Source organism: uncultured Paraglaciecola sp. (assembly GCF_937123705.1).
Classification (GTDB): Bacteria; Pseudomonadota; Gammaproteobacteria; order Enterobacterales; family Alteromonadaceae; genus Paraglaciecola.
The window spans coordinates 1-57,671 of sequence record NZ_CAKZKO010000038.1 but is presented as its reverse complement, the minus strand read 5'-3'; the positions used below and the strand labels follow the sequence as shown (position 1 = coordinate 57,671).

Sequence of the window (57,671 nt, the reverse complement as noted above, 5' to 3'; positions counted from 1 at the left end):
ATAAAAATAGGCTAATGATTCTATGCAGTTTGATTGACAAAAAATGTTCTGTAACTGAATTAAATCAATTGGTGCCCCTTAGCCAATCGGCACTTTCACAGCATTTAGCCGCACTGAGAAAGGCTGAATTGGTATCGACGCAGCGACAAGCACAAACTATCTATTACACAGTTAGTGATGACAAAGTGAAACAAATTGTCGAGAAAATGTATGAATTTTTCTGTGAGGAGTAGCGGTATAAGATGAATCTACATCCTATCGACAACTTAGTTAGTAAGGCACTAGAAGGTGGCTTTCCAAAATTTGTATTTGTTATGGCCCTATTATTAGGAGCGATAGCCCTTACTTATACGCCACGTGAAGAAGAGCCGCAAATTGTGGTGCCTATGATAGATGTTTGGGTAGAAGTGCCAAATCTATCGGCCCGCCAAGTGGAACGGCAAGTTACTGTGTCCCTTGAAAAACTACTAAAACAAATACCCGGTATTGAGCATATTTACTCAGCGTCAAAAGACGGGGCACTTAGTGTCACCTTACGATTTAAGGTAGGCGAAGACAGAGAAAAAGCGCTAGTTAACACCTACAACAAACTATATTCAAATCAAGATCATATTCCCAGCATAGTCACCAATTGGATGGTTAAACCCATAGAGGTTGATGACGTGGCTATTGTTACCCTTGGACTGTTTAGCACTTCATCTGAACTTTATTCAGATTACGAACTTCGAAGAATGGCACAAGAAATATCCACTGTATTACAAAGTCTGCCCGACACTAGTGAGGTAAATATAGTTGGAGGGCGTCCTAGATCTATACAAGTGTTACTAGATTTACCTGCTCTTGCAGCAAGGCAGACCAGTGTTTTAGATGTGGTAAATGCCTTGCCTTTGTCCAATCAACTTACAAGGCATGGTGAAATAACCCTAGGCCAAAACTCGCTGGTTATTGAGTCAGGTGATGTGATCCGCGACCTACAAGGCTTAAATAATCTTGTGGTTAAGGTCATCAACGGCAAAATGGTGTTGCTTAAAGATGTAGCCCAAATACTCGATGGCCCTAGTGAGCCGAAAAGCTATCAGTGGTTAGCGTTTGGAAACGGGGCGAATACGTCACTAAATGACAAGTATCCGCTGGTCACTATTAGCGTCGCAAAGCAAAAAGGTAGCAATGCTGTTACTGTCGCAAACGCTGTGCTGGCTAAAATGACCGAACTAAAAACGCAATTGTTACCTGAAGAAGTAGACTACAAATATCTCAGGAATTACGGGCAAACTGCCAATGAAAAAGTCAATAACCTAACCACAAGTTTGGCTTTTGCCGTGTTTACAGTGGTGGTGTTTATTGGAGTGTTTTTAGGCTGGCGTCAGGCCATAGTAGTGGCATTAGCGGTGCCAATTTGTTACGGCCTCACCTTGATACTTGACTTGGCATTCGGTTATACCATTAATAGGGTGACATTATTTGCGCTAATTTTGTCCCTTGGGTTACTAGTAGATGATCCTATTACGGGCATAGATAACATTAGCCGGTTTATAGGAAACAAAAACGCTACAAAAAAGGCCAATATTATTACCGCAATGTCGGAGATTAGACCGGCGCTTATTATGTCAACCTTCACTATTATACTGGCTTTTGTACCCTTAGCCTTTATTACAGGCATGATGGGCCCTTATATGGCCCCTATGGCATTTAATGTGCCTATTAGTGTAATAATTTCAACTTTTGTTGCCTTTGCTATAACGCCTTGGCTTGCTTCCAAGCTTTTAAAACCATCAACAGAGCCTGTAACCAGCGCAGGTGGCTTATATACTCGGCTATTAGCGCCACTTATAGCCCAAAAGCAAACAGCCAAGCTTGGGCTGTGGTTAGTATTGGGATTATTTGTGGTTTCTTGTGCTTTGCCTATCATGCGAAGTGTTCCCCTTAAACTACTACCATTTGATAATAAAAATGAGCTCCAAGTACTAGTCGATATGCCAGAAGGAACAACCCTTGAGCAAACGGCTGCAACAGTAGATGACATCCTTGGAGCAATTAAACAACTGCCTGAAGTTAAAGAGATTGCCAGTTATGTTGGGCAACCATCACCTATAGACTTTAACGGTATGGTGCGCCAGCATTACCAAAGGCTAGGGCCAAACCTCGCTGAGTTACGCGTAACGCTTATTAATAAATCTAAACGCCAACATCAGTCTCACAGTATTGTATTGCGCCTTAGACAATTGCTTGCTCCCCAGCAGCAACAGAATTTGTCGATAAAGGTTGTTGAAGTACCTCCAGGACCACCTGTAATGAGTACCTTGGTAGCAGAGGTTTACCGACAACCATTTGTCAGTTTTGAGGCCCATCAAGCTGCGGCTCTAAGCTTAATGACCCGCCTCAAAACCGAAGCCCATGTAGTAGAAGTTGATTCGAGTATCGCCGGCAAACAAGCTATTTGGCGTTTTATAACCGATAAACAAAAAGCAGCGCTTTCAGGTATTGCAACAGAGGATATTAATCACGCTTTAGCCCTTGCTGTGTCCTCAACAAAGGCAGGAACATATCAGGTACAAGACGATGCCTCTCCTGTGCCAATTGAGGTTAAATTACCTTATAAAACCAGACAATCATTGCAGGATCTTTTGTCGTTACAAGTATTAGGGAGGCAAGGCATTGCCCAGCAAGATAGTCAACTAGGGTTAGAACCTTCACCGCAATCTCTGGTAAGCCTTGCGGAGCTCGGACATTGGCAACAAACACAAGTATCACAACCGATTTTACATAAAGACCTTTTACCTGTTATTTATGTAACTACTGAGTTATCAGGTCGCACCCCAGCAGAAGTAATTACCGATATCAACGCAGACTATACAACTCAACACTTGGCTCACCCAACGAATTCAAATAACTGGGATAACAGAACCTATTTACAGTCGGGTAGTGGGATCCCTTGGACCATGCCCAAAGGTACGTTTTTCGTATTTTCTGGAGAAGGTGAATGGAAAATTACTTTAGATGTTTTCAGAGACATGGGTATTGCTTTTGCCTTTGCCTTGTTCGCTATATTTATCTTATTAAAATTACAAACATCCAGCTCTGCTTTAGCATTGATTATTATGTCGGCCATACCACTAACCATAATCGGTATCATGCCTGGGTTTTGGTTATTAAATCAATTTGGAGAGCGTGAAATTGCCAATGCACCCGATCCCATATTATTCACCGCAACTGCCATGATAGGCATGATAGCACTGGCAGGCATAGTAGTAAGAAATTCACTCATTTTAGTGGAGTTCATCACCTTAGCTAGGGCCAAAGGTATGGATATTAAACAAGCACTATTAACCGCAGGTGAGGTGCGAATGCGTCCGGTACTGCTCACAGCCGGAACGACTATGTTAGGAAACTTGGTCATTACTTTGGATCCCGTTTTTAGTGGGTTAGCCATAGCGATAATTTTTGGGATTATTGCATCAACTCTTTTTTCACTATTTGTGGTGCCTATGGTGTATTTTCTGGTTTTTGATGACCATGCGCCACCACAACGACAGGAGCAAAGCCAATGACGTTTAAAAAATGGGGGATACCGATAATTGCAATGACGGGTTTATTACTTGTAGTAGCATGGATGGCAGGACTATTTACTCATAAAGTAGCGCCAGCAACACTGCAGCATTCAGCCTCCTCGAACCTTAACAGTTTTACCGTATCTTATACGACTGAGCCAGTATTCGAGTCTATACCCGCCAGCATTAAAGCCAGAGAGGCAACCTTGGTGTCGAGTCAAATCTTAGCGCGCATTGAAAATATCCATGTAAGGGCAGGGGACAAAGTCACCCAAGGGCAACTACTGGTTAGCCTAGAGAGTAATAGTTTAAAGGCACAATTGGCTCAAGCGAGTGCTATGGTTGAAGCTTCACAGGCGTTACTAACAGAAGCTAAAACTAGCTTTGAACGAGCCCAAACATTGCAAAGTGATGGACTTCTATCACAAAGTGAATTAGACAATACAGCAGCCTACTTTTACCGCCTTCGTTCAGAACATATGGCGGCAACACAAGCCAAACAAGCAGCACAAACAGCGCTAGATTACAGCAAAATCACCTCACCTTTTTCTGGAGTGGTAGTAGAGCGAGCTACTGAGCCTGGGAATATGGCTTCGCCCGGCCAATTACTGTTGTCTTTATACGATCCCTTAACTCTACAAATTGAAGCCAATGTTCGAGAGTCCTTGGCGACTCAACTTGCCCTTGGCCGTAAAGTCAGTATCAAAGTAGATTCTTTGGGTAAAAATTTCACTGCTACAATAGTCGAAATTGTACCTGCTGCCGATCCTTTTGCTCGGGCCTTTCTAATTAAAGCAGGGTTAGAGTTTGATCCTAATTTACGCCCAGGTATGTTTGCCAAAATGATGGTAGAAAATGGCAGCACACAGGTGCTAACTATCCCCTTGACCTATGTCAAAAGTTTTGGGCAGTTAGATATAGTATGGCTGCTAAAAAACGAGCAACTTAGTCGTCGTTTTATAAGACTAGGTAAATCCAAGGGTGATCAAATCGAAGTAATTTCAGGCCTGATACCAGGTGATACCCTTGTTTTAGGCGAACCTATTGGCTTAAAACAAAACTAAATCAATCTAAAGGAGAAAATTATGCTAAAAACTTTGCCTCAACTATTACAACAAACCATGGAAAATGTTCAAAAAGTAACGGCCCAAGAAGCGTCACAACAACTTAATCAAAACAAGGGGTTACTGATTGATGTGAGAGAGACTGCGGAACACTTCGCCAGTCCAGCTATTGGTGCAATTAATATTCCTAGAGGGGTCTTAGAAATGAAAATGCTAGAAATAGAAAAAGATCCGCTGCGTCCTATTTATTTACATTGTGCATCTTCATTACGCGCCGCGTTAGGTGCAGAGCAACTCGCCAGAATGGGTTATACAAATGTTAAAGTAATCAGCTGTAAGCTAGATCAAATACAAAAAATGCACCAAAGCGCACCATAATTAAGCCTATGCAGAATATCAAAAAATTATCTCATACTTAATCAGTTGTGTTTTGTTATTTCTGCATACCTCAGCAAATCCCCGGATTCATCAAAGTGCGCCCTAATCCACTTAAAAGATCGCATTCTTAAGTTCGACTGCCCCCTCTATAAAGTGACATCCTCTAGTTGACTCAGATCAAGATGTCTCACTGATCCTTGTGTTCAAATGTGCCCTCATTTAATTTCATATAGGATATTTATAATGGCAACAGTGAAGTTTTTAGGGGCGGCACAGGAAGTAACGGGTTCTTGTCATATGCTGGAGGCTCCGGCTTTTGGTCGTATTCTATTTGATTGTGGTATGCATCAAGGTGGCAACAGGGTGGATAGGGAGCAAACAGAAACATTCTTATTTGATCCCCAAAGTATCGACGCTGTTGTTCTATCACATGCCCACCTAGACCATAGTGGTTTGTTACCTAAATTGGTACATAACGGTTATAAGGGCCCCATTTATTGTGCAGACGCAACAGCCGACCTCTTAAAGGTCATGTTAATGGACTCAGTGGGGATCTATTTAGGTGATCTAAAACGAGAAAATCGTCAGTTAGCACGCAAAGGAAAGCCACCTTTAGAACCAGAATATACCGAAGAGGACGTACAACAGGCTTTATCTTTATGCCAATCTCACCTTTATGAGACAAAAGTGCTACTTTGCGCTGATACAAGCCTAACTTTTCACGATGCAGGGCATATATTAGGGTCAGCTATAGTTGAACTGAACTTTACAGACAAGGGAAAAACAAAAACAGTGGTTTTCTCAGGAGACTTGGGAAATAAAAGTGCGGTACTAATGAACGATCCTGCGGTATTAAAAAAAGCCGACTTAGTCATGATGGAGGGCACATATGGAGATCGTAACCACCGCCCAATCGAAGATACTGTTAGCCAATTAAAAGAGATACTAGCTGACACCCAAAAACGCGGTGGAAATATTATGATCCCCGCATTTGCAGTAGGACGTACCCAAGAATTACTGTTTTATTTAGGTCAATTGCATAGGGAAGGGGTGTTAGACAACTGGCAAGTCATAGTCGATAGCCCCATGGCGATTGAAGTCACTAAAGTGTATGACCGCTGGTTTGAATCTCTAGATAGTCAAGAGATTGAAGAAGCCACACCCAAAGCACATTCGATAATTAAAGACTTTATTCCACGTCTTTTTTTATCGGTTACCACAGAAAACTCTATGGCAATCAACAATATCAAGAAAGGGGCGTTGATTATCGCGGGTAGTGGAATGTGTACTGGAGGACGTATTCGTCACCACTTTAAACAGCGTATTTGGGACGCTCGCAACACCATTATATTTTGTGGATATCAAGCTCAAGGTACTTTGGGGCGCTTGTTAGGGGTTTTGTGCCCATCCCCTCGAAATGAACCTTAAGGTTATTTATTGACCACTCATAAGTTATGATGGTGTAAAATAACTATAAAGGTCAATTATCATCACTAACCCAACCACTAAACGTATTCAAATACTTACATCGTCTGAAATAAACGAACTTTACGCTCTTCCTAACTTTAATCATACAGACAGAGAAGACTATTTTTCATTGGATAGTGAAACCCAAAAACTGGTTAATGAGCTAAGACGATTAGAAACCAGAGTATATTTTATCCTGTTATTAGGCTACTTTAGAGCGCGGCCTATCATTTTTAATTTTTCATTTGAAGATGTTATTGTTGATCTTGATTATGTCAGAACTAAATATTTCAATGGTAAAGATATAATGTTGACTGACTTACCTCGAACAACAAAAACAAAGCTGTTCAAAAAGTTACTTAACTATACTGGCTTTTCAAATTATCATAGTAAAGTAGATAAAGAACTACTTCTTAAAAGACTCAATGATGTCGTAAAAATAAACTTAGAGCCTAGGTATGTTTTCGATGAGTGTATTGCTTATTTTAGTCAAAACAGAATAGCGCTTGCTGGTTATACAACACTACAAGACACTATCTCAACCGTTTTATCAAATGAACGAAGCCGTATTGAGCATATTCTCACTGAAAATTTAACTCATTCCACAAAAGCCATATTACTTAAATTACTTGAATCAAATAGTACCTTTACTGACCTAGCCAAATTGAAAAGAATGGCTAAAGATTTTTCGGCTAGTCAAATAGCACAAGAGTTGAAGACACATAAAACTATACGTTTACTTTACCCTGAAATTAAAGTGCTTATTGCTGAACTCAAATTATCCCCTAAAAACCTTGAATACTATGCGTCATTAGTTAAACACAAGACAGTTTATAAACTCAGAAGACACGATGACAGCCAAACTATTTTATATCTTGTTTGTTACTTATTTTTTAGGTACCGAGAAACCAATGACAATTTAGTTTCTGCTTTTATCTATATGATCAGAAAGTTAACAGAATCAACCAAGGGCTATGCAAAACAACGTATTGTAGAAGATGTAAACATTGTTAGAACCAAACTAAAATCTGCGGGTAGTTTATTAAAGTATTTCATCGATACCGATATGGATGATAATTTAAGCTTTGGAGATGTCCGTAAAAAAGCTTTTGAGCTTATTCCAGCCAATAGCATTAAACTGTTAAGTGATCATTTAGATAATAACGACTTTGATGGCCGTCAATACGAATGGCAATTCATCGATAAACAATCCAGTAAAATTAAAAAGCTTATCCGATCACTTTTTATGTCTATTGATATTGAATTCATTCATCTTAAAGACGAATTGCGTGAACAATACATCAAGGCTCACGAAGAATTAACCGCATTCAAAACAATAAAAACAATTAATCTCGATGTGGTATCTAAAAGTGAACGTGAATATATTGAAGGTGATAATACCAAGTTAATTGCTAATCGCTTTGAGTATTTCCTTTACCGTAAAGCCGAGCAGCTATTTCATAGCAATAACTTAACAGTTAGAGAAAGCGTTAATAATCGTAGTTTAACGTCAGATTTAATTCAACCTAAAGAATGGAAGCACAAGGCTGAAATCATTGAAAATACTGGCCTTGATAAGTTAATTACGCCCATTAATCAAACGCTAGCCGATAAGAGCCAACAATTAGAAATTAAGCTGAAGAAAGCAAGTGAACATATTTTTAGTGGCGATAATAAGTACGTTGAGTTTATTCCTGGTAAGGCCGAACTTAAGTGGTCAATTCCTAACAGCCGTTGGCAACAAACCATTGAAAATCCGCTTTATAATCAGATTCAACATATGGGTATTGTTGAACTAATGCTATTTGTCGATCAAAAAACAGGTTACTTAAATTCGTTTACCCATATATCAGCAACAAAAGAAAAATCACCGGTAGATAAAGAAGATCTCATTGCTTGTATTTTGGCAAACGGCACGAATTACGGCTTATATAAAATGGCGAATATTTCTGACCGTTCAATGGGGAAATTACGCAGTGTAGACGATAGTTATATTCGATATGAAACGCTGACTCAATCGAATGATAATATTTCTAATGCTATAGCCACATTGCCAATATTTGCTTATTACCATGTTGATGATAACCAATTTTTTTCAAGTATTGATGGTCAAAAGTTTGAGTGCCGCATTAATACGTTTAAAGCGCGTTATTCATCTAAATACTTTTCAAAAGGCAAAGGGGTTTCTGCACTCACATTGGTTTCAAACCATGTGCCAGTAAGTACGCAAGTGATTGGTGCTAATGAGTACGAAGGTCACTTTGCTTTCGATTTGCTTTACAATAATTCATCAGACATACAGCCAAATACTTTATCGACCGATACGCATGGTACCAACAATGTAAATTTCGCCATTCTAGATTTTTTTGGTTATACGTTCGCTCCTCGATACGCAAAAATGAAAAAAGTATTTTTTAATTTATTTGAAGTGTCTGAAGAGAACGGTGGCCGTATTCAATTGATAAAAGAAATTAACCATAAACTTATTACAGAAGAGTGGGACGAAATCCAACATATCGTGTGCTCATTAAGCCGAAAAACTACCACACAAAGCACTATCATTAGAAAGTTAAGTAACGGCAAGAGCCGTACATTGGCAGCACTTCATGAGTACGACCGTTTAATTAAATCTATTTATGTTTTGGAGTATGTCGATAATTCCACTCTGCGCCATTATGTACAGCAAGCACTAAACAGGGGTGAAGCATATCACCAATTAAAACGCGCTATTACTTCAGTTAATGGCAATAAGTTTCGAGGTGGCAATGATTACCAAGTGTCACAATGGAATGATTGTGCTCGGCTCATTTCAAACTGCATTATTTATTATAATTCAGCACTATTATCGGCATTTTTACAAATTCAAGAAAAAAATGGTAGGCAAGACGTAGTTGATATTATTTCAAGGTTATCACCTGTCGCTTGGCAGCATATTAATTTGAATGGGGAATATGCTTTTAATAAAGATCGTAAAGAAATTGATTTACTCGGTTTACTAAATGGCATTGAAGCACTTGGTAGTGCCGATTAAAAAAATAATCTTATCAAAAAGTATACTTTATGATGACTACATTTGACTATTATCAAAACTACTCTCATAATGTTTTTCTCAAAACATCTTAAGATATACGATAAAAAAATGTCTAAAATTGGATACGCAAGAGTCAGTTCGACAGGTCAAAGTTTAGAGGTTCAACTTGATAAATTAAATCAAGTTGGCTGCGATAAAATTTATCATGAAAAACAAAGTGGCAAAACAGCTTCACGGCCTGAATTTCAAAAATGCATGAATTATCTTAGAGAAGGCGATGTTTTTGTGATCACTCGATTAGATCGCCTCGCGCGTTCCGTTATTCATTTATCACAAGTAGCTGAACGCTTTCAGGCTGAAAATATTGATCTAGTAGTCATTGACCAAGCAATTGATACATCTACTCCCACTGGAAGGTTAATGTTTAACATGTTAGCAGCCATTGCCGAATTTGAAACTGATTTACGCTCTGAGCGACAATTAGAAGGTATTGCTAAAGCGAAAGAGCACGGTGTTAAATTTGGTCGGCCAACCAAGAGAACCGATGTAATAGATTTTGAAATTTATACTAAACGAAAAGAAGGTGTATCAATTGGTCAATTGGCAAAAAATTATGACTTGGGGTCAGCGACCATTTATAGAATATTGAATGATGTATCTGAAAAACTATCAACTGAAATAACAACTTTGCTTGATTAGAGTACGTCTTATAATTGAATACCTGTTTACCTTCTTATTAAGTCGGCAATAACTTGCCTACTTGAAATTATACAGTGCCCCTTATTTGCCGTTTTATTGACCAAAACTACTGATATTTCTACTTTAGGGTGTACTTTCATACTTAATTCTTTAAAAATAGTAGAGAATATTTTTGGTATGTTATTTGCTTTTAAAGTATGAGTAAGTATTGATGTTCATATCTCATACAAAAATGCAGCTTTTATTAAAAAATTAAGGATAATAACATGATAAATTCTATTGGTTCACAGAACTATGCTGTACAACAAGCCCGTTCTAATGTTGGTAAAGTTGAACAGACCGCCGAAAACTCTCCTAAAGTGCCTGAGAATGTTAATAGCAGTGACGCTCGAAAGGGGGCTATTTCTTTTATTGAATCAGCTACACCAGAAGAGTTAGAGGCTAGAGTTAATTCATTAATAGGCCGAATGCCATCAGCAGGCATGATTAATTTGAGAGAAATTATGAATTCTGATAATGGGGATGAAGTAGTAGGAAGAATAAATCGTTTGAGTGCTCAAATAGAACAAGAAAGTCGTAGTGTACTGAATCAAGAACAAGACTTAATCAGTCAGGGGCGAGCTGAGGGGAAAAGCAACAAAGATATTTTAATGAGTATTGTAAAATTACAAGATGAACAATCAGATGTATATAAATTAGCAATGCACTGGGGAAATGAAGGGCTTGGTTCACCTAAAACTTATGCCAAGCTGGTTGAATTAACGCCTAGCTATGTAAATTATTATGCTTAATGATTTTCTGAATAGCAGGTATAACCGTACTTAAATTAGCTCCCGCACCAAAATTTCCACTTATATTAACACACTGACTAAGCGTGCTTTCACATAAGTAAGTTGTTAAGTTACTATTATAATTCCATATATTCCATTGCCAAGTAATGTTTTGAACTGTAGCTGATGGAGATGTTCCAGCAGGGGCACTCATCAACGGGCCGAGATACCACTGACCTGCTGTATAAAGGCTTGGATTATATACCACTTTTGTCCATGCACCAGCAGCAGCAAAAGCCTCAATGCCTCCTTCTGATTTTAAAGCGCGTGGAGATTCAAGTTGATCTACAGATATAATTTCTACTGTACTAGGATCAAATTGCAACTCTACATCTTTTTGTTCTACAGCAAGTGCGTTCATAGTGAAAGCACTAGTGATAACAGCTAAAGCTAATAACGTTTTATTCATTTTCATAACAAACATCCTTTTATCCATGTTAAATTACATCCCTTAGATATTTAAGGGAAAGTATCTTGAGATATGAGGTCAATATCTCAAGTTTTATTAAAGCAGAAAAACCTTTTCATTTAAATTATTATTTTATGATGGGGTATTGTGCATAAGTTAACAATAATTCGTTTAACACTCTGTAGACAACTGTATTACTAGCGCACAAGGCAGCCTTGAATTTCATAACCCTTTTGCGGCCATCCCCTCGAAATAGGCATTAAGGGATAAATTCCATTCTCAAAAAATGTAATAACAATGACTTTTTAATATTTTGATTTTTGATTTTTGAGATGGGTTGATAAGACGCGCACAGCGTATTATCACGCAATTTTTTACAAGAATATTTAAGTCTTAATAAACGGTCGTTTTATGAGATAAATTTAAACTTGCAAGATCGCAATATTTTTCAGTAGCTTAGAGTAAGTAAGGTTAATGTCGAGGGGATGGGTACAAAACCCCTAGTAGTTATATTTTTGAGGGCACCTTATGGTTAATGCTTTTTAAAATATCAAGATACATTTCGTTGGCATAAATACTGCAAAGTAAATAATTATAACATTGCTGTATAAATATTTAAAAGGATCTGATATGTATATTAATAACAATGCCCAATCAAATATTATATATGAAATGCAAAATAGCGTTTCATATAATTCGGAAAAGACTTCAGGTACAACGATTCAGAGACAAAATACAACCGATACTGTGAGCATAAGTAAAGAAGGTTTAAATGCTAAAAATAATTGGCAGGAAATTAGCGAGAACTATGATGTTACTAATATATCGCAAAGAGAAATGGCTAACATGGTTTCAAATTTAATTGATAATAAATTAATATCTTCGACAGATAGTTTGCACCTAATGGCACCTCGTAGCATGAACCTAGATCCTGATGTTAAGTTCGATCTTTTAGCTACAACCCGTAAATCATTAGTTTTCGCTAAAGAAAGTGGAGCTTCAATGGAAGAAATAAAGAATAAAGAAAGAGCTATAGACATACTAGAAACACTACGAAATTTATCTAATAGAATTTAAACGTGTAAAAAACGCACGGATATTAATAACTTGTCACGTACGTTTTAAATCCTGAATTCAATCTAATTAATTAATATAAATTGAATCACTCCAATAACCAAAGGGTGAAGCTGTTGAGTTCGAACCAACACTAAACGAGCCTGACTGCTGACCACTAAAGTCAAAGCCATATAGCCAACCAGTTACAGTTTCACCCACAGCACAGACATGTAAATCATTACCACATCGATATTCAGATAAACCTGCTGACTTTGAAATACCATTCATAGTAGCGTTAGTCACGTTTCCATATCCAAATTGCCAAATATATATATTCAACGTAGCCCCACCGTGATTTCCACTGGAGGACTGAGACGGAGTAATATTTTCCCAACCATAATTTGAAGAATAAATGTTCCCTATTTCAAAATATGTAATGCCCGACGCAGCAGCTCTAGATGAAATTTTAGCATCAGAAGACGCCTCTACATATTCATCAGACATACTAGACGGGCTATTGATTGCTAAAGAAGTAGAACTCTCTGCTATCTTATTAACCACACCTGCTTCAATATCAGCAGCTAGTACATTTACTGAAAAAGCACTAGAAACCAAAGCTAAAGCTAAAAACGTTCTTTTCATTTTCATAACAAACATCCTTTTATCCATGTTAAATTACTCCCTTAAATATTTAAGGGAAAGTATTTTGAGATATGAGGTCAATATCTCAAGTTTTATTAAAGCAGAAAACCTTTTCACTTAAACTGTTATTTTATGATTGTCGAGAGCATTAGCACAAACCCCTTCATATGCTTTATTTTGATTAATCATAAGTAACTATAAATTCAAATTTGGTTAAAAAACAAGCTTAAGGTTCATTTCGAGGGGATGGGCACAAAACCCCTGTTAGTGGATGGTAAAGAGCATATTAAGATTTTTAATGATACCTACAATGTGAAAGCTCAAGTCGAAACCTTAGGTGGTTTTTCGGCCCATGCAGGGCAAAACGAGTTAGTCGAGTGGGTCTCGAATTTTGACGAGTCGGCAAGAGTGGCCCTAGTCCATGGTGATCCACAAGCACTCGAAGCCTTATCACAAAGGTTATGGAAAGAAAAAAACATCGCCACTGATATTCCACAAGTTGGGCACTGTATTGCCTTTTAGGCGATGTCCAGAGGGTTATACTAAATCAATATATAGTTTGATACAGGTCAAAGCACCAAGGTCATCAAGTGATTGACAGTTTAAGAATTAACATTCAAAACGAGGAAATAAAATGAGTATTGATATGAAGGAAAATGCCAAAGAAGAGTTTGAAAAAATGCTTGCACAAATAAAACAAGAAAGAGATGAAATTTTGTTAAAAGCTCATTTATTCGAAGCTGATGCAAAAGACGAATGGCAAAAAGTAGATAAGCAATGGGAGCATTTCAAATCTAAAGCGGGGCAGGTGGGTAAAGAAGCTAAAGTGGCCTCGGAAGACGTGTCTGCAGCGGCCAAGTTATTAGGTGAAGAACTAATAAAGAGTTTTAAACGAATTCGTAAAACACTTTAATTTCTACTTAAATCGAGGCCACCTTAAAAAGTGGCCAGTTTTATTTATGGATAATGGTATTAGCTAGCTTGCACTTGGCTTATGTAAATCTTTATGCAGCCATTTTTCCATCACCACACTAGCGGTTAAATCGCCGCTTACATTGACCGCTGTTCGTGCCATATCTAAAATCCTGTCAACACCTAGGATTAGCGCAATGCCTTCGGCTGGCACGCCTATGCCTTGTACAATAGTCGCAAGTATTACAATGCCTACACCTGGTGTACTAGGCGAACCAATGGAAGCGCCAACTGTGGTAGCGGCCAATAACGACAACTGACCTAGAGATAAATCTATGCCATATACTTGAGTCAGAAACACAGCAGCAATCACTTGATATAAAGCAGTGCCGTCCATATTTACCGTTGCCCCTAAGGGGATCACAAATTGCGCCACAGGTTTGGACACATGTAAGTTTTCCTCAGCACTTTTCATAGACAAAGGCATTACCGCCGCGGAACTGGACGTTGAAAAAGCTAATAATTGTGCTTCGCGAATGCTATTTAAGAATTGAAGGGGGTTTTTAGCCCCAAAAATAGCCACAACAAGTAAATAAAACACTAACAGCAAGAACAATCCCAATAACACTGTTCCAATATAAGCCGACATACCTAACAGTGCATCTACCCCTGATTCAACACAAACTTGAGCCAATAGTCCAAATACAGCTATAGGTGCCAACGCCATTGCCCAACTAACCACTTTCATTGAGATGTCTTGCATTGAAACACACAAATCTATTACTGGTTTGGCACGCTCGGGTTTAATAGACACTAAAGCTACCGCCATAAGAATAGCTAGAACAACAACCTGAAACATCGATCTTTGCATAATGGCGCTAGTTGGATTGGCTGGGATAATGTTCACAATCTTATCTTCAAGCTTTGTTGTATCGATTTCTACAGCCTTAGGAGCAGTCACAGTTAAGTAAGCATTTGAAACATTAGGCTCAATATATTGGCCAGGCTGGAGCCACAAAGCCAAGGAGCTACCAATTAAAACCGCAACAATAGTAGTCAATACAAAATAAGGCGCAATGCGCATACCAATACGACGTAAAAAGTCAGAATTTTCGCCCGACGCAATACCCAGCACTATAGATGTTAGTACCAGCGGAATCACAACCATTTGAATTAACGCTAGAAATAAGCGCCCAGGAAGAGCTAGCCAACTTGCAATAGTACTCGCCAATGCTACTTCGACCAACTGGCCACCGCTGGGTGAAAGAGATAATCCAACAGCAACACCTAAGACCATGGCAATTAAAATCTGAGCCCACAACTTAGTTCGGATCAAATAATCAAGGCGCTCAAATAATCTATTCGTGCCCAAAGGCGTTAGTGACTTAGTCAAAAGTTTCTCATACTGTGGTTATTAAACTTGCCGCAATTGTATAAGGTAAAAAATAACCTAGGTATCAGTAATAGTACCTATAAAAGCGACAACACAGTTGAGGCTGTATGCGACTAAAACCACCCAAGCTTTAAGTTCCTATAATGTATATTATGTTAAATTAAGTGGTGTGTGGTTATTTCAATAGGATATTGGCAGTTCAGCTAGCATTCTTAATAAAATTCGTTACCCTATTTACTTCTTTATCATCAAACTTTTAGAGCGATTATGGAATTTGCATTTATTCTTTTGGCATTTATTTGTGGGTTATGCCTGAAGTTGGTTGGACTGCCGCCTTTGATCGGTTATTTAATTGCGGGTTTCGCCCTTAATTATCTAGGTTTTCAGTCTACAGATGCGCTGCAGTCTATTGCCAGCTTAGGTATAACCCTGATGCTTTTTACCATTGGCCTAAAACTTAAAGTCAGTGACTTATACAAAAAAGAAGTCTGGTTGGGCAGTATTTGCCATTCGCTATTATGGGTAACAATCGTAAATGTAATGTTATTTGGGATATCTTGGTTGGGTCTCAATATCTTTGCGGACATAGATTGGGCTACACAAGCGTTGCTGGCATTTTCATTAAGTTTTAGTAGTACTGTTTGCATCGTTAAAATTCTAGAAGAAAGCGGAGAAATAAAAACACGTCATGGTAAATTGGCCATAGGAATTTTGATTATGCAGGATATAGTCGCTGTCCTGTTTTTAGTTATTGCAACGGGAAAAGTGCCGTCAATATGGGCCTTATTGTTGTTATTATTATTTTTCTCAAAACCTCTGTGGACCATAATTTTAGAGCGTGTGGGCCATGGTGAATTACTCATATTGTCAGGATTTTTGTTTGCTTTAGGCGGTTATGAACTATTTGAATCTGTCGGTATAAAAGGTGATTTAGGTGCGTTAATTGTGGGTATGTTTATCGCTACTCATATCAAGTCATCAGAAATGTCTAAGGCATTAATGAGCTTTAAGGATATATTTTTGGTGGGTTTTTTCCTGACTATTGGGTTCAGTGCGCTCCCTACCCTAGATTTGTTACTTTCAGCCTTATTACTTTGCTTGTTTATCCCACTAAAGTTTGGTTTGTTTTTTGGGCTGTTTACTTTATTAAAATTAAGGGCTCGCACCAGCTATTTAGCGAGCTTAGTCTTATCAAACTACAGCGAATTCGGCCTAATTGTTGTAGCTTTGTTAGTTAGTTTAGGATGGTTGAGTGCCGAGTGGTTAGTCGTATTAGCGTTAGCCGTGTCTTTTTCATTTGTACTAACAGGTTTTATATATAAAAGCTCTCACAATCAGTATACGCAATTTAAAGAGCGGCTTAAGTCCTTTGAAAGTTCAAGCCGTCTAGCAGAAGATGTGTATAGTCAGCCTGTTGGCGCTGAAATCATAGTGATTGGGCTAGGACGAGTGGGTAAAGGCGCCTATGTCTCTCTAACTAACATAGTCGATAAAAGAGTTTGGGGAATGGATGCCGATCCTAGCCGGGTAAAGCAACTTCAGAAGGTTGGCTTTCAGGCTATGGTAGGAGATGGCGAAGACGCAGATTTATGGGAAAACATGGATTTAAGTCAGATTCAGTTAATTTTGTTAGCCTTACCTTCGATTGAAGACATCTGCAATATCACTGAGCAACTACAACACGCAAATTATAGGGGAAAGATAGCTTCGATAGCACGATATGAGGATGAAATTCAGCCTCTCATTGATGCCGGATCAGACAAAGTATTCAACTTTTTTACAGAAGCTGGTACTGGTTTTGCTGAAGAAAGTCTGCAATTGCTGCCACAACAAAAGTCTTAATAATGATTAAAACAAGAATCGTTATCATTATGTATCATATTGTTTTGCATAATGTTTTTTATAAACTTATGGTTTTTTAAGGCCTATTTGACTATAATTATTAGTATATTTTCTATCCATGGATAATTTGTAATGCAAGGCGACAAACAAGTAATAGCTGCTCTAAATGAAGTCCTTACCTACGAGCTCACATCAATCAATCAGTATTTTTTACATGCACGTATGTTTAAAAATTGGGGGCTAGAGAAACTCAATAGCGCAGCCTATAAGAAATCAATTAAAGATATGAAACAAGCCGACCAACTTATAGAGCGGATTTTGTTTCTTGAAGGTTTACCTAACCTACAGATGTTGGGAAAACTAATGATAGGCGAAGAAACCATCGAGATGCTTGGTTGTGACATGGATTTTCAGAAGTTGCAACTTCCCTTACTCAAAAAAGCCATTGCTTTATGTGAAGCGCAACAAGACTTTGTGTCTCGTGACTTACTTGAATCAATTTTGACCTTCGAAGAAGATCATATTGACTGGATTGAAACTCAACAATATCAAATTAAGCATTTAGGTTTAGAAAACTACCTACAAAGCCAAGTAGCAGGAGATTAGCATGCAAGGTAAAAGTGTTATTATCAATCAACTTAATGCCCTACTCGCTTTTGAATTGGCGGCTATGGATCAGTATTTTATTCACTCACAAATGTATCAAGATTGGGGCTTAAACAAGCTGTATGAACGGATTGCCCACGAATTTGATGATGAAAAGGGTCATGCTACAAAATTAATTGAGCGGATCTTGTTTTTGGAAGGTACGCCGAATATGGTTGACCGTGATGGATTACTAATTGGTACAGACGTGCCTTCCATGTTAGAAAGTGACTTAAGGGTTGAATACGCAGTAACACAAGCGTTAAAAGAGGCTATTGCACTTTGTGAAGAAGAACAAGACTATGTGACCCGAGACATGTTGCTGGTACTATTAGACGATACCGAAATGGACCATGCCTATTGGCTCGAACAACAAATCGGCCTTATAAAACGTTTAGGTTTGTCGAACTATTTACAATCACAAATGTAGTGACGCTACTTTCCTAATAAAAGCTGACTAGGCCTGTGCTTAATCAGCTTTTTTGTTTCTATCGGTAGAGAAGTTGAAAAACCAAGATTGCTCATTGCTTGACTCATCACTGGTTTGAATAATGAGTTGCCATTTCATTGCTGGCTCACTACAGGCACCTAAGAATACACGCGCGTTGTAAACTTTTGCTCCCTGATTAACATGAACAGAATCAGCAAGCACCACATTTTTACCCATATACATATTGATGCCTTGTACCCACATCTGCTTTATTTGTGTATTCTCTGGCACCTTGATGACCAGATGTAACTCTTCCTCAACCTCTATTCTTTGTAAAAATTGCACAGATACCTGTTGACCGTTATCAAACACATCACATTGTTGCGCTAGATCAAGGTTGCATTGTTTTGTCGTTTTTAAAGGTTGCAGATATGTATAATTTAAAATCAGCCCTACTGCGGCAGTTAAAATAATAAATAAAAGGAACAACCTAGAAAAGTGAGTCGAATTCAAAATAGCACTGTCGTTAAAATAAACTAATGTTAGTGTGATTAAAAAAAAGATAACTGACAAGATAGTTTTTATCTTTCTTTTTGAAATGTATCACCTTAAAATATAACTAGATATATTGTATATTTTTTTAAAAAACAATTACTTAACAAATAAAGAAAGAAATTAACATGATTTGTTTGTCCATTGTAATTTGTCTGTAAATTTATCGTTAACAAGAGCGGAAGATTCATTAAATGAGTGAAGCTATTCAAGTACATCCCGAATACAATTATAAAGTAGTTCGGCAATTTGCGGTAATGACCGTAGTTTGGGGAATAATTGGTATGGCTGTAGGGGTATTAATTGCCGCACAGTTATATTGGCCAGCATTAAATTTTGATACGCCATGGCTAACATTTTCTAGGTTAAGACCTTTGCATACCAATGCAGTGATTTTTGCCTTTGGTGGATGTGCTTTGTTTGCAACGTCATTATATGTGGTGCAACGTACTTCAAATGTTAGGTTGTTCAGCGACAAACTGGCTTCATTTACGTTTTGGGGCTGGCAACTTGTTATTGTATTAGCCGCTATTACTTTACCCATGGGATTAACGAGCACCAAGGAATATGGTGAACTTGAGTGGCCTATTGATATTTTAATCACCTTAGTTTGGTTGGCTTATATCATTAATTTCTTCGGAACAATGGTCATCAGAAAAGTTTCTCACATATATGTAGCCAACTGGTTCTTTGGGGCATTTATGCTAACGGTTGCTGTACTGCATATCGCAAACAGTATGGCTATTCCGGTTTCTCTGACTAAATCATATTCTATCTATGCAGGCGCCGTGGACGCCATGATCCAGTGGTGGTACGGGCATAATGCCGTTGGATTTTTCTTAACCGCAGGTTTCTTAGGCATGATGTATTATTTTGTACCTAAGCAGGCAGGACGCCCCGTGTATTCATATCGTTTATCGGTCGTGCATTTTTGGGCGCTTATTTCCTTGTATATTTGGGCTGGTCCTCACCATCTTCATTACACTGCCCTACCCGATTGGACACAATCTTTGGGTATGGTGATGTCTATTATTTTATTCGTACCTTCTTGGGGCGGCATGATCAACGGCATAATGACCCTATCTGGCGCATGGCATAAGTTACGTACCGATCCCATCTTACGTTTCTTAGTGGTTTCGCTGTCTTTCTACGGCATGTCTACTTTCGAAGGGCCAATGATGGCGATAAAAACCGTAAATGCCTTGTCTCATTATACGGATTGGACTATTGGTCATGTACATTCTGGTGCCTTAGGATGGGTAGCTATGGTGTCTATTGGTTCTATTTATCACCTTATCCCTGTTTTGTTCAATCGAACCAAAATGCATAGTATTGAGCTGATTAATGTTCATTTTTGGCTAGCCACTATTGGCACTGTGTTATATATAGTAGCGATGTGGATGTCCGGTGTGCTACAAGGCTTGATGTGGCGAGCAATTAACGCCGACGGCACGCTAACCTACAGTTTTGTAGAGTCTCTAGAGGCGTCCAAGCCCTTCTATTTAGTGCGATTTATCGGTGGTGCAATATTTTTGGTCGGCATGTTACTTATGGCTTATAACGTTTACAAAACCATCAGGAACGAAGAGCAAGAACCCGCAATTGAACCAACAGCACAAACGGCTTAAGGAAGACAGACAATGAAAAATGCACATGAGTTAATTGAAAAAAATGTGGGTCTGTTGAGTGTTTTAATTTTAGTGGCAATTAGTTTGGGCGGCATGGCACAAATTACACCATTGATGTTTCAACAACAAACCATGGAGCCTGTTGATGGTTTAAAACCCTACACAGCCCTGCAGATGGAAGGCCGAGATATATATATTCGAGAAGGTTGCGTTGGGTGTCATAGCCAGATGATCCGTCCTTTTCGTGCTGAAACCGAACGCTATGGTCACTATTCAGTCGCCGGCGAATCAGTATGGGAACACCCATTTTTATGGGGCTCTAAGCGTACCGGACCTGATTTAGCCCGAGTTGGCGGACGATACAGTGATGATTGGCACCGAATTCATTTGATCAATCCAAGAGACCTGGTGCCTGAGTCAAATATGCCTGGATTTCCTTGGTTAATGGAAAACACTTTAGACGGTGAGTTAACAGCAAAGAAACTCTCAGTATTTAGAGATTTTGGTGTGCCTTATACAGACGAAGATATTGCCGGCTCGAAACAAGCAGTTAAAGGTAAGACCGAAATGGTTGCGCTTATCGCCTATTTACAGTCACTTGGCACGGCGTTGCAATAATATGGATTATGCAACGAGTGGCAGTATCTACACAGTAATAGTGTTTGTAAGCTTTATTGGAATTGTAATCTGGGCCTTTAGCAAGAAATCAAAATCAAATTTTGACGAGGCCGAAAAGCTCATCTTCGATGATGAGCCCCAGCAACATAAGCAAAAGACTAAAGTTGATAAGCAGGAGTCTAAAGTAAATGAGTAGTTTTTGGAGTGTATGGATCTCGGTTATTACGCTGGGTTCAATTTTAGGTTGTTATCTTTTACTACGCTGGTGTTTACAAAACAAAACCGGTGTTAAAGAAGGCGACGATATGCATCATGAATTTGATGGCATTGTCGAGCTCAATAACCAACTACCTAAGTGGTGGACTTTCTTATTTTATATTTGTATCGTTTGGGGTCTAGTGTACTTAGTTTTATATCCTGGATTGGGTAACTATACTGGCCTGTGGAAATGGCAGAGCTCTAACCAAAGCATTAAGTCTTTGGCCGAATCGAGAGCCGCAGTTGAGGCGAATAAAACTAACGGTGTAATCAATCAATATGATAGAGAAATTGAATTTGCTAACGCCACCTATGCGCCTATCTTTGATGGCTATTATCAACAACCTATTCCTGAATTAGCTAAAGATCCCGAGGCATTAAAGGTAGGACAACGCTTGTTTAGCCAAAATTGTTCACAATGTCATGGTTCGGATGCTCGTGGGCAACGAGGCTTTCCAAATTTAACTGATAATGATTGGTTATACGGCGGCACTCCTGAAAAAATTACCGAAACTATCATTAATGGTCGTCAAGGTATGATGCCTGCGCAATTAGATGCTATGGGTGAAAAAGGTATAGACGAACTAGTGGCTTACGTTCTAAGTTTAAGCAATCGTCCAGATCTCGATAAGACTATGGTTGATGCCGGCCAAGCTAAGTTCGCTATTTGCGCAGCTTGTCATGGCCAAGACGGTAAAGGCAATCAAATGCTTGGCGCCCCTAACTTAACAGACCAAACATGGTTATACGGTGGCACTAATAAGGCAATTACTCAAACCCTTACCTATGGCCGTAATGGCGTTATGCCGTCATTTAAGCACACTTTAGGTGAGAAAAAAGTACATCTTGTGGCGGCTTATGTTTACAGCCTATCCCAAGACAAATAGTAGATAAGTGGTATACTGAAAGCCCCGATTTCGGGGCTTTTTTATGTTTTGTTCCTTTTAAATATGAGTCGTTTTTGTATGCAGTCTGACAGTCCAAAAGTTTGGTATAAACAGTTCTGGCCTTGGTTTTTGATTATTGTGCCACTTACTTCTATGGTGCTGAGTTTTACCATGCTGAATTTTGCCTTTAACAGCGAAGATAGTATGGTTATCGACGACTATTACAAAGAAGGCAAAGGCATTAATCTACAGATACAGAAGTTACAACAAGCAAAAGTGCTCAATATTGCAACAAAAACCCATGTGTCGGCAGACTCTGTCACCGTTACCTTTACTAGTGGTGCGCCAACAAGTGGTGAAGCCTTACTCTTAGAGTTTTTTCATTCTACTCAAGAGTTTAAAGATTTTTCAGTGACATTATTACGTGATGCTAAAGGTGTATACCGCGGGCCTCTTTCCAATGATATAGCGGGTAAGTGGAAACTAAGCTTGCATCCTTATGATGCTAGTTGGAAAATTCAAAAAATAGTGGCCCTGCCCCAAACTCGCCCATTTGACCTTAACCCCTAAGCACCATGCTTACAAAGTGTTTTCACTGTGGTTTAGATGTGGCGCCACAACTTAACTATCACACAACTGTATCAGGAAAACGGCAAGCTTTTTGTTGCCCAGGGTGTTGTGCCGTAGCCGAGGCCATCGTCAATAACGGCCTCGAAGATTACTATCACTATCGTAGTGAATTTGCAGATAAAGCTTCAGAAAACGAAGCAGAGTTATTACACACTCTCAAGGTGTTCGATGACGACAGTATCCTGCAAGAATTTGTTGAGAGCCAAGACAATAGGTGCGAAATTCAACTTACTATAAGCGGTATCAATTGTGCTGCATGTGGCTGGTTAATCGAAAAACAACTGGCTAAGTTGCATGGCATATTAAAAGTGGGCGTAAATGTTTCGGCCAGACGTGCCACAGTAGTATGGGACAGCCAACAGCTAAAACTCAGCGAAATTTTAAGCCATATTGAAAACATTGGTTACCATGGCAAACCTTTTCAAGCAGAACAACACGAAGCCAGCTACAGGCAAGAAAACAAAGCATTTCTAAAGCGATTAGGCTTGGCGGGCTTAATGACCATGCAAGTTATGATGCTAAATATTGGGGTGTTTTTTGATTTATTCGGGCATATCGACGCTCAAACTAAGCAATATTTTAATTGGACAAGCTTACTGTTAACCACTCCTGTGATGCTGTATTCCGCTTCTGAGTTTTATGCCAGCGCATTTCGCGCACTTCGCGCCAAAGTTGTGAATATGGATGTGCCCATAGTGTTAGCTTTAACGATCACTTATGTCTCGGGCGTATTCGCCACCATTCAACACAGTGGACAAACCTACTTTGAATCCTTATGTATGTTTGTATTTTTATTGTTAATTAGCCGCTACTTAGAGCACAACGCCCGTTATAAAGCGTCTCAGCTCTCAGCTAACATGTTAGAATATATGCCCACCACAGCTAATTTAATTGAGGGCGACCATATCTCGCCTGTATTGGCAAAGTCCTTAGTCATTGGACAAAACGTACTGGTTAAAACGGGGGAAATGGTACCTGTAGATGGGGTGATAGTAACTGGTGAAGGTCAGTTTGATGAAGCGATGTTAACTGGCGAGTTTCACTTAGTCAGTAAATCTATGGGGCAAACCGTTTTTGCTGGTACAGTTAATCAATTAGGCACCTTAAATATCAAAGTAACACAGCCTTTAAAAAGCTCAATGCTGAACCAAATCAGTATGTTACAAAACCAAGCACTATTAAGTAAACCCAAAATCGCCAGCTTAGCCGATCAATTTTCACAATACTTTGTAATGGCCGTATTAGTGATTTCCCTTAGTAGTTATATTGTCTGGTTACAAATAGATGAAGCCCAAGCTTTGTGGATCACTATCTCAATCCTTATTGCCACCTGCCCTTGTGCCTTAGGTTTGGCTACACCATCGGCTTTGTCATGTGCAGTAGCAAATTTAAACAGCCAAGGTGTATTACTAAAACGTGCTGACGCCCTAGAGCAAATATCTCAAGTGGACTGGATAGCACTTGACAAAACGGGCACCCTTACAGAGGGAAAATTTAGCTTAGCTGCTTGTCTTTGTCAGCCAGAACAAGATAAACAACAATGCTTAGAAATTGCCGCCAGCCTTGAGCAGTACTCATCTCATCCCATCGCCAATGCTTTTGCCGATACCCCATGTAGTTATGCCGTAACGAATTTTTCTGCCCACATAGGGCAAGGCATAACAGGAAATATTAATGGTGATAACTATAAATTGGGCTCAATGCACTTTATCGGACTTGATACTCCTAGTCAGATGCATAATTGCAATGTGTTTCTAGCAAAGGGACAACAGGTGGTTTGTGGATTTTTATTAGTCGACAAACTACGGACTAGCAGTGTTAATTTAGTAGCTAAACTTAAAACCAAACATATCACTTTGCTCAGCGGTGATATTCCAGAGATGGTGAGTAAAGTAGCCAACTCACTACAGTTACCACATTGGTTAGCGCAGCAAACTCCCCAAGATAAACTAGATGTGATCCATCAAGCGCAAGCCAATCAACATGTAGTGCTAATGGTAGGAGACGGCATTAATGATGGTCCGGTATTGGCACAAGCCGATGTATCTGTGACCTTAGGCGCAGGATCCGATTTAGCCAAATCATCCGCCGACGTGATCCTATTAGACAATTCATTGGATAAAATTACTTTAGTGTTTTCCATAGCTAAACGTTGCAAACAAAAAATCATTCAAAATATAGCTTGGGCGGTGGGATACAATCTATTAGTGTTACCTTTAGCAGTAACAGGTTTGCTGAGCCCTTGGATGGCAGTAGTTGGTATGTCACTAAGCTCGTTTATTGTGGTTATGAATTCCATTAGGCTTTTAAAGTAGGAACTTGACGTTTTGAGTATCATTTATGTACTAATACCTTTGGCCATTTTACTGGTATGTATCGCAATAGGCGCATTTTTTTGGGCTGTGAGATCCAATCAATTTGAAGATCTCGAGCGTCACGGCAGCAGCATTTTATTTGACGACGATCTTCCCCAAAAAAACACCGCTGCCAAAGAAAATAGCCCCTCCGACAATGAATGAGTTAAGTTTTTTTTCTGCAATACTCATTGGCCTTGCAGGTGGCGTACACTGCGTTGGTATGTGCGGTGGTATTGTGGGCGCTTTTGCTTATGCAATCCCTAAAAATGCAGCGGTTTTGCCTTATACCTTAACCTATAACCTGGGGCGCATTTGCAGCTATATGATAGCGGGGGCAATCACGGGTTGGGCGGGTTACTTATTCGCTCAACAAATAAATCAAGGCATAGTCGTTTTACAATTTGTTAGTGGTATATTTTTATTTTCACTTGGCTTGTATTTAGCAAGTTGGTGGCAGGGGCTGACTAAGATAGAAAGAATTGGTAGTGGATTCTGGCAACTGATCCGCCCATGGTCAAAAAGGCTACTACCTTTTAAACACCCATTGTATGCCCTGCCCTACGGCATGATTTGGGGCTGGTTGCCATGCGGATTAGTATACTCGGTATTAACTTGGTCGTTAGCGAGTGGCTCAGCACTACAGGGCGGAATAATTATGGCTGGCTTTGGTTTGGGGACCTTACCCATAATGATATTAATGGCTACGGGCTTCAAAAAATCGCAACAATTATTGCAACACCCAAAAACAAAAGTGCTGATGGGACTACTGCTTATAATATTTGCCACAATACAATTAATTCAAGCCATATCAGCGTCGATAAACTAATCGAAGTTATCTTACCCTTAATCCTTAAACGAGCCTAATAACTGGTAAATTTTTAATTAATTTCATAAACTTACTAAAACTCTTCGCTTAGCTATTTAGGGCTGTACTATGAATTATCAAAAAATATTAGCCGTTATTGAGCCAGAACAGTCTACCCAAAAATCTCTTGCTCGTGCCATTGAAATGGCCAACATTAACGGTGCAAGCATTACTGCTTTTTTAACTATTTATGATTTTTCCTACGAAATGACCACTATGTTGTCGATGGACGAACGTGAAAACATGCGCCAAGCAGTGATTGATGAAAGAACTGAATGGCTAGTGAATTTGGTCTCAGATAAATTTCGTACCCAAGGCATAAGCATTGACGTCAAAATTGTATGGCACAATAGGCCTTACGAAAGCATTATTTATGAAGTGATAGACAAAGGATACGACTTGATTGTTAAAGGTACTCAGCAACACGATACCTTAAAGTCTGTTATTTTTACCCCTACCGACTGGCATATTATGCGTAAAGCACCTGTCCCAGTGTTGTTAGTAAAAGAACACGATTGGCCGAAACACGGTCAAATAGTAGCAGCAGTCAACCTAGGAGGCGATCTAGAGGAACACATATCATTAAATGAAGAGATCACTAAACAAGCATTGCATTTTGCTAAATTATTATCATCCAATGTGCACTTAGTTAACTCCTACCCAGGTACCCCCGCTAACATTGTTATTGAGATCCCTGAATTTGATCCAACTGCTTATGATGAATCCGCTAAGAAGCATCATGAACAAAGTATGCAACAACATAGTGCTCGACACCATATTGGCACGCAATATTGCCATGTTGACGTTGGATTGCCAGAAGATGTCATTCCTAAGTATGCGCAACAATTAGATGCTGAGTTGGTGGTGCTAGGCACCGTGGGCAGGCAAGGTATTTCTGCGGCTCTGATTGGAAACACAGCCGAGCATGTAATTGACAAACTAAATTGTGATGTTTTAACTATTAAGCCAGAAGGTTTTGTTTCTCCAGTGAAATATTAAAACTATTGCTTTAGTCCTGATATCAACGACTTTCTATACGCGACAAAGGCTGGAATAAAAGACAATAAAACTGCAGAAATCGCAGTTAACCCCAAAAATCCAGCTGCTGAAGTTAAATTTACATAAGGACTGATGTACAAAGCAAAGTATTGTTCTAGTAACGGTTGGCCCAAAAACAATGCTATTGTCAACATAATATAGCCTGCCAACGCACCCAACAAGGTCAATAACAAGGCCTCTGCTACCACTAACAAAATAATTATGTGTGCTTTGGCTCCTAGTGCTCGCAACACCGCGAGCTCTCTTTCTCGCTCTTTCATTGACGCCAGTAGCATAGTCGTCATACAAATAAGGGCCGTGGCTAATATCAACCACGAAATAACCCTTAAACTTACTTCTACAACCCCCACTATCTGCCACAATTCTCTCAGCGCCAATACAGGTAAAATGGCACTAAGCGGCTCATCGGTAAATTGGTTGATATAACGTTGTAAACCTAGAACCGCAATTTTGCTTTTAGCGCCAACTAAAAACGCACTGAGTTGAGGCTGATAACCTGTCCCTAGGGGAAGATCACTTAATATTTCATTATGAATATCTTGAGAATGATGCAAAATATCAACACTTTGCAAGGGAATGTATAAAGACTGGTCAGCTGGCGTACCCGTTGCCGATAAAACGCCAACCACCTTAAAAGGATGGTCTTGGTGATGGGTAAAACTCACTTTTCCTGTACCATGGGACATAACCAAAGATTGCCCTGTTTGGTATCCTAAACTCTTGGCGACATCGGCCCCTATTACCACCTCATACAATCGGCTAAATTGACGACCTTGTGAAAAAGACAAATCTTGTTTATCTGAATATTTATAATACTCAAAATAGTCTGTGGTAGTGCCTATAACAGAATAACCATGATGGGAATCTCCCATTGAAAGCGGTACAGACCAAGCTACAAGGCTATTGTTCACAATGTTTTGGTAGCTCTGCCACTGCAAATTGTTACTTGGAGCCCCTATTTTAAATACCGAAAAAAGTAATAGGTTAATACCACTAGTACGGCTGCCAACTATCAAATCTACACCAGAAACGGTACGTTCAAAATTGTATTTCACCTCACTTCGTAAGTGCTCAACTCCAATTAACACCAGCATGCTAATAGCAATAGAGATACAGGTTAAACTGGCTAAAACACGACGGGACCATAGACTCGCTCGTACTAATCTAAACAACATCTGAGAGACTTCCTTGTTGCAATTGTGCCAATCCAATTTGGTTATCAAAATTGGGCGCAAGAGACATATCGTGACTGACAAATATAACAGTTGATGCTTGAGCGCAATCGAGTAGTAATTGAATAAATTGTTCTCTGGATTGGGTATCTAATGCAGAAGTAGGCTCATCAGCAATAATCAAAGGTGGCGAACCATATAAAGCCCTTGCAACAGCCACCCTTTGTTGTTGCCCAACACTCAACTGACTGGCTTTTTGTCCAAGTAATAGATGGTTTAACTCCAGACGATCACAAATAGAACAAAGGGCCTCTGAATTTACCACACCACTTTCACTATTAAAGCGCTGTGCTAACACAATATTTTGGTGCGCCGTTAAATAGGGCAACAAATTAAACTGCTGAAATATAATCCCCATATTATTGGCTCTAAAGGAATCTTTTTGCCTTGTACTCAGCTTTGCTAGGTTTTGACCTAAAACCTGTATTTCCCCTGTGTAGCGAGCTTCAATCCCAGAAATCAAGTTAAGTAAGGTAGACTTACCTTCACCCGAGCGCCCATGTAAAAAGACTTTTTCTCCTCTTTTTACCTGCCATGTTGCAATATCCAACCTAAAATCACTCTGCTTAGACCAGGTAAAAGACAGATCTTGAATTGATAAGCTATGGGGCATAAAAATGAGGTATCCATTACACAAAGGTTTTGTTTAGAAACAAAGAGTTTTTCAGTATAATTACCTATGAACCTGAAGCAACCTTTTAGTCGATAAAATATAAACCGTGTCCATGAATCAATTATCCAGTAATCATCAGAAAAACCCCATTAACTTCAATAAATTACAAAAGCGCCTTAGACATAATACCGGCAAAGCCATCGCTGATTTTAATATGATTGAAGAAGGCGACAAAGTGATGGTGTGTCTATCAGGAGGCAAAGATAGCTATACCATGTTGGATATGCTGCTGCATATGCAAAAAGTGGCCCCTATCTCCTTTAGTATTGTTGTGGTGAACCTTGATCAAAAACAACCAGGATTTCCAGAACATGTGCTGCCACAATACCTTAGGGATTTAGGTGTCGACTTTGAGATTGTCGAAGAAGATACCTATTCCATAGTGATGGATAAAGTACCCGAAGGCAAAACCACTTGCGCCTTGTGTTCCAGATTACGCCGCGGAATTTTATACAAGACAGCGAGCCGTGTACAAGCCACTAAAATAGCCTTAGGTCACCACAGAGATGATATGTTGGAAACACTATTTTTAAATATGTTTCACGGTGGTCAGTTAAAGTCTATGCCACCAAAACTGGTGAGTGATGATGGTAAGCAAATGGTCATTCGCCCCCTAGCCTATTGCACCGAACAGGATATTACGTCTTATTCACAGCAAGTTAATTTTCCTATCATTCCTTGCAATCTATGTGGCTCTCAAGAGAATCTACAAAGAAAAGTTATTAAGGGCATGCTACAGGACTGGCAGCAACGCTTTCCAGGCAGAATTGAGTCTATGTCAAAAGCCTTACAGAATGTTGTACCTTCACACTTAGCTGATAACAAACGGTTTGATTTTGTTGGGCTAGCCACCCAAACAACTCCCTTTGCAAATGGCGATATAGGCTTTGATCCTCCAGAATTAACCTCACAAGAAAACACTCAGTTAAGCCAAGACGCTTCGCTGGCTATCACAAACATTTAGGAGCACAGTTAATCTTATGAAAATTGGTTTGGCACTTGGCAGCGGCGCAGCTAGAGGATGGGCTCATATTGGAGTGATTAAAGCGCTAGAGGAAATGGGCATAGAAATTGACATTGTATCTGGTTGCTCAATTGGCTCTTACGTGGGAGCAGCCTATGCTTCTGGAAAGTTGGCAGAACTTGCAAAATGGGTAGAAAGCCTAACCGAGTGGCAAGTGTATACGCTAATGGGCGTTGGATTTCATAAAGGCGGCTTAATGAGCGGTCTAAAAGTATTTAAAGCATTAGAAGATGAATTTAGTTTTGATACTTTTGAACAGCTAAATAAGCCATTTGCGGCGGTAGCCACCGACTTATACAGCGGCCGTGAAGTAAATTTTATGAATGGTTCAGTCATTGAGGCAGTTAAAGCGTCATGCGCTATCCCGGGTTTATTTCCTCCGCAATTATTTGAAAATAGATGGTTAGTTGACGGCGGCGTGGTTAATCCTGTGCCAGTAAACATGTGTAGGATGTTAGGGGCTGATATTGTGATAGCCGTCAATTTAAGTGCTGACTTTAGGCCTGAATCATTAGTGAGTACTCAAGTTGATCAGGGCAACAATCAAAAAAAGACCTCGGACTTTTTTAAACGTAGTCAACAACAAATTCAGCAATGGTTTGGAAAAGGTGAAGATTCTACTTCTAAACCCGATGCACAGCCGTTAACGGCAAGTGAAGGCGAGCTAACCGATGAATGTTTAGAGATCCTTGAGCCTGCCAACGTTGAGCAACAAACTCAAGAGGACATTAGCGTACCTCCTGCCCCTTCAATTATTAACGCTATGACAGGTTCGTTAGACATTTTGTCGGCTAGAGTCACCCGGTCTCGTTTGGCAGGCGATCCTCCCGACATTTTAATCGAACCGCAACTAGGTGATTTCGGCATGATGGAATTTTATCGGGCAAAGGAACTAATAGAGCATGGACGAGGCAGTGTACAAAGAATTGCGGAACAAATTAAATTTCAGTTAGGTAAAGAGTAACAATTATAATTGACAGGATCTCAACGGCTCTCTAATGTAGTTACTTCACATTCAATTAGGATTTCGAGCAATGCCCATTCAAATCAGTTTTGAACTATCTGACAGTGATTTAGATCATTTTCGCACCATGATGAAAGTTGCCATGGAAAAAGCAAGCCAATTTCCACCCGCTGAAGTATTAACCAAAGCCCGCGCAGTGTGCAGTCAAATGGAACAGGCGAATTTACCCGACTTTGTTAAAGTTAGAATGGAGTCCCTTGAGACCCTAATATCAGCCCTTGAAGATCCTGAGTGGCTGATGCCAGAAGATGAAAAAAATGAAATTTTGACCTCCCTAGCATATTTTTCTGAACCCAATGATCTAGTGCCAGATAATATTCCAGGACTAGGATATATAGATGATGCCATTATGATTGAATTGGTTATTCAAGAACTTTCACAAGATTTAACCGCATACAGACAGTTCTGTAGTTATCGCGCCACTGAAGAAAAACGCCGCGGTGCCGAGGCAAGTGTCGATCGTGATAGTTGGTTGGCAAGTAAACGTACCGAGCTTCGCTCTAGCATGCGTCGTAGTCGCAGTACCGGTGGCAGCAGACGTTTGTTTTCAAGAATAATGTAAATTTTACTTTGATGCAGGGTACGCTTCACCCTGCATCTTCTTTTCATATACATAGTTGAATTACAACACTATTTCTCAATAATGGCGGTTATGCGTAACGGTTTGATTGGTAACATAAGTTGGCTGTTTTCCATTAACCACGCCTTACTTAATACTAAGCTGTTCGACTTATCGATAAATGGTTGCAAGCTGTTGGGTAACTCAACATCATGATGAAAATGAAATATCAGTCCTTGTGCTGATGGCATCAGAAAAGATAAAAAGCTTCCCATCTCATCAAAAAACGCGTCATACTGATTAAACAACATTATCAATTCAGCACGGCCATATTGTGTTTTCAAAAATTTAGGTAAGGTTTCTAATTGCACAGACATATCGCACTTATTAGCCTGATCATCTAACTCAATCACCACCTTTGCTTTAGCCATTTTAAGGATTTTGTCTGTGGGCACAGTAAAGCGATTATTTGTCTCGACCGTTAATTTTTGTGTTTGTTTTTGGGTGACAATATCGGCCCTATTGATGTCACAAAGGCGATTTTCAGAGATGTGTTGAAACCCAAAAGCGAATCTTAAAGCATTGGTTTCTGGATCGTTCAGTTTCTTCACATGACTATAAAAACTGGCATACTCTACCTCTAATGTCTCTGCCTTAAGATGGCCATGGCAGCCAAGACAAAAAGCTACTGGCATCATGATATTTATTATCTTCATAAAGGTAATTCCATATACTTTTTATTTACCCTTAACATACTCTGTAATTCATCAATATATTCCTGACCACGTTCAGAATATCGCATTAATCCTTCTGACAAAGCCTTAGCGGTAACGGTTTTATGGTTTTCTCTTAACTGCTTTCTGATTTGTCTTAACTCTTTGTAGGCATCTAAACGGTTGATGTTACGAATATAAGTCATTACCGAATGAGAAAGGTCTCTAAATTTGGCCACTTCGTGTATAGCTTCATCATCACGCTGTTTGGGAACAAACCCGCAGCCAGTTTTAAAACACCAAAGGCCAAAAAAATTATAACCGTCAACAGCAAATCTGGAGGTTCCCCAGCCTGATTCATTCGCTGCCTGAACCAAAATTAGCTGCTCTGGGATTGTATCGATTCTAACAAGCATTTGATTCAATATGTCTTCTATAGAATCACCATCCACTTTATTAAGTTGATACTTCTTCTTTAGTTGCTCATAAACCTTTTGTTGTTTTTTAGTAAAAGGTTGGGGAGATGATGGCGCGTCTAAAAGTTCTTGTTGCAATAGGTACACCATTGCTCGCTCTTTCTCGACAATTCGATTTTGACGTCTAATTTCCGGTAATAGATAACTAAAAAATGCGCGTTTCTTTGCTTCAATGTTGTTGTAGTCACTAAACTTAGGCACCTCATCCTTGCTACCCTCAAGTGGTTCGAGGTATAACCCCTCTAGACTAATAACCCCTTTTTGTTCTGTAGGATGCTCTTGTATAGCGACAATGAACCAAGTTGTGGCAACAGTCACTACAGTAATCATAATTAAACGCGTAATAAATCTAGGCATGAAAAACAGTCTCGTCTGGGTTAGATTGAACTTTTACGATACGTACTTTTACACCAAATAGTTCACGATATAAGATCCCCTTCATATTAATGAAAAAAGGGATGATCCAAATATACGCAAATCCTAAGCTAAACATGCCTAGAAACAAACACAAATAGTACAAAATATAGTAGATAGAAATGGGTAGCCAATACTTGTGAAACACTTGCATCGACTGAAGCACACATTGGCTTGGAGCGAGCTTTTTCTCAACCAGTAACATAATTGCAAACCCTGTTGCCAGATTCACATAAAACAACACCGCTACCCCAAGCACCACACTAATCTGAGATCCAAGCAAGGAACTCACATCTGCTAGAGCTGCGAGTAATAATGCCAGCAAAATCAATAAAACAGAGCCAATTAGATTTTTTAAAATAGTAGAGAATTTTGGTTTTATGCCCACACTGTGGGAGATACCTAATAAAAACATAGTAGCAATGATAGGTGTACTTAAAATAATCCCCGCTAGTTTAAGAGTAAGCATCATATTGGGTGGAATAGTATTCACATCACTGAACCCAAGTTTAGATAGCCCCCAAGCAAACACTATTGCTATAAAAAACAACAGAAGTACACCATGTAAAACGGCTGTCTTAGTGTTTCTCGATAACGACCACGCTTCTGTTGCTATGGTTTTTAAATCTAATTGAGTTTCACCCTTTAAGGATTTTTCAAGGCTTCCACCTTGAATTTTAAACTGTTGTTGATCCACTTTTTTTCCTAATAAAAAGGCACAATATATTCAATTACCGCGCACTATACAGGCATCACCAATTTTATTGCCAATAAAATCAATACCACACCCATTATTCTGTCAAACCAATAGCCATTTTCCCCTATAAAACCTGCCACTTTCTTAGAGCTTAAAAACAAAGACAACACACAAAACCAAATGCCCGTAGCCACGGCTAAATACAGTCCATAGCCAAGTTTAATTAAATCAGGGGTATCGGGGGCAACAGCAACAGCAAATATAGATAAAAAAAACAGTGTGGCTTTTGGGTTTAGTCCATTAGTTAAAAATCCAACGGCAAAAGCTTTACCGTCAGAAATGACTTGTACTGCTTGCTCAGGTTGTAATTCACCAGCCTTGCTAGGCGCAGGGCTTTTAAGAGCCCCCCAACCAATGTACAAAAGATAAGCCGCTGCCACATAACTAAATATTTGAAATAGTAGAGGGGTTGTTTTTATAAGTATGCCAATACCTAACAGCGAATAGGCCACATGGATTAAAATTGCCATTCCAACCCCAATACTGGTGACAATAGCTGCCCTGCGGCCAAAACTAATACTGTGCTTTAAGACAATAGCAAAATCTGGTCCTGGGCTTGCTACTGCTAATAAGTGTACGCTGGCAATGGTGATAAATTCCAACCAATATTGAGATAAGTTATCAAACATTAGATGACAAACTAGCTATTAAAAGGTAATTAAATAGGCGCATAACACTCCGTAATCTGTAACATTTTGTGGTTAATAATAGTATCAATATGCTACCAAAATTAGCCATTAATCATGAGAATATTTTTCGTAAATTGCAAAGCAAAAACCTGCTTTTCTAGAGCAATAACCCGTTATTAAACCTGCGCTATTACTTGTGCACCGTCTAGTTTAACCACATCGCAGTTTTCCCCTGCCCCGCCTCTGTCTACGACAATAAAATCACTCACTTGATGCAAGGCCAAACAGTAATGATGCCAAGTGCCTTTATGATAATTAACTCCTTGATTAGGTGAAGCTAAAAACACTTCAATCTGAGCAGTGTGTAGCTCTCCTTTTGGTGCAACCACCACCAGATATGGTTGCTGCCCCATAGGAATAAACGCTTGGCTAGATAAAGGGTGGCGCTCCATCATTTTGATAGCAATAGGCTGCGCCAGCGGGGTTGAACGAAAAATACTGATAAGGGCTCGGCCACTTTTTTCTGTAACGTCCACAGTGGCAAGATCATGATAACGCTGGGTATAGCCATCGTTAATACTAAAATTGTTCGCTTTGTCACTCACTTCTATTACATCACCAAAGGCGGCAAAACTCTTCTTTGTAAGAGGTTTTGCTCTAATTTGAGTGTTACTCGTCATTGAACCTATCCTTGTTATTTGGTTTTACCAAAAACTCGCATTCTGGAAATTCCCCCATCAGGGAAAATACTTAGCTTAACGTGGGTAAAGGCTGATAATTTATCGGCCATAATTTCGTTGATAAAAAGGTGTTCGCGATGGGCATATAACTTAGTTTTTGGAATGATAGTTTGCCAATCGAGAGACTCATTAACATCGGTAAAATCATCATGGCTGCTATGGATACCTTCAAGGGTAAAAGTATCGGGAAAGTTACCTTTAAAGTGACAAGTATCGATAATAACTTTTTCGATACTGCCAAGCGCAGCGAGTTTAACGATAGACCAATCTGGCCCAGGATCACGACGACGTTTTGTTTCCCAGCCATCACCCATATCCTTGCCCCGTCCTGGCATAATAAGGTTGTTTTTATCACTGAAGAACATATCACTGACTAACAAGGCCTTCGCACCATTTTTAATCGAGGCCAAGTCAATCAACTCGCCCGCTACAAAGTTATTCCAATTGACATCTGCTTCGCCATATACCCTAAACCGCGCTATACCACCATCAGGAAACATATTAAGGCGCACATGGGTCCAAGAATGTGAATTAGAAATTTCGAATATATTCTGACTATGAGCTTGTACTTCTTGCTCGCTAAGCACCGTATGCCAAATTGTATTCTCATTTGGCTGCTCTGCACTAACACATGCTTCAACAGAAACTGTCTGCGGCGCATTGCCCCTAAAATAGTTAGTATCTATATCAAAGCCATGGATAACACCACTGATCCCAAGACGAATAATACACCAATCAAATTCGCGGCCATTATCACGACCATAGCTACGGCGTGATTCCCAGCCATCCATCCACTTGCCACGCTCGGTATATTTATCATCGATAAATATACCCCGGCCAGGCTTCAATAAGTTTTCCATCTCTGCAAAAAAATCATCGCTGCAAGATAGGGTTTCACCGCCTACTCGTTCGCTGCACAGATCCACAAAATAAGTTTTTAGTTTCAATTCTAACTCGGCTTGCTTTCCAGTCAGTTTATTTTGCACTTGGGTATTTTCAATCATTTAAGGTTTCCTAGATGGCCAAGCACCAATTAACTTGCCCATAGTGTTGTTATTTTCAATACGTTGATGGGCTTGTCCCATATCATTTGCTGTATATTCGGTATCAATATTGGGGAATAGTTTACCACTATCAAAATCAGCTAAACATGTTTGCCTAAATTCTTTTATTAATTGGGCTTTATATTGATCACTGCGGTTTCTTAATGTTGAGCCTTTTACTGTGGCCCGTTTACTTAAAATCATCGCCATATCAAGTTTATCTGCATACCTTCCGGCTAACATCGCCAAATACAATAAATTGCCATCCATATTTAACAGTTGTAAGTTGCGATTAAGATAATCTCCGGCAACAAAATCAACAATCAAATCACAACCTTGCCAATGCTTAGAAATCTCGATGGCAAAGTCCTGCTCCTGATAATTAACGGCCAAATCGGCCCCTAACTGTTTACATAAGTCGAGCTTTGACTGATTGGACGCGGTAACGGCGACTTTACAGCCATGTCGCTTGGCCAATTGAATAGCGGCCAAACCTACCCCACTCGCGCCAGCGTGGATCAGTACTTGTTGTGCGGGCTGTAACTTATTTTCAATAAATAGTGCTTGGTAAGCGGTAAGAAAACACTCAGCTATGCCCGCCGCCTTGGTGATGCTCATATTTTTCGGCACCGCCATTAAATGTTCAATATTCACGGCCACATACTCGGCGTAACCGCCACCGGCGACTAACCCAAACACCTTATCATTAAGGATAAAGTTTGAATGACTTGTTTGCTGTGAATGAATTTGTACAATTTCACCGCTTGCTTCTAAGCCTAGAATATCGCTTTCGCCCTTAGGCGCTGGATATTTCCCTTGTCTTTGCAAAGTATCCGCACGATTAACACCAAAGCCCGCAACCTTTAGCAATACTTGACCTGGTGCAAGTTCAGGGATGTCAGCATAATTTACCTTTAATGCGCTAGGTGCGCATCCTTCCACATGTTTTACAAACTGCATTTGACTCATATTTGCCCCTTTCGTAACCCAAAACCACTTATGAAGGCTGAAATTCTGTTTAGCAAAACGTTACCCTCGTGTACAATTGCTGCAAATTTTTAGCAAAGTTATCCTATGTCATCCAGCGTCATTTTACAGCCCGGCCGCGAAAAGTCTCTATTACGTAAACATCCTTGGATATTTTCCCGAGGAATTGAAAAAACCATCGGCAGAACCAAACTAGGAGACACAGTTGATGTGCTCTCCCATGATGGGGTGTTTTTAGGCCGAGGAGCTTGGTCTCCCGAGTCGCAAATTCAAGTGCGGATCTGGACATTTGAAGAAAACGAAAGTATCGACAACGGCTTTTTTCAAAGACGCATCGCTACAGCCCAAGCATCAAGGGAAGATTTAATTGCGCGGCACGGCCTCACCGGATATCGCCTTATTGCCGCAGAGTCCGACGGGTTACCCGGTGTCACCATAGACAAATACGCAGATGTGTTGGTTTGCCAGTTGCTGTCAGCAGGCGCAGAAAGACACCGTGACAAAATAGTCTGGGCCTTAAAAAAGCAATTTCCTGAGTGTTCAATATATGAGCGCAGCGATGTCGCTATCCGTAAGAAGGAAGGATTAGAGCCCATCACCCAAGTATTACACGGTGAGGTGCCTGATGAAGTAGTGATTGAAGAAAATGGTATTAAAATTATAGTCAACGTCAAGGCCGGCCACAAAACCGGCTTTTATCTGGATCAAAGAGATAATCGTGCCATAGCCGCAAAATATGCGAAAGACAAAAACTTACTAAACTGTTTTTGTTATACCGGCACCTTTGGTAGTTACGCCTTAGCCAGTGGCGCTAAATCGGTCACCAGTTTAGATGTCTCAGACTTGGCACTGGCAACAGCCAAAAGAAACGTTGAGATCAACCAATTGGATACCAGCAAGTGTGAGTTTATCAACGGCGATGTATTCCAAGCATTGCGAGATTATAAACAACAAGGTAAAAGTTTTGATGAAATCATTCTTGACCCACCTAAATTTGTGGAATCAAAATCGTCGTTAGTTAGGGCTTGTCGCGGCTATAAAGACATCAATATGTTAGCCATGCAAATTATGGAGCCTGGGGGTATTTTGTGTACCTTTAGTTGTTCGGGCCTACTGTCAGCTGAATTATTTCAAAAAGTAGTGGCAGATGCCGCCCTTGATGCTGGAAGAAACGTACAATTTATTGAAAGACTTGGCCAAGCCGCCGATCATCCCGTTGCTAGTAACTATCCCGAAGGGTTTTACCTAAAAGGTTTAGTATGCCGCGTGTTATAGATTTTTTGTTTCGGACATGAATAACCTCGCCGCGTTACCTGTCTTCATTCCCAATTGTCAGTGCGGTGCACCTAACGTTATCACTCCCGTCTTCCCCGCAAGTTTTTAGCTGGGAACCAGTGACTTTAGAAGGTGACAAAATTTGATTTACCAAACAAACCAATAGATCCCCGATAAAAGCAATTTGGGGATGAACTCTTGCTTAGAAAATGGCACATAAAATTCAAAGATGCCTCCTTAAACTTTGGAGGCACTATTATAAAAATGAGAGTTTAAAACATTATCTAATAATGACCACGCGTGGTTATTTCATTTCGAGTATTTCAACACCCACAATACAGGAGTTATCGTCTATAGCATCACAGCGTACTACTCTAGTATCGGCGGTTAATGATGGGATTTGCGAATTGGTTGATTCGATATAAACGTTGATCATAGTGCCCATTTCCACTGAACTTTCTTCTAGTTCCAATGACATTCCTGTGGCGCTTATGTCTTTACATACTGCTTGCAGGCTACGCGTCGACTCGTCGTCTACCATTTTTAGTTCACATACAGAATTAACCATCATTCGAAAAAAATTGCGTTTGTCATCATAACCTATCATTCGAAACTCCATGCTGTTTAAAATCTACCTTGTAGTTTATATGGTGGTGGGAAAACAAAGTCAACGAAAATTAATCAAGCCTTAAATAGAATCCAAATGATTCATTATGCGTTTAACCGAAATTGGTGTGGCAGTGCCTAATTGTTGAGCAAATAATGACACATGAAGTTCATGCAACAACCAAGGTACTTCTTGTAGTTCTGCTGGTATAGGTTGATTTGCCTGAATTTTATTGCGCTTTGCTTGATAAGCTTTTTCGACTTTTTCTAAACTCAGTTGATGTAGCTTATCTTTTGTAGGATCGATGGCAACTTTTTCAAGCCGTTTCGCAATAGCCGTAATATAACGCTGCCAATCCGCCAACTTATGTGCGCCTAGATCGGCTACAAATCCTTTGTACACCAATGAGTCCAGCTGTGCTTTGATATGTCCATGAGCATAAATAAGGTTCAATGGCACATTACCTTTCATTTTCTTTTTGATCTCATGAGCCACGGTTAGCCCCGCTTCTACTTGCTGGGCAATACTCAATACGCTGGGGTTAATTTCTTGCCTAACCCAGTCACAACACGCTTCAAAATGGGCTTTATCACGAATGTCTCCGTTATTATTTTGACAATATTGCGATATAAGCTGATCGACGCCTGCATCAATACAATCATCTATGAGCGCCTTGATTTGTCCAAAGGGATTAAAATACAGCCCAAGTTTGGCTTTATTTGGGAGTTTATCCTGCAAATATTTAACAGGTGAAGGGATCCCCAAAATAACCAAGCGCCGCAATCCAGTTTTATGGGCATTTTCGGCGATATGTACCTGTTCAAACAACTTAACCGCTACGGTTTTTCCTTGATCCACTAACGCCGGATAGGCCTTGATTTCATAGCCTCCGGTTTTATTGATGAACTCGGTAGGCAAGGTGTCCATATCCCAAGTTAATAACTCGGTTTTTTCTACTTCAGGTGTGGCAACTGAGGCAAGGTTTTGTTTAACTTTACCACTTAGCTGTTGCTGTAATGCTAGCAAGTCTCGCCCCTGCGCAATTACCTTGGTATCTTGATCTAACACTTTGATATTAAAAACTAAATGTTGCGGCAGTTTATCGAGTTGCCAATCTGACTCTTCAAGTAATATACCCGTCATACGCTTTAACTTTAACGACAAGGCACTTAAAAACCTTATAGCATTACCTTGTTTATCCGTTTGCGGCATATCTGACAAACACGCATCGGCATAATTAGGTGCAGGCACAAAATTTCGTCTTTGGGATTTGGGTAAGGCTTTGATTAAAGACACAATAAGCTCGTGGCGTAAACCTGGAATAAGCCAATCTAACCCAAGAGTCGTCACCTGGTTTAGTAAAGGTAAAGGCACCATCAAGCTTACGCCGTCGTCTGGCTCTTTTGGATCAAAGTGATAATCCAATCCTAAAGTCAAATTGTTTTGGCTAAAGGTTTCAGGAAATGAGTGGCCGTCTATATGCTGGGTATCTTTCTTAAGTAACGCCTTGGGATCGAAATTGAGAATGCTCGAGTCGTCGGCTGACTGTTTTTTCCACCACTTTTTAAAGCTGGCTTCTGAGCAAACATAATCAGGCATTTTACTAGCATAAAAGTCGACTAAGGTACCTTCATCTACTAACAGATCGCGTCGACGGCTTTTATCTTCTAAATTTTCAATGTTTTCAATCAGTGCTTGATTAACTGACAAAAATTCATAGTTTAATTTTGTTTGCATGTTTACCAGTGCTTCGCGGATAAAAATATCTCTGCTTACAACTGAGTCAATCTGGCTGTAGTTTTTACGCCTTTGGCTGACTAAAACCAGCCCGTACAAAGTCACTTTTTCGAACGCTTGCACCACACCTTGCTTTTTAGACCAGTGTGGTTCGGAATACTCTGTTTTGGTTAAGTGCTGGGCTAATGGCTCAATCCACTGAGGTTCAATTTTTGCCGCCACTCGCCCAAATAAGTGGGCTGTTTCCACCAGTTCAGCCACCATAGTCCACTTAGGTTGGGATTTCGCTAGACCTGACCCCGGAAAAATTTTAAAGCGGCTATTGCGCGCCCCTAAGTATTCGCGATCGCTATCTTTATTGCCTATATGTGATAGCAACCCTGAGGCAATGGCTTGGTGAATAGGTTGATACTCGGCCTGCTGCGAAGAGATCCCAAAACCCAATTCCGCTACCGACTTTTTAAGTTGGCTAACAATATCTTGCCACTCTCGCATCCGCATAAAATTAATAAAATGTTTCTTACACCAATTGCGTAATTGACTCGAAGATAAGGCTTGTTGCTGGGCTTTAAAAATTTGCCATAATTGAAAATAGCCTAAAAAATCAGACTCTTTATTGATAAAATCTTCATGTTTTAAATCGGCTTGTTGTTTCTTGTCTTGAGGCCGCTCTTTGGGATCTTGAATACTTAAACCCGCAGCAATGATCAGCACTTCGCTTAAACAATTTTGTTTAGCGGCTTCAATCACCATACGTGCATAACGGGGATCAATAGGTAATCTTGAGAGTTGCCGCCCTTGCTGGGTTAACCCTTGACGACCAAGTTGACTATCAATCGCGCCTAACTCTTCGAGTAACTTAAAACCATCGTTAATACTGCGTGAGTCTGGTGGTTGCACAAAAGGAAAGTCATCAACCTTACCCAGTCCCAACGACATCATCTGTAAAATGACCGAGGCCAAGTTAGTACGCAGTATTTCAGGATCGGTAAATACATCTCTGGCTAAATAATCCTCTTCTGAATACAAACGAATACAAATACCGTTGGAAACACGACCACAGCGCCCTGCCCTTTGATTGGCAGACGCTTGGGATATGGCTTCAATAGGCAAACGCTGCACTTTACTACGCACACTGTAACGAGAAATACGCGCCGTGCCTGGGTCAATCACGTATTTAATGCCAGGCACTGTTAACGAGGTTTCGGCCACATTAGTAGCCAGCACAATGCGCCGACCAGAATGCGATGCAAACACCTTATTCTGTTCACTGTTACTCAATCGCGAATATAAAGGCAACACCTCTGTGTGGCGATAATGCTGCTTATTTAGAGCATCAGCGGTATCGCGTATTTCTCGCTCTCCGCTTAAAAACACTAATATGTCCCCTGGTGCTTCAGACATTAGCTCGTTGACCGCTTCGATTATGCCTTGAGTTTGATCGTAATCACTGCTTTGTATTTCTCGGTAGCGCATCTCTACAGGGTAAGTACGACCACTCACTTCAATCACAGGCGCATCATTAAAGTGCTTGGAAAAACGTTGTGGATCAATGGTTGCTGAGGTAATGATAAGCTTGAGTTCGGGACGCCTTGGTAATAGCTGTTTAAGGTAACCCAAAATAAAGTCAATATTTAGACTGCGTTCATGAGCCTCATCTATGATGATGGTATCGTATTGACTCAAAAACTTATCTTGTTGAATTTCGGCCAATAAAATACCGTCCGTCATCAATTTGATATAGGTATTATCAGATACTTGATCTGAAAAGCGTATTTTAAAGCCAACCTGATGTCCCAACGGACTTTTTAACTCCTCGGCTATACGATTTGCCACAGTGCGAGCCGCTAAACGCCTGGGTTGAGTATGCCCAATTAGTCCACCAATGCCCCTGCCTAATTGCAAACAGATTTTAGGGATTTGCGTAGTTTTACCCGACCCAGTCTCACCCGCAATGATCACCACTTGATGATTAGCAATTGCTTCGGCTATTTCTTCTTTACGTTCAGATATCGGAAGAGCAGGAAAATCAAGGTCTGGAACTTGCGCTTGCCGAATAGCATATAGGCTGGCTGATTGTTCAATATCTCGCTGTAACTTAGCTAAATAATCCGCTTTTTTCTGCTCGGAAATGTTCGAAAATTTACGCAGTCGAGATTTCAACCTAAATTTGTCTTTCGACAAACAACAGGCAATATCGGTGAATAATTCTTTTAGGGTTTTGACTGGATTAGACTGTACTGAAGACAAAAAAGGGCTGCTCGATTAGATCAATAAAACGAACCGATGATCCTAGAAGATGAATCGAGCAAATACCAGTAATTTTACGCAACAATTAGCAGTTTATAACACTCAAAAAGAGTGATTAGACTAACTCGCGCTTTTGTAACCGTCATGAAGTTGCACGTCTAAGGCATGCAACAACGCCGAGCGATTAATGGTACCTAGTAAATATCCATCGTCATCTACTACAGGGTAAACTTTTGGCTTATCTAACGTCATTTGTTGCGCCAATTCAATAATTGATAAATAGGGTTTAATCGCCAGCACCCCAGTTCTCATAATATCGTTAACCAGTGCCACTTGCTCTTGGTAGTAACTCGACTCAATCATTTGCACAAGACAATCTTGCTCAGATAAGAAACCAATGACCTTATTATCGGTATTGACTACTGGACCACCAATTTGTTTGGCCTCTAGTAATCGTTCAACTGCTTCCGCTACCGGCATATTGCTAGTAAAGGTTACTGGACGGGCATTCATATAATCACATACTTTGAGAGATTCCACTGTAACTCCTTGGTTTTCTGATAATTATAATTCTCTATCAACAAACTAAAGATAGACTTAACTCACCACAAAACCTAGTTATTTTCGCTCAAATCCGTCCAAATAGTGAAAAAGCCTGATTTACCGGTCACTTTTAAATTTTCATAGCTCTCTAATTGTTAATTTTCACCTCAAAACAAATCAGAAATACCTAATACCATAAAACCACATAAATAAGGGACCACTCAGATAAACAGCAGACACTATCCAGTGTTACTGTCAATGTTACTAATGTGTAGGAAAAAGATATCTGTAATAGAAAGCGGACAGAGTTAAAACTCAGATTAAAGCACTGATTTTATAGCGTTTTATGAATATTTATAGACTTCGGTAGAAGTTAAAATGGTGCCCGGGGCCGGACTTGAACCGGCACGTCCTTACGAACGAGGGATTTTAAATCCCTTGTGTCTACCAATTTCACCACCCGGGCATCGGGGGTACTTACTAGAAAAGTAAGCTGGTATAATTAAGCGTATTTGGAGGCGGAACCCGGAGTCGAACCGAGATACACGGATTTGCAATCCGCTGCATAGCCATTCTGCCATTCCGCCATTCCGCTGAATAAACATTTTACCATTTCTTCACCTGAAGAATTTGGAGCGGGAAACGAGATTCGAACTCGCGACCCCAACCTTGGCAAGGTTGTGCTCTACCACTGAGCTATTCCCGCTTATTTACTCTACACTTTGTTTCAGTCTTTGTGGGCCTTGCTATTGTTTCGCTTGGCTCCCTAAAACTGAGGCTGCATTCTACATCCAAAGTATTAAGTGTCAACTACAAAAAGTATGTTTTTGAACTGACTGGATAAATTTTGACTTAAACGCGCTAAATTTGCACAAATCACTATTATTGAAGGGCGAATTAAACATTTTTTTGATCATCCCAAGCTGCTTTTGTGTATATAGCCATTGACCATAAAGATAACATCGCGGCGACATATAATAAGATGTGCCCTAATGACACCCAATATATTTGAATGCCCATAAAATATTCCATGTCAGAGAGTAAACCAATTAACGCTAGCATTTGTGCCATGGTTTTGGCTTTTCCAGTAAAAGATACTTTAACTAAGTCTTGTTTACCTTGTTGTCCCATCCATTCTCTTAAGGCTGATATATAGAACTCTCTAGAAATTAACAAAATCGCAGGCAGGGTTATCCATATACTGTTGTAACTTTGAGTGATCAACAATAAGGCTGTAGATACAATGAGTTTATCTGCCACTGGGTCTAAAAACGCGCCAAATGCTGTAGTTTGATTAAGTTTTCGGGCTAAATAGCCATCAAACCAGTCTGTGATGGCTGCAAACCAAAATATAAATGCACCCGCCTGATGAGCCCATTTCCAATCTAAATAATAGACACAAACAAACACGGGTATCAGGAGTACTCTGATAATGGTAATAATATTAGGAATAGTCCACATCTAATTTTCTCTGTATTTCCTGTAATTTTAAAATAAGTATATTGCGTGATAAAACCTGGCTATTAACACACAAGCTGCGAATTTTTCAAAGCTCAATTATGAATATGATCATAAATAATTTCGGCAAGCTCACTACTTACACCGGGAACTTTTGCAATTTCTGCTTTACTGGCTTGCAATACGCCATGTAGCCCTCCCATATATTTCAGTAAGCTTTGTCGTCTTTTGGCCCCTACTCCAGGTATTGATTGTAGCTTAGAGGTGCTTTTTTCTTTTTGACGTCTTTGCCTATGCCCGGTTATTGCGAAGCGATGGGCTTCATCGCGGATATGTTGAATTAGGTGTAATGCCGCACTGTCGCCCGCCATTGGAATCGTTGCGTGGTTACCGGCCAGTATCAAGGTTTCTAGTCCTGCTTTACGAGAACTACCTTTGGCCACGCCTATTAGTATCGGCTTTTTGACTTGCTTCCAGCCTTCAAAGTAGGCTTCAGCCTGAGCGAGTTGCCCTTTACCACCATCGATAAAGAGAATATCGGGAATTTTGGTTTCATCTTTAACGTCGCGATAACGACGCGCTAGCGCTTGTGCCATTGCAGCATAGTCATCGCCTGGGGTGATACCTTCAATATTGTAGCGACGATAATCGGTTTTATAGGGCCCTTCCCTATTGAACACTACGCATGAAGCAACGGTTTGTTGCCCCGATGTATGACTGATATCAAAACATTCCATACGTTGTATGGGTTGTTCAAATTCTAATATTTGTTCTAATTCAATATAGCGAGCAAATACCGATTTTTGATGACTTTGGCGAGACTCTAAGGCCGTTTCGGCATTAGTATTGGCTAAGTCAAGGTAACGGCGTTTTTCCTCTCTGACGCCTTTATAAAACTGAACTTTTCGTCCAGCCTCTTTACTTAGCAAGGCTTCAATGGCAGCTTGTTCCGTTAATTCGCAAGGGATCACGATTTGCTGAGGAATAATTTTGTTTCCTGCTAAGTAAAACTGCAAAACAAAGGATTGAAATACTTCTGCTGCATTAGATTGTGCGGGAACTTTAGGATAAAAACTCTTGCTGCCAAGTAGTTTATTATCACGAATAAATAATCCTTGAATACTCGCAATACCATTGCGGTAGGCAAAACCAAACACATCCATTTCTTGTTGATTGCCACTGACCCATTGCTGCTCTTGAACCTTATTTAAGGCACCAATTTGATCACGATAGTTCGCCGCAGCTTCAAATTTTAATGCGCCGCTGGCTTGCTCCATTTTAGCGACTAATGAATCAATGACCTGTTTATTTTTACCTTTTAAAAATAACCGCGCGTATTCCACTTGTTGTGCATACTCTTGTTCGCTTACTAAGCCTTCTACACATGGGCCTGCACAGCGTTGTAATTGATATTGTAAACAAGGTCGCGTTCGGGCCCGATAATAACTGTCTTCGCATTGCCTAATTGGAAATAATCGTTGCATGGTACGTAAGCTCTCGCGCACCGCCCAAGCACTGGGATAAGGCCCAAAATATTCGCCTTTCGCTTTTTTGGGACCTCGGTGCGAGCTTAATCTTGGGTGTGTATGGGCAGACAAAAAGATAAAGGGATACCCTTTGTCGTCTCTTAATAAAACGTTGTATCTAGGCTTGTACTTTTTTATAAAGTTGTTTTCGAGAATAAAAGCTTCTGTTTCACTGTGCACTACAGTGACATCCATAGAACAAATTTGTTTAACCAAAGATTGTGTTTTTACGCTATCTAGCTGACTTCTAAAATAACTCGCCACACGTTTTTTTAGGTTTTTGGCTTTACCTACATAAATCACTTCTTGTTTGTGATTGTACATTCGGTATACACCTGGTTGGTTAGTCAGGTTTTTCAGAAAAGCTTGATGATCAAAATGTTCAACAGGTTTAAAACTCATTTAAAACGATATTCTTATAGTTGATCCGACGTTATCAATCCATGCCGCAATGCAAGATGAGTAAGCTCAACGTCTGTGCCGACATTTAACTTGTCAAACATTCGGTAGCGATAGGTATTGACTGTTTTAGCACTGATGTTTAGGTAAACCGCTATTTCGGGTACTTTCACGCCCTTGGTCAACATTAAGGCAATTTCTAGCTCTCGCTCAGATAAAGGTTCGAAAGGGCTACTTTCGTTTAAGTCTAGTTGCCCAAGTGCAATCTGCTGGGCTATATCGGGCGACACATACTTTTGACCCGCTGCCACTTTATAAATTGCTTTGATCATTTCTTCTGATTCAGAGTCTTTGGTTAAATAACCAAACGCCCCTAATTGCATCACTTTAGCGGGGATAGGATTTTCTCTATGAACCGATAACACTATGACACGGGTGTTCTCAGAAAAGCGTAGAATTTGTTTGGTGGCTTCTAGGCCTCCAATTCCTGGCATACTCATGTCCATTAAAACGATGTCTGGTGCATGATCACGACAAAACCTAACCGCTTCTTCTCCTTTACTGGCTTCACCTACCACATCAAAGTCAGGCACATCCTCCAAAATACGACGAATGCCTGTTCTGACAAGTTCATGGTCATCTACTAACAACAGTTTAATCAAGATAAGGATCTCTTTAATTTAATGGCAAATACATGTTCTGAGTGGGCCCCACTCTAATTATAAACCTGAGCATAATTGATTACATCACAAAACCATACAGAAACTCGCAACCAAACCAATTATCAGCATATTTTTCAACCAGATGAAATAGCTATACCATGTTAAACATGGTTATTGTTTTACCATAAACCCAAACTCTGCAAGGCAGAGTGTAAACATAAACAAAACTAATACCCATTGTGCCTATTTTGTTATTTCTTATTTGAAATACTTAATGATAATGTCTTCTTAGTAACACCTTATTTTTACGACTTTATTTATTGTTCTAGAATAACCCGCAAAACTTATCAAATTGGAAACCTAGTATGTCTGCACCCATAGTTAACCGCCGTGATTTAGAATTTTATCTCTATGAAATGTTTAATGTTGAATCCCTTACCAACAGAGACAAGTACCAAGATCACGATAAAACCACATTTAATGGTGCCATAGATACCGCACAGGCTATCGCCGAAAAATATTTTTTACCTATTCGTCAGAAAGTGGATGCAAACGAACCCACATTTGATGGCGAAAAGGTGCATTTGATTCCAGAGATTAAAGCAGGTAACGACGCAGTTGTAGAAGCAGGCTTAAGTGCGCCTGCCGCTGATTATGAAATGGGCGGGATGCAATTACCACTCGTTGCATCAAGTGCCGCCTATGCGTACCTTTCTGCTACAGCCAGTACCAGTTTGGGTTATTTATCCCTGACTAATGCAAATTGTAATTTGATTGAAGCCCATGGCACACAACAACAAATTGAAAAATGGGTACATCCCATGCGTGCAGGTCGTTTTGCAGGCACTATGGCTATGACCGAACCTGGAGCTGGTTCGGGTCTTGCCGACTTAACCACAACAGCAACAAAAGACGCCCAAGGTAATTATCGCTTAACAGGTAGTAAAATCTTTATTTCTGGCGGTGATCACGACCTTAACGAAAACATTGTGCATCTTGTACTCGCTCGCGTGAAAGGCGCACCAAAAGGCGTTAAAGGTATTTCCTTATTTATTGTGCCTAAGTTTTTAGTCAATGATGATGGTAGCTTAGGTGAGCGTAACGAAGTCGCTCTTGCTGGTTTGTTTCACAAAATGGGTGGCCGTGGTCAAACCTCAACAGCACTGAGTTTTGGTGAACAAAACGGCGCTGAGGCCTATTTAGTGGGCGAAGAAAATAAGGGCTTAATGTACATGTTTCATATGATGAATGAAGCACGTATTATGGTTGGAACAAGTGCTGCAGTTACAGCTTTAACTGGATTTCAATATTCATTAAATTACGCTAAAGAGAGACCACAAGGACGATTGTTATCTTGTAAAGATCCTGAGTCTCCACCTGTTAATATCATCGAACACCCAGATGTAAAACGTATGTTATTAACCCAAAAAGCTTATTCAGAAGGTGCCTATGCTTTGTGCTTATACGGTAACCAACTGGCCGACGACGAAACTACCGCCTTAACCTCAGAAGAACGCCTGCACGCTAAGACTGTGCTCGACTTTTTAACCCCAATTATCAAAAGCTGGCCGTCAGAATGGGGACCAAAAGCCAATGACTTAGCCATTCAAGTGTTAGGTGGCCACGGCTACACTAACGAACATCCTGTAGAGATGTTTTATCGCGACAACCGCCTTAACCCTATTCACGAGGGGACTACGGGTATTCAATCATTGGATTTATTATGCCGCAAAGTGCCCATGAATAAGTTCTCTGGTTATAACGCGTTTCTGGCTGAAATTGAGAAAACCATTGCCGAAACGACGGCTAGCGATAAATTAAGTGAGTATTCTAAATCACTTGAAAAAGCCGTTGCTAATGTGCGGGAAGTTACCCAACAAGTATTAGGGGCAGCAAGTAGCACTAACCCTGATTTAGTTTTTTCTAATTCAGTGAGCTATTTGAACATGTTTGGTCACGTCACTATTGCGTGGTTATGGCTAAAACAAGCAGCCATCGCATCACAGGCTTTGGCCGGTAATATTCATGTTGATGAACAGCACTTTTATCAAGGTAAAGTACAAGCCATGAAATATTTCTTTAACAGTGAATTACCGCTGACATATCATTGGGGTAATTTGGTTAAGAATATCGACAGTACAGCTTTTGATACCCAAACTGAGTGGTTGTAACACCAGAAAATAGTCACAACATCTAAATCAAAATAGACCTATTTCAGGTCTATTTTGATATTTTAACATTACTAAATAAGCCATCCCGCCCAGCTAAATCCTTACTTAGAGGATAAATCAACCCCAAGAAACGCAGCCGCTTTAGCCACGTATTTGTTGGTTTGCATCCAACCAGCTTTTAGTTCTTCACTGTTAGATTCATTTTCCAACTTATCCCACTGCGCCAAAATATTCTCTGGGGTTTGTTGCTCAGGAGACAAATAAATACCATCGGTTTCTTTAATAACGGCACGCGCATAGCCTCCGGCTCCACAACCTAAAATACTACGATTAGGAGCCTGTTCAGCAACCAAAGCGAGTAACCCCGTAGTGACAGATTCTACTGTCATTAATTCCAATACATTTTTGTCTTTAATCAGATCTTCCGTCATTGCTGTTCTTGCGGTTGGTGACAAACAGTTCACTTTGATGTTGTATTTCATACCTTCAATACACAAAGTATTCATTAAGCCCACTACCCCCATTTTAGCTGCACCATAATTGGCTTGACCAAAATTACCATATAATCCAGAGGAAGAAGTCGTCATCACTATTCGTCCATAGTTCTGTGCCTTCATTATATCCCATACGGCTTTTGAACAATTCGCAGAGCCCATTAAATGCACATCAACAACGAGTTGGAAATCTTCTATTGGCATATTAGCAAAGGATTTATCTCGTAAAATCCCCGCATTGTTTATCAGTAAGTCGATACGGCCCCATTTTTCAAACGTATGATCTACCATATCTTGAACTTGCGCCATATCAGCCACATTTGCACCGTTAGCTATGGCTGTACCTCCTGCCGCTTCAATTTCCGCAACCACTGCTAACGAGCCTGCTGATAACGAACCATCTTTTCCACCTAAATCGTTAACGACAACTTTTGCACCTCGAGCTGCTAGAGCCAATGCATGAGAGCGACCTAATCCAGCACCAGCGCCTGTTACTATGGCTACTTTATCGTTAAAATTTACTAACATAATCACCTCTTTTATATGAACATTTTTAGATGTTTGAGTTTGCTACTTACTGACTGACCATTATCATAGATAACCATTGTGCAGTCAGGGCCGGTTTAGATTCCCCTTCGATTTCAACTTCAACTAACCATTTCAATAAAAACTCCCCTGGTCGTTTTTCTGTATATTCCGACAAGGTCATGTTTCCTCTTACTTTACTGTTTACTTTCACCGGTTGCAGAAAACGAATTTTATCAAAGCCATAATTGATACCCATAGTGGTATTTTCAAGATGAAGTCCTGCTTCAAATGACATAGCCGACAATAGCGACAACGACAAAAAACCATGGGCTATAGTCGTGCCAAAAGGTGTTTGTTTGGCTTTTTCAGGGTCAATATGGATAAACTGATGGTCCAATGTGGTATCTGCAAAGCTATTTATTTGTTCTTGAGTAATAGTTAACCACGAAGATGTGCCAATAGTTTTACCTATATAATCAGGTAACTGAGTTGCGTTAATGATGACAGCCATAATTATTGTCCTTCGATTATTAATTAAGATGAAAAAAGTGTTAGGACTCACTCGAACAAAAATAACAGATAATACAAACTAATTGAATCATTCCATTAGTTTGGAATAAGCGTAACCGTTTGAAATAACGTTATAAAATAGAGCAATCCGATTTTTCGTCGAACTTGGGTGAACTGGTTACCTACGGTTTCTTAGTTTATTCAAATATGTTGTCGAACTACCTAGGGTCTCACCCTCGCTATGTAGAATCAGGGACAAATTTTGGGCAATAAAAAACCCGCAGTACTTGCAGGTTTCTTGGTATGTGGCGTAATGGTATTTAATGGATAAAAACACATACTGTATATTACCCCCGTATTACCCAAGTGTAGAAAGCAAAAAGCCCCGCAAGTTGCGAGGCCTTTAAATATGGCGGATAGCGAGGGATTCGAACCCCCGGTAGGTTTGACCCTACGTCTGATTTCAAGTCAGGTGCATTAAACCGAGCTCTGCCAGCTATCCTAATTTTTCTCTATTCGGTAAGGTAAACCTAAGTTTGCCGCTGCCCCGAATTGAGGATGCGAATATTAGTGACGTTTTGTGGCCTTGTAAAGCCTTAATTTAACAAAAGATACTGTTTGATTATTGTTTGAACGGTTTGCCGCTATTTACATCAAGTTACCTTTAATAAATGCAATTAAATACGGTATTACTTGAAAAAGTGAACCAAACCCCATACAAATACACTATTAGATATAGAGTTACCTTTTAATTTAAGTTTTTGGAGAAATCAATGGAACAACGCTCTTCTTATAGCAGTGCAGGTGAAGCATCTGTATTGCAAACAAATAAGGTCCTTCGTAACACTTATATGTTATTAGCGATGACATTAACCTTTAGTGCAGTCTGTGCTGGATTCGCTATGGCAGCAGGTTTAGGCCGAGGCGCAGCCATGATGATGAGTCTTGGTGCCTTAGTTATGATTTTCTTTTTGAATAAAGCGGCGCAAAGCTCAATGGGCATAGTGTTTGTGTTTGTGTTCACTGGGTTATTAGGTGCGTCTTTAGGGCCGATGTTAAATCATTACGCGGGCTTCCCAGGTGGTTCGGGTTTGATCCTACAAGCGTTAGGTTGTACTGCTTTGGTATTCTTTGGTTTGTCTGGCTATGTATTAACTACTAAGAAAGACTTTTCCTTTATGGGCGGTTTTTTATTAGTAGGGCTAATTGTTGCGGTTGTGGCATCACTGGCTAATATCTTTTTTGCCATACCAGCCCTTAGCCTTGCGATAAGTGCAGCCATTGTATTTATTATGTCGGGTTTTATCTTGTTTGATACGAGCCGTATTATTAACGGTGGCGAAACCAACTATATTCGCGCCACGGTTTCTATGTATTTGAATTTGTATAACTTGTTCACCTCTATCTTGCATCTTCTAGGTGCGTTTGGTGGCGATGATTAATTCCCACACGAATTAAATTTTAGAACGCCTCAGCTTGCTGGGGCGTTTTTTTATGTTACATTTGCCAAAAGCGTTCAAAATAAAACTATGTCGTCATTTACCCTGTTAGTTACATCCGCCCCCTACTCTAGCCAAAGTGCGTATAGCGCTTATAGGTTCGCCTTGGCCGCTGTTGCTTCATCACATCAAGTGAATGGGGTTTTCTTCTACCAAGACGGCACCTTAAATGGCAATGCTCTTCAGCAGTTATCGTCAGATGAATATGATTTACATGAAGCTTGGAAAAAGGTTTCAGCCGAGCACAACATCCCATTAATGGTGTGTGTTAGTGCGGCAACCAAGCGGGGTATTACTAATGCTCAAGATGCAGAAGAAGCAGATCAACTTCATCACAGCCTATCGACAGAGTTTCAATCAGTAGGCTTGGGAGATTTAGCCATATTGCTAAGTGAAAGCGATAGAATGGTGCAATTTTAATGGCCGCTAGTATCGCCATCGTAAATAAATCGGCACCCTATGGATCAATTAACGGGCAAGAAAGCCTAGATATGGCGCTAGCCATGAGCAATTTCGGCCAAGAGGTCAGTCTGTTTTTTATTGAAGACGCAGTGTTTCAATTAGTAAAGCAGCAAACCCCCGATAAAATTGATCACAAGGCGTATCACAAAACCTTTGCTGCGCTGAACTTCTACGACATCGACAATATTTACGTTTGCCAACACAGTTTGCAAAAGCGCAACCTATCAGAAGCCGACTTATGCATTGATGTTACCTTAATTAAACCCTCCCAACTAACGGGCTTACTGGCCAGCAGCAACCACGTGATGGTGTTTTGATGATTTTGCATAAAGTATCAACTAGCCCCTTTGCTGATAACGGTATATCGCAATGTTTAGGGCGAATTCAGCCTACTGACAAGTTATTACTCACCCAAGATGCGGTGTATGCCATGCAAAATTCAGATATAACAGATGCGTTACAATCTTTAGGACAAATTTACCTGTTGGAAGACGACACTCAAGCCAGAGGATTAACCATCAAAAACAATCTTTTCAAAGCTATTTCCTATGCAGAATTTGTTGATTTAACCCTTGAATGCAAACAAGTGATAAGTTGGTAGCCCATGGATTATAGTTTTGAATTTAATGGCCAAACCTATGCGGTAGATAAAGCCGGGTACTTACTAAAAGTAGAGGATTGGCAAGTCGAATTAGCGCCAATATTAGCCGCAACAGAAAACATTGAATTAACCGAAAACCACTGGGAAGTCGTCAAATTTGTACGCCAGTTTTACCTTGAATTTAACACCAGCCCAGCAATGCGAGCCTTAGTCAAAGCCATGGCCAACGAATTTGGCCCCGAAAAAGGCAATAGCCGATACTTGTTTAAACTCTTTCCTAAAGGCCCAGCCAAACAAGCCACTAAAATAGCCGGATTGCCTAAGCCGGCTAAGTGTTTGTAAGTGAATAAGCTCGTCTGAATTAGTCCTTTGGAGATATTTTAGACATTTCAAAGAGCCTAATTCCACAGATTACAAAATGATATGATGAGTGGCTAGATAACCTCACCGATATGCTTAATAAATTAAACACATGGCATATAACGCATGATTTAATAAACATTTACTTTCCAATCAACATGCCCTATATTTCAAGCATAAGCCAACTTATAGTTGAAATATCATGCATAAAACCCAAATTCTACTCAAATCTATAGGTGAACTGGTTAAAAACACCAGAAGCACAATTATGGATCAAGCAGAATTAGGTACTCGTGTAGGCGTTGGTCGCAATACTATTTCTTCAATAGAGAATGGTAAAAGTGTTAACGCACAATCACTATTTTTAGTGCTTGAACATCTAGATATTATTGATGACCTTCAAGCAGCCATCGAGCAACAGCAAAACAACACAACCTCTAAACTTAGTCGTAAATCTCGAAAACCAGTAGCAGAATTAGACAATGACTTCTAAAGCCTATGTATTTATTGACGGCCTAGAAGATAACCCTATTGTTTGTGGCGTTATTCAAATAGATGAAGAAGCAAAAACTGGCCGTTTCCGTTATGGTAAAAGTTACCTTAATCGCTCTAATGCTTTTGCGCTCGATCCCGTAAACTTACCCTTATCCGAAAAGGAACTGTCGACCCAATTCAATAAAGGGTTATTTGGCGCTTTATCAGATGCTGGTGCAGATTCATGGGGTAAAAAAGTCATTTTGTCGCTGCACACCACCAAGCCTAGAAATGCTTTAGAATTTTTACTGGCAGGCTCTGGTATGGGTGTAGGCTCACTGGTATTTAGCCTTTCAAGTAGCCAATCAAAACCCAAATACAACAAGAACTCCCTTGCCGATTTACCTATGCTACTCAAGGCTAAAGATGCCATTCTTACAGATAAAGACATTCCCCAAGAAGCCAAACTAGCATTTGAATATGGCTCAAGCATGGGGGGCGCTAGGCCAAAAACCATTATTCAAAATGGTGAAATTTCCTATCTAGCCAAATTCAACCGCCTCGATGACGTGGTAAACGTAGTTAAAGTCGAACATGCCACCATGAATATGCTAGCTGAACTTCCCTGCCGAGTGGCTAAAACTCAGGTGCAGCCATCACCAAACGGAGATGTGTTACTAGTCGAACGTTTTGATTTGCATAACGGCAAACCTAATTGCCATTACTTAAGTGCCAACTCAATATTCAATCAAAACAAGGTGAATACATCGGTACTCAGCAGCATTTATACCTACGGCTACTTAGCCGAATTCATCATGAAAAATGGCGCCGAACCCAAAGACGCCCATGACCTATATTACCGAATGGTATTCAACGTTTTACTCGGTAACACCGACGACCACTCCCGTAACCATGCGCTTATATACCCTTTCGAAAAAGCACACTGGCGGTTATCACCTGCTTTTGACGTTTTGCCTATCAACAACTCTGCACAACATGGTATAGGTATTGGCAATGATGGTAGAGAAGGCACAATCAATAACCTACTCAGCCAATCAATTCGTTTTGGCCTAAAACCATTTAAAACTAAAAAAATAATAGATGAAGTACGCCAGCTTACTCAAGAATGGCAAACCTACTTTCTCAAGCAAAACGTCGGCACTGGCGATATAGAACGATTAAAAGCAATCATTCCAACTTTTAAAAATTAGCAGGTCGCCATTGTTGGTTGATGCTTAAACGCTACAGCAAAGCTATGTAACTACCGAATTTTAGCCACGGAGCGCACAAAGATCACAGAGGGGAATGATATGTTCATTTAAATCATTGGGTTGTAATTTAATTTGACTGCGATCTCATTAATTACAGTTAGTTAAAAACCCTGTAAAAACAAAAAGCATGTCCTAGCGGACACATCATCCATGATGTATTTGAAATGGCATCCTTGCCACACCAGTTACTTTTTTTTGCTCGCACAAAGTAAAGTAACCAAAAAAAATGCGCCCTTACTACCGCTCAAAAGATCCTATAAAAAGACAAAAAAGCACGGTCGTCTTCATGTGCTCCCAGCACACAAAACTTAATTTTCTATCCATGAAAATTAACCGCACTTTTTTGTCTTTTTATAGGCCGCACTACATAGGGAATAAAATCAAGAGCGGTGGCAGAGCCACCTAAAAGCACCATGGCTGTTATATACAAATTTCGTGTCGCATCCGTATATATGCAAGATTTTGTACAATTGCCGTATTTTCACAAGGCTCAAATAAGCACGGTCAAAAATCTTAGCGTTTGCAATAACTTACGCCCAATGCTAAAAACCTATAAATAAATCAAACGCAAAGCCCCGTGTTTAAAAGCGGGTCTTTGCGTCTTATTAATATTGTTAGGTTTCAAATATGGATTTGCAGGATTCTTTTCTAAAGGTGTTCGAAGGAGAGGATGATGTTGGCGTAGTAATCCGCTCACATATCATCATAGAACAGCAACTCAATATATTGCTAAGCAAGCTCGTAGTAAGTGAGAAGCATCTTTTGCAGATGAGGTTAGGTTACTCTGAAACAGTAAAACTGGCTATTTCACTTGGATTGAATTCAAAGTTTGATATACCTCTCACAACCTTGGGTACTCTTCGTAACAAGTTTGCGCATGAGCTGCGACCAAGTATTTCAAAGGCAGATGTTAATAATTTATACAATTCACTGGAAGGCGCTGAAAAAGCAACCTTGAATTCATTGGTAAAGGAAGTTGGATTAGAGATGGAAGCGCCCATTGCTCATAAAAAACTTTCACCGAAACAACAGTATGTGAATATAGTTATTTTGCTGGCAACAGCATTGCAAAAAGGGATTAGCGAAGCTACTAATGAAACCTAACAAAACAATAAACAACATTCGCTTCGCTCATTGGGAAAAAGCCTCGCTGTCGCTCAGCTTTTCCCGTTATTGTAGGCGTTAGATGTCCATAAACTTAGAGGAATACTTAACATGACAATTGAGAAGAAAACTTATCGAAGTGGCCCATTCAAGAATTTCATTGCACAAGGTACTCGAGTTGAAAATATTCTTTATATGGCAGGACAAGTTGGGATAGATAGTAACGGAACGGTTCCTCTAGACATTGCCGAACAAACAGCTATCGCCTA

Annotated in this window: 57 protein-coding genes and 4 tRNA genes (1 of these 61 running past the window's edge); 36 read left to right on the top strand and 25 right to left on the bottom strand. The window is 39.9% G+C overall.

Annotation, left to right across the window (positions count from 1 at the left end):
• The 8 genes from Q0688_RS06515 to Q0688_RS06480 form a co-directional block, all read left to right on the top strand.
• A protein-coding gene (locus Q0688_RS06515; RefSeq protein ID WP_299074335.1) for a metalloregulator ArsR/SmtB family transcription factor crosses the window boundary here: on the top strand, positions 1-233 show its 3' portion. Its footprint begins 64 nt before the window's first position; only the last 233 of its 297 coding nucleotides appear in the window; its start codon lies beyond the left edge, outside the window; the stop codon is at positions 231-233.
• 9 nt (positions 234-242) lie between these two features.
• Positions 243-3,548 carry an efflux RND transporter permease subunit gene (locus Q0688_RS06510; RefSeq protein WP_299074332.1) on the top strand — a complete coding sequence of 1,102 codons (3,306 nt, stop codon included), beginning with the start codon at positions 243-245 and terminating at the stop codon, positions 3,546-3,548.
• Positions 3,545-4,612 (top strand): efflux RND transporter periplasmic adaptor subunit, encoded by a 1,068-nt coding sequence (locus Q0688_RS06505; RefSeq protein WP_299074330.1) that lies wholly within the window; start codon positions 3,545-3,547, stop codon positions 4,610-4,612. Before Q0688_RS06510 ends, Q0688_RS06505 begins: the two co-directional genes overlap by 4 nt.
• Positions 4,613-4,633: 21 nt before the next feature.
• The gene (locus Q0688_RS06500; protein ID WP_299074328.1) at positions 4,634-4,990 is read left to right on the top strand and encodes a rhodanese-like domain-containing protein; all 357 of its coding nucleotides are present in this window, start codon (positions 4,634-4,636) and stop codon (positions 4,988-4,990) included.
• A gap of 243 nt (positions 4,991-5,233) precedes the next feature.
• Positions 5,234-6,418 carry an MBL fold metallo-hydrolase gene (locus Q0688_RS06495; protein ID WP_299074326.1) on the top strand — a complete coding sequence of 395 codons (1,185 nt, stop codon included), beginning with the start codon at positions 5,234-5,236 and terminating at the stop codon, positions 6,416-6,418.
• A gap of 55 nt (positions 6,419-6,473) precedes the next feature.
• Positions 6,474-9,488: a Tn3 family transposase gene (locus tag Q0688_RS06490; protein WP_367179783.1), complete on the top strand. Its 3,015-nt coding sequence runs from the start codon at positions 6,474-6,476 to the stop codon at positions 9,486-9,488.
• A gap of 108 nt (positions 9,489-9,596) precedes the next feature.
• Positions 9,597-10,187: a recombinase family protein gene (locus Q0688_RS06485; RefSeq protein ID WP_299074323.1), complete on the top strand. Its 591-nt coding sequence runs from the start codon at positions 9,597-9,599 to the stop codon at positions 10,185-10,187.
• 266 nt (positions 10,188-10,453) lie between these two features.
• A complete protein-coding gene (locus tag Q0688_RS06480; protein WP_101343871.1) occupies positions 10,454-10,978 on the top strand; it encodes a hypothetical protein in 525 nt (174 codons plus the stop codon).
• Here the strand turns inward: Q0688_RS06480 and Q0688_RS06475 are convergent.
• Positions 10,953-11,432 carry a flagellar protein FlhE gene (locus tag Q0688_RS06475; protein ID WP_299074321.1) on the bottom strand — a complete coding sequence of 160 codons (480 nt, stop codon included), beginning with the start codon at positions 11,430-11,432 and terminating at the stop codon, positions 10,953-10,955. The two genes, Q0688_RS06480 and Q0688_RS06475, sit on opposite strands and share 26 nt — an antisense overlap.
• 624 nt (positions 11,433-12,056) lie before the next feature.
• Between Q0688_RS06475 and Q0688_RS06470 the strand changes: the two genes are divergently transcribed.
• Positions 12,057-12,503 carry a hypothetical protein gene (locus tag Q0688_RS06470; protein ID WP_101343873.1) on the top strand — a complete coding sequence of 149 codons (447 nt, stop codon included), beginning with the start codon at positions 12,057-12,059 and terminating at the stop codon, positions 12,501-12,503.
• A gap of 66 nt (positions 12,504-12,569) precedes the next feature.
• Here Q0688_RS06470 and Q0688_RS06465 read toward each other — a convergent pair whose 3' ends face one another.
• Entirely contained in the window at positions 12,570-13,130 is a 561-nt protein-coding gene (locus Q0688_RS06465; protein ID WP_299074313.1) for a DUF4879 domain-containing protein, read from the bottom strand.
• Positions 13,131-13,370: 240 nt separating this feature from the next.
• On the opposite strand from Q0688_RS06465, the gene Q0688_RS06460 reads away from it, so the two are divergent.
• Positions 13,371-13,646 (top strand): MBL fold metallo-hydrolase RNA specificity domain-containing protein, encoded by a 276-nt coding sequence (locus Q0688_RS06460; RefSeq protein ID WP_299074312.1) that lies wholly within the window; start codon positions 13,371-13,373, stop codon positions 13,644-13,646.
• Between the two features lie 112 nt (positions 13,647-13,758).
• Complete coding sequence (locus Q0688_RS06455; RefSeq protein ID WP_299074310.1) at positions 13,759-14,037, top strand: hypothetical protein; 279 nt, start codon at positions 13,759-13,761, stop codon at positions 14,035-14,037.
• Positions 14,038-14,100: 63 nt separating this feature from the next.
• Here Q0688_RS06455 and Q0688_RS06450 read toward each other — a convergent pair whose 3' ends face one another.
• Positions 14,101-15,429 carry a dicarboxylate/amino acid:cation symporter gene (locus Q0688_RS06450; RefSeq protein WP_299074308.1) on the bottom strand — a complete coding sequence of 443 codons (1,329 nt, stop codon included), beginning with the start codon at positions 15,427-15,429 and terminating at the stop codon, positions 14,101-14,103.
• A 267-nt stretch (positions 15,430-15,696) separates the two neighbouring features.
• On the opposite strand from Q0688_RS06450, the gene Q0688_RS06445 reads away from it, so the two are divergent.
• From Q0688_RS06445 to bfr (Q0688_RS06435), 3 genes are all read left to right on the top strand, one after another.
• The gene (locus tag Q0688_RS06445; protein ID WP_299074306.1) at positions 15,697-17,271 is read left to right on the top strand and encodes a cation:proton antiporter family protein; all 1,575 of its coding nucleotides are present in this window, start codon (positions 15,697-15,699) and stop codon (positions 17,269-17,271) included.
• Positions 17,272-17,403: 132 nt separating this feature from the next.
• On the top strand, positions 17,404-17,877 hold the full coding sequence (gene bfr / locus Q0688_RS06440; protein WP_299074303.1) for a bacterioferritin: 474 nt from the start codon (positions 17,404-17,406) through the stop codon (positions 17,875-17,877).
• 1 nt (position 17,878) lies between these two features.
• Complete coding sequence (bfr, locus tag Q0688_RS06435) at positions 17,879-18,346, top strand: bacterioferritin (protein WP_299074301.1); 468 nt, start codon at positions 17,879-17,881, stop codon at positions 18,344-18,346.
• A gap of 39 nt (positions 18,347-18,385) precedes the next feature.
• Here bfr (Q0688_RS06435) and Q0688_RS06430 read toward each other — a convergent pair whose 3' ends face one another.
• Positions 18,386-18,919 carry a hypothetical protein gene (locus tag Q0688_RS06430; protein WP_299074299.1) on the bottom strand — a complete coding sequence of 178 codons (534 nt, stop codon included), beginning with the start codon at positions 18,917-18,919 and terminating at the stop codon, positions 18,386-18,388.
• A gap of 173 nt (positions 18,920-19,092) precedes the next feature.
• Here Q0688_RS06430 and ccoN point away from each other — a divergent pair, with 173 nt between their 5' ends.
• The 9 genes from ccoN to uspE all read left to right on the top strand — a co-directional run bounded on the left by ccoN (position 19,093) and on the right by uspE (position 27,140).
• Complete coding sequence (gene ccoN, locus Q0688_RS06425) at positions 19,093-20,526, top strand: cytochrome-c oxidase, cbb3-type subunit I (protein ID WP_299074297.1); 1,434 nt, start codon at positions 19,093-19,095, stop codon at positions 20,524-20,526.
• Positions 20,527-20,538: 12 nt separating this feature from the next.
• Positions 20,539-21,144, top strand: coding sequence for a cytochrome-c oxidase, cbb3-type subunit II (gene ccoO, locus Q0688_RS06420; RefSeq protein ID WP_299074295.1), 606 nt, complete (start codon positions 20,539-20,541; stop codon positions 21,142-21,144).
• A gap of 1 nt (position 21,145) precedes the next feature.
• The gene (locus tag Q0688_RS06415) at positions 21,146-21,340 is read left to right on the top strand and encodes a cbb3-type cytochrome c oxidase subunit 3 (protein WP_299074293.1); all 195 of its coding nucleotides are present in this window, start codon (positions 21,146-21,148) and stop codon (positions 21,338-21,340) included.
• Positions 21,333-22,289 carry a cytochrome-c oxidase, cbb3-type subunit III gene (gene ccoP / locus Q0688_RS06410; RefSeq protein ID WP_299074291.1) on the top strand — a complete coding sequence of 319 codons (957 nt, stop codon included), beginning with the start codon at positions 21,333-21,335 and terminating at the stop codon, positions 22,287-22,289. The genes Q0688_RS06415 and ccoP overlap by 8 nt, the downstream gene beginning before the upstream one ends.
• A 78-nt stretch (positions 22,290-22,367) precedes the next feature.
• Positions 22,368-22,859: a FixH family protein gene (locus Q0688_RS06405; protein WP_299074289.1), complete on the top strand. Its 492-nt coding sequence runs from the start codon at positions 22,368-22,370 to the stop codon at positions 22,857-22,859.
• 5 nt (positions 22,860-22,864) lie between these two features.
• Positions 22,865-25,234, top strand: coding sequence for a heavy metal translocating P-type ATPase (locus tag Q0688_RS06400; protein ID WP_299074287.1), 2,370 nt, complete (start codon positions 22,865-22,867; stop codon positions 25,232-25,234).
• 12 nt (positions 25,235-25,246) lie between these two features.
• On the top strand, positions 25,247-25,438 hold the full coding sequence (gene ccoS / locus Q0688_RS06395; protein ID WP_299074285.1) for a cbb3-type cytochrome oxidase assembly protein CcoS: 192 nt from the start codon (positions 25,247-25,249) through the stop codon (positions 25,436-25,438).
• Positions 25,431-26,102, top strand: coding sequence for a sulfite exporter TauE/SafE family protein (locus Q0688_RS06390; protein WP_299074282.1), 672 nt, complete (start codon positions 25,431-25,433; stop codon positions 26,100-26,102). The genes ccoS and Q0688_RS06390 overlap by 8 nt, the downstream gene beginning before the upstream one ends.
• A gap of 108 nt (positions 26,103-26,210) precedes the next feature.
• Entirely contained in the window at positions 26,211-27,140 is a 930-nt protein-coding gene (gene uspE / locus Q0688_RS06385) for a universal stress protein UspE (RefSeq protein WP_299074281.1), read from the top strand.
• Positions 27,141-27,142: 2 nt separating this feature from the next.
• On the opposite strand, the gene Q0688_RS06380 is transcribed toward uspE, so the two are convergent.
• Together Q0688_RS06380 and Q0688_RS06375 are read right to left on the bottom strand one after the other, a co-directional pair.
• Positions 27,143-28,375, bottom strand: coding sequence for an FtsX-like permease family protein (locus Q0688_RS06380; RefSeq protein ID WP_299074278.1), 1,233 nt, complete (start codon positions 28,373-28,375; stop codon positions 27,143-27,145).
• Positions 28,365-29,045, bottom strand: a complete 681-nt coding sequence (locus tag Q0688_RS06375) for an ABC transporter ATP-binding protein (protein WP_299074276.1) — start codon at positions 29,043-29,045, stop codon at positions 28,365-28,367. The genes Q0688_RS06380 and Q0688_RS06375 overlap by 11 nt, the downstream gene beginning before the upstream one ends.
• Before the next feature lie 112 nt (positions 29,046-29,157).
• Between Q0688_RS06375 and ttcA the strand changes: the two genes are divergently transcribed.
• The 3 genes from ttcA (at position 29,158) to Q0688_RS06360 (ending at position 31,715) form a co-directional block, all read left to right on the top strand.
• A complete protein-coding gene (gene ttcA, locus Q0688_RS06370) occupies positions 29,158-30,069 on the top strand; it encodes a tRNA 2-thiocytidine(32) synthetase TtcA (protein ID WP_299074273.1) in 912 nt (303 codons plus the stop codon).
• 16 nt (positions 30,070-30,085) lie between these two features.
• A complete protein-coding gene (locus Q0688_RS06365; protein WP_299074271.1) occupies positions 30,086-31,093 on the top strand; it encodes a patatin-like phospholipase family protein in 1,008 nt (335 codons plus the stop codon).
• A 70-nt stretch (positions 31,094-31,163) separates the two neighbouring features.
• Positions 31,164-31,715, top strand: coding sequence for a DUF1232 domain-containing protein (locus tag Q0688_RS06360; protein ID WP_299074269.1), 552 nt, complete (start codon positions 31,164-31,166; stop codon positions 31,713-31,715).
• Positions 31,716-31,783: 68 nt separating this feature from the next.
• Here Q0688_RS06360 and Q0688_RS06355 read toward each other — a convergent pair whose 3' ends face one another.
• The 7 genes from Q0688_RS06355 to Q0688_RS06325 all read right to left on the bottom strand — a co-directional run bounded on the left by Q0688_RS06355 (position 31,784) and on the right by Q0688_RS06325 (position 37,444).
• Complete coding sequence (locus tag Q0688_RS06355; RefSeq protein WP_299074267.1) at positions 31,784-32,428, bottom strand: DUF2987 domain-containing protein; 645 nt, start codon at positions 32,426-32,428, stop codon at positions 31,784-31,786.
• On the bottom strand, positions 32,425-33,258 hold the full coding sequence (locus Q0688_RS06350) for a glucosaminidase domain-containing protein (RefSeq protein WP_299074264.1): 834 nt from the start codon (positions 33,256-33,258) through the stop codon (positions 32,425-32,427). Before Q0688_RS06350 ends, Q0688_RS06355 begins: the two co-directional genes overlap by 4 nt.
• Positions 33,251-34,012 (bottom strand): hypothetical protein, encoded by a 762-nt coding sequence (locus tag Q0688_RS06345; protein ID WP_299074262.1) that lies wholly within the window; start codon positions 34,010-34,012, stop codon positions 33,251-33,253. The genes Q0688_RS06350 and Q0688_RS06345 overlap by 8 nt, the downstream gene beginning before the upstream one ends.
• Positions 34,013-34,056: 44 nt before the next feature.
• Entirely contained in the window at positions 34,057-34,701 is a 645-nt protein-coding gene (locus Q0688_RS06340) for a LysE family translocator (protein ID WP_299074260.1), read from the bottom strand.
• A 176-nt stretch (positions 34,702-34,877) separates the two neighbouring features.
• On the bottom strand, positions 34,878-35,381 hold the full coding sequence (locus tag Q0688_RS06335) for an ureidoglycolate lyase (protein ID WP_299074259.1): 504 nt from the start codon (positions 35,379-35,381) through the stop codon (positions 34,878-34,880).
• Between the two features lie 14 nt (positions 35,382-35,395).
• Positions 35,396-36,445, bottom strand: coding sequence for an allantoicase (alc, locus tag Q0688_RS06330; RefSeq protein WP_299074258.1), 1,050 nt, complete (start codon positions 36,443-36,445; stop codon positions 35,396-35,398).
• The gene (locus Q0688_RS06325) at positions 36,446-37,444 is read right to left on the bottom strand and encodes an NAD(P)H-quinone oxidoreductase (protein ID WP_299074648.1); all 999 of its coding nucleotides are present in this window, start codon (positions 37,442-37,444) and stop codon (positions 36,446-36,448) included.
• Positions 37,445-37,558: 114 nt separating this feature from the next.
• On the opposite strand from Q0688_RS06325, the gene Q0688_RS06320 reads away from it, so the two are divergent.
• Complete coding sequence (locus tag Q0688_RS06320) at positions 37,559-38,746, top strand: class I SAM-dependent methyltransferase (RefSeq protein ID WP_299074257.1); 1,188 nt, start codon at positions 37,559-37,561, stop codon at positions 38,744-38,746.
• Between the two features lie 304 nt (positions 38,747-39,050).
• On the opposite strand, the gene Q0688_RS06315 is transcribed toward Q0688_RS06320, so the two are convergent.
• From Q0688_RS06315 to uvrY, 9 genes are all read right to left on the bottom strand, one after another.
• On the bottom strand, positions 39,051-39,353 hold the full coding sequence (locus Q0688_RS06315; RefSeq protein ID WP_299074255.1) for a PilZ domain-containing protein: 303 nt from the start codon (positions 39,351-39,353) through the stop codon (positions 39,051-39,053).
• Between the two features lie 81 nt (positions 39,354-39,434).
• A complete protein-coding gene (hrpA, locus tag Q0688_RS06310; protein WP_299074253.1) occupies positions 39,435-43,340 on the bottom strand; it encodes an ATP-dependent RNA helicase HrpA in 3,906 nt (1,301 codons plus the stop codon).
• A 120-nt stretch (positions 43,341-43,460) separates the two neighbouring features.
• Positions 43,461-43,880 (bottom strand): CBS domain-containing protein, encoded by a 420-nt coding sequence (locus Q0688_RS06305; protein ID WP_299074251.1) that lies wholly within the window; start codon positions 43,878-43,880, stop codon positions 43,461-43,463.
• 382 nt (positions 43,881-44,262) lie between these two features.
• Positions 44,263-44,349, bottom strand: a tRNA-Leu gene (locus Q0688_RS06300).
• Between the two features lie 47 nt (positions 44,350-44,396).
• Positions 44,397-44,470, bottom strand: a tRNA-Cys gene (locus Q0688_RS06295).
• A gap of 44 nt (positions 44,471-44,514) precedes the next feature.
• Positions 44,515-44,589: transfer RNA gene (locus Q0688_RS06290), tRNA-Gly, on the bottom strand.
• A gap of 191 nt (positions 44,590-44,780) precedes the next feature.
• Complete coding sequence (pgsA, locus tag Q0688_RS06285) at positions 44,781-45,344, bottom strand: CDP-diacylglycerol--glycerol-3-phosphate 3-phosphatidyltransferase (RefSeq protein WP_299074250.1); 564 nt, start codon at positions 45,342-45,344, stop codon at positions 44,781-44,783.
• A 92-nt stretch (positions 45,345-45,436) separates the two neighbouring features.
• Positions 45,437-47,269, bottom strand: coding sequence for an excinuclease ABC subunit UvrC (uvrC, locus tag Q0688_RS06280; RefSeq protein ID WP_299074248.1), 1,833 nt, complete (start codon positions 47,267-47,269; stop codon positions 45,437-45,439).
• Positions 47,270-47,283: 14 nt separating this feature from the next.
• Positions 47,284-47,928, bottom strand: coding sequence for a UvrY/SirA/GacA family response regulator transcription factor (uvrY, locus tag Q0688_RS06275; RefSeq protein ID WP_299074246.1), 645 nt, complete (start codon positions 47,926-47,928; stop codon positions 47,284-47,286).
• 365 nt (positions 47,929-48,293) lie between these two features.
• Here uvrY and Q0688_RS06270 point away from each other — a divergent pair, with 365 nt between their 5' ends.
• Positions 48,294-50,099, top strand: coding sequence for an acyl-CoA dehydrogenase (locus Q0688_RS06270; protein ID WP_299074245.1), 1,806 nt, complete (start codon positions 48,294-48,296; stop codon positions 50,097-50,099).
• A gap of 101 nt (positions 50,100-50,200) precedes the next feature.
• Here Q0688_RS06270 and Q0688_RS06265 read toward each other — a convergent pair whose 3' ends face one another.
• From Q0688_RS06265 to Q0688_RS06255, 3 genes are all read right to left on the bottom strand, one after another.
• The gene (locus Q0688_RS06265) at positions 50,201-51,121 is read right to left on the bottom strand and encodes an SDR family NAD(P)-dependent oxidoreductase (RefSeq protein WP_299074243.1); all 921 of its coding nucleotides are present in this window, start codon (positions 51,119-51,121) and stop codon (positions 50,201-50,203) included.
• 46 nt (positions 51,122-51,167) lie between these two features.
• On the bottom strand, positions 51,168-51,632 hold the full coding sequence (locus Q0688_RS06260; RefSeq protein ID WP_299074241.1) for a MaoC family dehydratase: 465 nt from the start codon (positions 51,630-51,632) through the stop codon (positions 51,168-51,170).
• 409 nt (positions 51,633-52,041) lie between these two features.
• A tRNA-Ser gene (locus Q0688_RS06255) sits at positions 52,042-52,133 on the bottom strand.
• Between the two features lie 271 nt (positions 52,134-52,404).
• Between Q0688_RS06255 and Q0688_RS06250 the strand changes: the two genes are divergently transcribed.
• From Q0688_RS06250 to Q0688_RS06215, 8 genes are all read left to right on the top strand, one after another.
• The gene (locus tag Q0688_RS06250) at positions 52,405-53,073 is read left to right on the top strand and encodes a Bax inhibitor-1/YccA family protein (protein ID WP_299074239.1); all 669 of its coding nucleotides are present in this window, start codon (positions 52,405-52,407) and stop codon (positions 53,071-53,073) included.
• An 87-nt stretch (positions 53,074-53,160) separates the two neighbouring features.
• Positions 53,161-53,550 carry a sulfurtransferase complex subunit TusD gene (gene tusD / locus Q0688_RS06245; RefSeq protein ID WP_299074237.1) on the top strand — a complete coding sequence of 130 codons (390 nt, stop codon included), beginning with the start codon at positions 53,161-53,163 and terminating at the stop codon, positions 53,548-53,550.
• Positions 53,550-53,909 carry a sulfurtransferase complex subunit TusC gene (gene tusC, locus Q0688_RS06240; protein ID WP_299074235.1) on the top strand — a complete coding sequence of 120 codons (360 nt, stop codon included), beginning with the start codon at positions 53,550-53,552 and terminating at the stop codon, positions 53,907-53,909. Before tusD ends, tusC begins: the two co-directional genes overlap by 1 nt.
• Entirely contained in the window at positions 53,909-54,193 is a 285-nt protein-coding gene (gene tusB, locus Q0688_RS06235; RefSeq protein WP_299074233.1) for a sulfurtransferase complex subunit TusB, read from the top strand. The genes tusC and tusB overlap by 1 nt, the downstream gene beginning before the upstream one ends.
• 3 nt (positions 54,194-54,196) lie before the next feature.
• Positions 54,197-54,535 carry a TusE/DsrC/DsvC family sulfur relay protein gene (locus Q0688_RS06230; RefSeq protein WP_299074231.1) on the top strand — a complete coding sequence of 113 codons (339 nt, stop codon included), beginning with the start codon at positions 54,197-54,199 and terminating at the stop codon, positions 54,533-54,535.
• Positions 54,536-54,755: 220 nt separating this feature from the next.
• Positions 54,756-55,046, top strand: coding sequence for a helix-turn-helix domain-containing protein (locus Q0688_RS06225; protein ID WP_299074229.1), 291 nt, complete (start codon positions 54,756-54,758; stop codon positions 55,044-55,046).
• On the top strand, positions 55,036-56,238 hold the full coding sequence (locus Q0688_RS06220; protein ID WP_299074226.1) for a type II toxin-antitoxin system HipA family toxin: 1,203 nt from the start codon (positions 55,036-55,038) through the stop codon (positions 56,236-56,238). The genes Q0688_RS06225 and Q0688_RS06220 overlap by 11 nt, the downstream gene beginning before the upstream one ends.
• A gap of 687 nt (positions 56,239-56,925) precedes the next feature.
• On the top strand, positions 56,926-57,402 hold the full coding sequence (locus Q0688_RS06215) for a hypothetical protein (RefSeq protein WP_299074224.1): 477 nt from the start codon (positions 56,926-56,928) through the stop codon (positions 57,400-57,402).
• Positions 57,403-57,671 lie beyond the last annotated feature (269 nt).

Excerpts from the sequence above, each read along its gene's own strand:
- Q0688_RS06405 (WP_299074289.1), top strand. The coding sequence starts at position 22,368 with ATGCAGTCTGACAGTCCAAAAGTTTGGTATAAACAGTTCTGGCCTTGG.
- uspE (WP_299074281.1), top strand. The coding sequence starts at position 26,211 with ATGAATTATCAAAAAATATTAGCCGTTATTGAGCCAGAACAGTCTACC.
- Q0688_RS06315 (WP_299074255.1), bottom strand. The coding sequence starts at position 39,353 with ATGATAGGTTATGATGACAAACGCAATTTTTTTCGAATGATGGTTAAT.
- Q0688_RS06510 (WP_299074332.1), top strand. The coding sequence starts at position 243 with ATGAATCTACATCCTATCGACAACTTAGTTAGTAAGGCACTAGAAGGT.
- Q0688_RS06465 (WP_299074313.1), bottom strand. The coding sequence starts at position 13,130 with ATGAAAATGAAAAGAACGTTTTTAGCTTTAGCTTTGGTTTCTAGTGCT.
- uvrC (WP_299074248.1), bottom strand. The coding sequence starts at position 47,269 with ATGAGTTTTAAACCTGTTGAACATTTTGATCATCAAGCTTTTCTGAAA.
- ccoP (WP_299074291.1), top strand. The coding sequence starts at position 21,333 with ATGAGTAGTTTTTGGAGTGTATGGATCTCGGTTATTACGCTGGGTTCA.
- Q0688_RS06215 (WP_299074224.1), top strand. The coding sequence starts at position 56,926 with ATGGATTTGCAGGATTCTTTTCTAAAGGTGTTCGAAGGAGAGGATGAT.
- alc (WP_299074258.1), bottom strand. The coding sequence starts at position 36,445 with ATGATTGAAAATACCCAAGTGCAAAATAAACTGACTGGAAAGCAAGCC.
- Q0688_RS06220 (WP_299074226.1), top strand. The coding sequence starts at position 55,036 with ATGACTTCTAAAGCCTATGTATTTATTGACGGCCTAGAAGATAACCCT.
- bfr (WP_299074303.1), top strand. The coding sequence starts at position 17,404 with ATGCAAGGCGACAAACAAGTAATAGCTGCTCTAAATGAAGTCCTTACC.
- Q0688_RS06320 (WP_299074257.1), top strand. The coding sequence starts at position 37,559 with ATGTCATCCAGCGTCATTTTACAGCCCGGCCGCGAAAAGTCTCTATTA.
- Q0688_RS06260 (WP_299074241.1), bottom strand. The coding sequence starts at position 51,632 with ATGGCTGTCATCATTAACGCAACTCAGTTACCTGATTATATAGGTAAA.
- Q0688_RS06270 (WP_299074245.1), top strand. The coding sequence starts at position 48,294 with ATGTCTGCACCCATAGTTAACCGCCGTGATTTAGAATTTTATCTCTAT.
- Q0688_RS06335 (WP_299074259.1), bottom strand. The coding sequence starts at position 35,381 with ATGACGAGTAACACTCAAATTAGAGCAAAACCTCTTACAAAGAAGAGT.
- pgsA (WP_299074250.1), bottom strand. The coding sequence starts at position 45,344 with ATGTGGACTATTCCTAATATTATTACCATTATCAGAGTACTCCTGATA.
- Q0688_RS06225 (WP_299074229.1), top strand. The coding sequence starts at position 54,756 with ATGCATAAAACCCAAATTCTACTCAAATCTATAGGTGAACTGGTTAAA.
- Q0688_RS06475 (WP_299074321.1), bottom strand. The coding sequence starts at position 11,432 with ATGAAAATGAATAAAACGTTATTAGCTTTAGCTGTTATCACTAGTGCT.
- Q0688_RS06470 (WP_101343873.1), top strand. The coding sequence starts at position 12,057 with ATGTATATTAATAACAATGCCCAATCAAATATTATATATGAAATGCAA.
- tusC (WP_299074235.1), top strand. The coding sequence starts at position 53,550 with ATGGCCGCTAGTATCGCCATCGTAAATAAATCGGCACCCTATGGATCA.
- Q0688_RS06340 (WP_299074260.1), bottom strand. The coding sequence starts at position 34,701 with ATGTTTGATAACTTATCTCAATATTGGTTGGAATTTATCACCATTGCC.
- ccoO (WP_299074295.1), top strand. The coding sequence starts at position 20,539 with ATGAAAAATGCACATGAGTTAATTGAAAAAAATGTGGGTCTGTTGAGT.
- Q0688_RS06375 (WP_299074276.1), bottom strand. The coding sequence starts at position 29,045 with ATGCCCCATAGCTTATCAATTCAAGATCTGTCTTTTACCTGGTCTAAG.
- Q0688_RS06230 (WP_299074231.1), top strand. The coding sequence starts at position 54,197 with ATGGATTATAGTTTTGAATTTAATGGCCAAACCTATGCGGTAGATAAA.
- Q0688_RS06455 (WP_299074310.1), top strand. The coding sequence starts at position 13,759 with ATGAGTATTGATATGAAGGAAAATGCCAAAGAAGAGTTTGAAAAAATG.
- Q0688_RS06355 (WP_299074267.1), bottom strand. The coding sequence starts at position 32,428 with ATGAAGATAATAAATATCATGATGCCAGTAGCTTTTTGTCTTGGCTGC.
- ttcA (WP_299074273.1), top strand. The coding sequence starts at position 29,158 with ATGAATCAATTATCCAGTAATCATCAGAAAAACCCCATTAACTTCAAT.
- Q0688_RS06400 (WP_299074287.1), top strand. The coding sequence starts at position 22,865 with ATGCTTACAAAGTGTTTTCACTGTGGTTTAGATGTGGCGCCACAACTT.
- Q0688_RS06485 (WP_299074323.1), top strand. The coding sequence starts at position 9,597 with ATGTCTAAAATTGGATACGCAAGAGTCAGTTCGACAGGTCAAAGTTTA.
- Q0688_RS06265 (WP_299074243.1), bottom strand. The coding sequence starts at position 51,121 with ATGTTAGTAAATTTTAACGATAAAGTAGCCATAGTAACAGGCGCTGGT.
- Q0688_RS06325 (WP_299074648.1), bottom strand. The coding sequence starts at position 37,444 with ATGCAGTTTGTAAAACATGTGGAAGGATGCGCACCTAGCGCATTAAAG.
- Q0688_RS06350 (WP_299074264.1), bottom strand. The coding sequence starts at position 33,258 with ATGCCTAGATTTATTACGCGTTTAATTATGATTACTGTAGTGACTGTT.
- Q0688_RS06365 (WP_299074271.1), top strand. The coding sequence starts at position 30,086 with ATGAAAATTGGTTTGGCACTTGGCAGCGGCGCAGCTAGAGGATGGGCT.
- Q0688_RS06360 (WP_299074269.1), top strand. The coding sequence starts at position 31,164 with ATGCCCATTCAAATCAGTTTTGAACTATCTGACAGTGATTTAGATCAT.
- tusB (WP_299074233.1), top strand. The coding sequence starts at position 53,909 with ATGATTTTGCATAAAGTATCAACTAGCCCCTTTGCTGATAACGGTATA.
- Q0688_RS06480 (WP_101343871.1), top strand. The coding sequence starts at position 10,454 with ATGATAAATTCTATTGGTTCACAGAACTATGCTGTACAACAAGCCCGT.
- Q0688_RS06505 (WP_299074330.1), top strand. The coding sequence starts at position 3,545 with ATGACGTTTAAAAAATGGGGGATACCGATAATTGCAATGACGGGTTTA.
- bfr (WP_299074301.1), top strand. The coding sequence starts at position 17,879 with ATGCAAGGTAAAAGTGTTATTATCAATCAACTTAATGCCCTACTCGCT.
- Q0688_RS06445 (WP_299074306.1), top strand. The coding sequence starts at position 15,697 with ATGGAATTTGCATTTATTCTTTTGGCATTTATTTGTGGGTTATGCCTG.
- Q0688_RS06250 (WP_299074239.1), top strand. The coding sequence starts at position 52,405 with ATGGAACAACGCTCTTCTTATAGCAGTGCAGGTGAAGCATCTGTATTG.
- Q0688_RS06415 (WP_299074293.1), top strand. The coding sequence starts at position 21,146 with ATGGATTATGCAACGAGTGGCAGTATCTACACAGTAATAGTGTTTGTA.
- Q0688_RS06390 (WP_299074282.1), top strand. The coding sequence starts at position 25,431 with ATGAATGAGTTAAGTTTTTTTTCTGCAATACTCATTGGCCTTGCAGGT.
- tusD (WP_299074237.1), top strand. The coding sequence starts at position 53,161 with ATGTCGTCATTTACCCTGTTAGTTACATCCGCCCCCTACTCTAGCCAA.
- Q0688_RS06460 (WP_299074312.1), top strand. The coding sequence starts at position 13,371 with ATGGGCACAAAACCCCTGTTAGTGGATGGTAAAGAGCATATTAAGATT.
- Q0688_RS06380 (WP_299074278.1), bottom strand. The coding sequence starts at position 28,375 with ATGTTGTTTAGATTAGTACGAGCGAGTCTATGGTCCCGTCGTGTTTTA.
- Q0688_RS06495 (WP_299074326.1), top strand. The coding sequence starts at position 5,234 with ATGGCAACAGTGAAGTTTTTAGGGGCGGCACAGGAAGTAACGGGTTCT.
- ccoN (WP_299074297.1), top strand. The coding sequence starts at position 19,093 with ATGAGTGAAGCTATTCAAGTACATCCCGAATACAATTATAAAGTAGTT.
- Q0688_RS06500 (WP_299074328.1), top strand. The coding sequence starts at position 4,634 with ATGCTAAAAACTTTGCCTCAACTATTACAACAAACCATGGAAAATGTT.